The organism is Martinezella calliandrae (assembly GCF_030272695.1).
In the GTDB taxonomy this organism is placed as follows: domain Bacteria; phylum Pseudomonadota; class Alphaproteobacteria; order Rhizobiales; family Rhizobiaceae; genus Rhizobium; species Rhizobium calliandrae.
In genome coordinates this window covers 1-56,916 of record NZ_JARFYN010000046.1, presented here as the reverse complement: position 1 = coordinate 56,916, position 56,916 = coordinate 1, and the positions used below count along the sequence as shown (strand labels likewise).

The following is a 56,916-nucleotide window of genomic DNA, read 5'->3' as shown; positions in this document are numbered from 1 at the left end:
AGAACGACGAGGCCTGCTTGCCTGCCAACCATCAATCAACTCCTGCTCTTCTAACAGAAGCCAAACAAAATGAAGCTTATTTTGGTTCCAGGTGACTAGATGGGCAGTTCGGTCGAGAATTTCAGCTCACGCAGCACGAAGCTCGACACCACCGTGCGCACATGCGGGTTACGCAGGAGGTAGCGGGTCATGAAGGCTTCATAGCTTTCCACGTCCTTTGCCCTAATCTTCAGCATGTAGTCGAAGGCGCCGGATAGCGCATAGCACTCCATGATCTCCGGCCGCTCCAACACCACGGAGGCGAAAGACGCTACCGCTTCTTCGTGGTGATCCTCCAGCGTCACATGCGCGATCACACAGAGCTTGAGGTCGAGTTTTCCGGGGTCGAGCAGTGTTACGCGCTTGCGTATGACGCCATCCGATTCCAGCTCCTGGATCTTCCGCCAGGCCGAACTCTGCGACATGCCAGCCCGTTCCGCCAGGTCTGCCAGCGAAAGGCTGCCATCGGCCTGGACCAGTTGCAGAAGCTTGCGGTGAAATTTCCCATTTTCTTTCATTCATGGCGCCATACACGAGAGAGTTTCTCATGATTATGACGAAAACTAACACGAAAGAAAAGAAAATCCGTCGAGTTCGGAGTATAATCGTAACATCACGCAAGTGCCTGGGAGGATCGGAATATGACCAAGGAAAGCAGCTACACCGCCAAACTTCCCGGCCCAGACGGTTTATACGCCTATACTTCCGAAGAAGATGCGATATGGGGCGAACTTTACGGACGCCAGATGAAGCTGCTGGCCAACATGGCCTGCCGTGAATATCTGGACGGCGTCAAGACCCTAGGCCTCAAGCCGGACAAGGTGCCTCAGCTTCGCGATGTCAACCGACGCCTGAACGAGACCACCGGCTTCGGGGTCGAAGGCGTGCCGGCGCTCATTCCGCCCTCGCGCTTTTACGAACTTCTGTCGCAAGGCAAGTTTCCGCTCGCAACTTTCCTTCGCCGTCGCGAGCATATCGACTATATCGAGGAGCCGGATCTGTTCCATGAAGTTTTCGGCCATTGCCCGCTGCTGACGAACCAGAGCTATGCGAATTTTGTGCGGCATTTCGGCGAAACCGCTGTTCGCCTCGGCAAGGGAAATTCCTGGCATTTGTTCCGCATCTTCTGGTTCACGGTCGAGTTCGGCCTGATCAACACGCCACAGGGCCGCCGCTGCTTCGGCGCCGGCATCGTCTCTTCGCCAAGCGAAACCAAGGCGGCCATGGAGGGTAAAGCCTGCGAATTCCGACCATTCGACCTGCTAAGTGTCCTGAGGACTCCCTATCGGATCGATATCGTACAACCGATCTATTATGTCATCGACGGCTTCGCGGACCTCGAAGCGATCGTTGACCAGGATATTGGGGGACTGATTGCGACCGCTAAGTCGCTGGGCGATTTCGCACCCACATTCGAGGCCAAGGCCTTATGAATGGCTGATTATCGGGCGCCTGCAGGAGCTGGGCTCCTGCCTCTCACTCGCCGGTCCTCCGTCCTTGATCGTTCTACAAGCACCCGGCCATAGCAACTCAACATTGCTGTAGCTGACTGCTTTATTATACTACCGATCAGTACTTTGACGGGACATAGAGTTCCGGCGGTAGAACTTTGCGCTCATAACTCGGATTGAACACACGCTCTGGCAGCGTGATTTCCTCATGTGGCACGTCTTCGTAGGGGATCTGGCTGAGCAGATGATCGATGCAATTGAGGCGCGCACGCTTCTTGTCGTTCCCCTCGACGATGTACCATGGCGCTTCGGGAATGTTGGTACGGGCGAATGTCTCTTCCTTGGCTTTGGTATAAGCCTCCCAGCGAACGCGCGACTGCAGATCCATGGGCGACAATTTCCACTGCTTCAATGGATCGTGGATGCGCATCAGGAAGCGCATTTGCTGTTCCTCATCCGTGATCGAGAACCAGTATTTCACCAAACGGATCCCGGAGCGTACCAACATGCGCTCGAATTCGGGCACGTCGTTGAAGAATTGTTCGACCTGGTCTTCGCTTGCAAAACCCATTACGCGCTCGACACCAGATCGATTGTACCAGGACCGGTCGAAGAGGACGATCTCACCGCCGGCAGGAAGGTGCGGGACGTAACGCTGGAAGTACCATTGCGTCTTTTCGCGATCTGAAGGAGCCGGCAGCGCCACCACACGGGCTACGCGTGGGTTGAGGCGCTGAGTAATGCGCTTGATGACGCCGCCCTTGCCCGCAGAATCACGGCCCTCGAAGATCACCACGATCTTTTCTTTGTGATAGACGGCCCAGTCCTGCAGCTTGATCAGCTCAGCTTGCAATGAAAGCAAGGCCCGAAAATAGTCGATGCGGGGAATCGAGGGCGGATGAACCTTTTGATAGATCTTGCGAATTTCCTCAGAAAGCGCCGGTTCGGAAAGCTCGAGCTCATAGTCCTCATCTAACGTATCGGCCAATTCCGCTTCCAGCCAATCGGGCTTCTCGGCCATATCTTTCGACGTCATCATCCGCTCCTATGCGCTTTGCATCCGCTGTGCGTCAGCCCGTGGTTGTCGGGCTGGTATGTTGTCACTTATTCCATATCCGCATGAAATAAATTTGAAACATTTCCCAAGCGTCAGTATCCGGGATTGCTGGCTTGCCAGTGGCCTTAGCGGCCAGAGCCCGCGCAAAGAAAAAATGTGCTGAGGATGTGAAGTCCCAGAGAGGATGAGGCCCGGCGACTAACCAGGCCTCGCACGTCCGGTTGTCAATTCTTGCGCGCAGATTGACTGTACCACTTGTCGAAGCCGATGGCGCCTAGGCGCGGGTTGTCCCCTTCTCTCGGGACCAGCGAGCCGTCATCCAGCTCCGTGCCGAAATAGAGCGCGTGCGGATCGGCAACGACCTTACGCGGATCGTTGGACGCCTTCAGGAACCGCGCGACGATGTCGGTGAAGGGCGCCCGTTCTGGCCCGGCGATGTAAACTATGCCGTTCGCAGGCGGTGCAAGCGCCACGTCCGCCATGGCATCGGCGACGTCATCCGACGCGATGGGCTGAAAATTGACGGCCGGCAGATGCACGGTTTCGCCGACCGTTGCCGACTGAGCGATGCCGGCCAAGAACTCGAAGAACTGTGTCGAGTGAACGATGGTATAGGGTATTCCGGAGCTTCTGATCAAATTCTCCTGCGCCATCTTGGCGCGCAAATAGCCGCTGCGCGGCAGGCGCTCCGTGCCTACGACCGAAAGCGCGATATGGTGCTTCACGCCGGCAGCCGCTTCCGCGGGAAGCAGGTTTCGGCCGGACGTCTCGAAGAACTCCAGAACCGCCTTGTCCTCGAAGGATGGCGAATTCGCGAGATCAAGGACAACCTCCGCTCCGGCAACAGCCCGCGCCACCCCTTCGCCGGTGATGGTATTGACCCCAGTGTTCGGGGAGGCGGCGATCACTTCGTGACCCCTCTTGCGCAGCCTCTCCGCCGTCTTTGAACCGATGAGGCCTGTGCCGCCAATAATAACGATTTTCATCTCTAATCTCCCAATTTACGGTTTGAAATCCGTAGCTCTGCAGTGGTCGTGAGCCAATGTTGCTGAGAATGCGCCAACCCGACGCGCGAGCCTATCGAACGGAAGGATTGGCCACATGATGCCAAGGTGTAGGTTGGCTATATCAGGCGATAGGCTATGCCGTTCGAACTGAGCCGACCATCGGGCGTCGGCTTGGTTCGCAGTGCGACGGCTGACCAGTGTTCGGTATCGGCTTTTGGTCGGAGCATCTGCGTAAGCGGAAACGCACCGGGCCAAGGAAATCATACTATTCCTCCGCCCCAAGAAGCTCGAACCTATACATTGGATCGAGCTGGCTGCTCACCGTGGCGAAGATTTCCCCGGCATCAGCTTCGCACTTCACCAAAAATGCTGCAACACCCGTTGTGCGACCGCACTTAGGATTTGGCGGAAATCGCACTCAGCTCTTCGAGATCGAGGTCTCGTTCCAACTCATCCAGCGTCTCGTCATCGATGTCGCCGGCGCGATGAAGCCGTATAAGTTCGCGGCGCCCGGTAGCGACCGCTGCCAGAACAACATCGAAATGAGCTTGGAGCATAGGCACATAATGCTCCGTGCGTTCGGCATAGTCGACGATCATCACAGCCCTGCGCTGATACCGCTCCAGCAATTGAGGATGGATGAGATTGCCCTGGCTGTCATAGGCGCGGCTTTGGACAGTTGCCAATTGCGCCTTGGCCATGGCGGCCTCAGCCTGGCTCATGGTAAGACGCGCCTTTTCCGACTCCGGCTCGGTCAGCGCCGCCCAGTCGATCACACGCCCCAGCGTCGTACCCTGGACCAACACGGTGCCAAGAATGACGGCAAATGACGTCACCAGGATGAAGTCGCGGCCGGGAAAGCCTTCTGGCAAGCTCAATGCGAGCGCCAGTGTGACGACGCCGCGAACCCCTGCCCAACTCAGCACAGTCGCGCCGGCGGCGCCGAGCGGCGTGTATCTGTTTAGCCCTAAAGCGTTGCAAAGTTTGATCACGCCGTCGGATCCGAATATCCAGGCGAAGCGCGCGACGGTGAGTGCAAGCAGGATCACAAGTATTGGCAGCCCCATTGTTGCGATCACCACGCCAAAGCCGCCGCCCCGTTCGACAACACCCCGCAGCGATAGTCCGATCAAAATGAAAACCGCGGCTTCCATCAGAAAAATGATCACAGTCCAGAACGACGTGCCGCGCATGCGTGTCGAGGCTGAAAGGACCGTATGTTGATGCCAGCTCAAAATCAGGCCCATGGTCACCGTAGCGATGACACCTGAAACATGGATTTGTTCGCCGAGTAGATAAGAGGCCCAAGATAACAGCGTTGTCGCAGCGATTATCAGATATTCATCGCGAAGCCGCCGTATGAACAGGACCCAGACAGTCCCGACGACGATGCCGACAAGGGCACCGCCCGCTGCCAAAAGCAAAAAGCTTCCTGCCACATCGACCGTGCTGAAAGCACCGGTGACGCCAGCAGCGACGGCGAAACGAAAGAGCACCAGGCCGCTGGCGTCGTTGAGCAGGCTTTCGCCTTCGAGCAAGATTTGCAGGCGCCGAGGCAACTTTACCCGTTGCAGAACGGCCCGGGCGGATATTGCGTCAGGCGGCGAAACGATAGCGCCGAGTGCCGCACAAGCGGCCCAGGGCAGCGATGGAAACAGGAGATGGGTCACCGCCCCCAAGACGGCACATGTGAAAAACACAGCGCCAATTGCCAGTGAGGCAATGCCGATCATATGACGGCGCAATGGACGAAGCGCAATCGACCAGGCACCGTCCATGAGTAGTGGCGGAAGGAAGATGACGAGCACTAAGCCGGGGTCGACCGCAATTGCGGGCAGGCCCGGTACGAAGGCGAGCATCGCGCCACCGGCAAGCAGCGCCACAGATGGCGGCAGCCCGAAGCTGTGTGCGGCATAATGCAGGGCGATGATCGCCACAAACATGCCGATAACCAACTCGAACAAATGTGTTGGGTCCATGCGTCCCTGCCCTGAAACTGCCTTTATGGCGATGAGTTTGTTACAAAATATTATGATGGCTTTTATTACAAAGCGCGTCGGGCCAAAACGCAATTGCTGAGGTGTAGCGATCGGGACGAACTCAACGGAAGTCGCCTGGCCGGCCATCTAAGGTTCGGGTCCGCTTCCCGAGTGGACTGTCTGATGTTCGGGTTTGCAAACAGCAAAGGCCCTCAGTCGTTCGATCGGTGAGAACGACACGATAGGGAGTACAGCTGCGACCCCTCCTGCCCGACGCACCTCCTGATGGCCGATGGCCGGCGCTTTAAGACCGACCACTTGTCCTGCAGCCGTTAGGCTTACCGTGACATCGCAATGCAGAAGTGCGGCCGTTGCTGCATTAGGCATCTGTTCCCGGGACGGGTTAGAAGATAGGGGCGGATTGCTTCGGCAGCGAAAATTGGAACTGGGCGCCGCCGCCCGGATGGTTCGACACGCGAATGCTCCCGCCATGCGCCATGACGATAGACTGGCACACGGCCAGTCCGATACCGACGCCATCGTCCTTCGTCGTGAAGAAGCAATCGAAGATGCGGTCGAGGTCACCATCAACGATCCCGCAGCCATTGTCGTGAATGGAGAATATGACCGTATTGCCATCCTCGCTGCTGGTGCTGAGATCGATCCGTCGCAATGAACCGTTCCTTTGCTCAATGGCCTGGATGCTGTTAACGAGCAGATTGACGATGACCTGCTGCAACTGGATCCGGTCTCCCAAGACCATGGGAAGATCGGCGGCAAGCCTCGCCGAAAGATAGATCGACCGAGCCTCGATGTCGTGGCGGACGAACAACAGCGCTTCGTCGACCACCGTGTTCAAGTCGAGCGGAAGCCTCTCCGGTTCTTGTTTCGCTGCCATCCCTCGAATGCGCTTGACGATATCGCTCGCGCGGCGAGCGCTCGATACCACGCGCGTCGTGAGCTCGCCGACCTTGACTAGATTCGGATTGTCGCGTGACAACCATCTAAGGCTGGTCTCGCCATTGGTCACGATCGCGGAAAGAGGCTGGTTGACCTCATGCGCGATCGACGTTACGAGTTCGCCGAGGATGGAGATTCGCGCTGCATGTGTGAATTCGGTTTCGAGCTGACGAAGCCGTCGCTCCGTTCGGAGCCGTTCGGTAATGTCCTCCAGGCTAATGAGTGTAACATCAAGCCGTTCCGGCGATGCCGGATAGGTCACCGACAGCCGCACGTCCAGGGTCTGGCCATCAAAAGTGCGAACCTTCATGACCTCTGAATAGCTGCGTTTTCCTTCGAAGCGTGCAACCAGAACTCTTCGCGCCGTCTCGGGAGATGCCGCAAACAGGAAGCTTGCGGGCCTGACGAGATCGGCGGGCACGGTTCCATTAAAGAGCGCCACCGCCTTCTGATTGGCGTCAGTTACACGAATGACATCTTTGGCCATGGCGATCAGTTCAGGATGATCGTCCAAATAGACGTTCAGATCGCTGACGCCTCCGGCTTTCAGTTCGGCGAACACCGGTTCCATGCGACGTGCATCGACCTGCAGCAAGGCAGTCGGCAGATGGTGGATCAATTTGCGATAGCGTTCTTCACTGGCGCGCAGATACGAGAATGAGCGATCGTCGTCGGTCGCACCGTTGACAGCAACAAACACTGTATCCCGGCGCTCAAGCGCCTCGGATCGCCAGGCGGTTACAGCCGCATCGCGCAGTACTCCGTCGGGCGCAACCTTGCGCATGCTGGTGACGGAGCGGTCCGTCGCCACGATCGCGATAAGCTCGGCAAGCACGCCACGGCCGACGCGTGGCCAGAAGGCGCCGACGGACTTGCCGATCATCCCGGCACGACCGGCATGAGCGCCTACGAGCTGCGCGGCCCGCTCGTTGACATTGACAATGCGCGTGCCTTTCAGAAGTTCATCTGTCCAATCTGGCTGCTGCGCCAAATCGGCGACCAGATCTCGGCTGACGAGGTCCCTCACCGCCTCGAGAAGCGGGCGGATGCGAGACGTGTCGAGTTCCCAGCTCGCAGCCGCAAGACGGGGCAGACCTGTGTCCGGGACAGCGGTCTGATCGAATTCTTGGTCGGCCTCTCGCCCGTACTCGACTATGTCGCGGGGTCGGCCTTCTGCGTCGCACCTCACGGTTTGCCTGACGGCCGCGGTGACCTTTCCTCCCAACGACGTGCATCGCTCGACCAGGCCTGCCCAGGTCCCTTCCCGCAGAAGCTTATGCCACTGCCTGACGTATAGCTCCGCGTTAGAGGATATTTCTGTAATGCTGCGTCCGACCGAGCCAATGGCTGGCCAGCCGTAGAGCCGTTCAGAAGCCGGGTTCCAGTATCGGATATTGCCGGCAAGGTCGAAGACCATCACGCTCTCCGGCGCTAAATCGGCGAGCTCTGTTTCTGCGCCCACGTTCCAGGAAGTATTGCCCTCGTCAGCCAGAGCGCGTCTTGCCGCCGTTTCAGCCATCGGGCCCATCCTCCCGTTCGTTCGATCCACCAAGCGGATTATTTGAACGCAGGGCCGAATTCAGATGCCGAAGAAGAACTTCGTCGGCAAATGGCTTGGTCAAATAAGCATATGCACCGCCTTCCAAGGCACGGGATCGAATGCCGGGGTCGGCATAAGATGTGACGACGATTACGGGCATGGTCGAACCCCGCTCTTTGAGGCGCTGCAAGAGATCCAGCCCACTGTTGCCGGGCAGACGCACATCGCTGATGAGGCAGCCGAAAGCCGAAGGTTCAGAGGCCGCCAAGAAAGGTTCAGTCCGATCGAAGGTGCGGCATGACAGGCCGAGAACCTGCAAGAGGTCGGAGAGGGCTTCTCGCATGGCGGCGTCGTCTTCAACGATCGCAATGACCGGCGACTCGAACAAGTAATTGGCCTTTGTTGCTGCCGCGGCTTCTCAGGCCGCCTTCCCAAGCTTTCATCGGCTCCGCCCCACATTGTAATCATACCAAGGTCTAGGGTTGATGCCTCTCGCGAATATCGTCCGGCAGGATGTCCCAGGCGCGGATGAGCTCCCCAACGGAAATGGTCCGCATCTTGCGCATCACATTGCTGCGATGAAGCTTGACAGTGATCTCGCTGATACCGAGGTCGTAAGCGATCTGCTTGTTGAGGCGGCCACGCGCGACTTCGCGCAGGACTTGCCGTTCGCGCGGCGTCAGCGACGTGAACCTCCCGATATGCTCCATGATGGTCTGGGCTTGTGCCCGCTGAGCTGCATCCCGTTCGATACCGGCTACCACCGCGTCGAGCAGGGTCTGGTCTCGGAAGGGCTTTGTGAGGAAATCGATGGCTCCGGCCTTCATCGCCTGCACTGTCATGGGAATATCTCCATAGCCAGTGAGGAAAATGATGGGCTTTGCGTTGCCTCTTGCGGCGAGCTGATACTGGAGATCGAGCCCGCTCAATCCGGGCATCCGGACGTCGACCACCAGGCAGCCGGGCCGCTCGGGAAGCTCCGAACACAGCAGTTCGCGCGGCGAGGCGAAACAGCAGGCGTCGAGGCCCACGGACAACATGAGCTCTTGAAGCGATCCCCGCACGTCATCGTCATCATCGACGATAAGTACGAGCGGACGATCTGTGTCGTGGGCAAGCGCGATCATGAGCTCGCCTGCACTGTCGGGAAGCCAGGAAATACGAAAGGCCTTACCGCGATCCTTCCACCGTTGCGGCTTCCGTTGGCTCCTATCCCCGCCTTCAAATCGGAAAATCCCGCGCCGGAGATGATGATTTCTCGTTTCATAGCCATACCCCCTTCTGCCCACCAGACGTGACAGTTTCAGCCGCCCGGCTGCGGCTGGAAAAGATTTCCTCTGTTAAGGCTCATCGGTCTCCGGCTGAAAAGACGGTTCGCGCCCTACCGGCTTGCCGGCCCGAGACCTGACCCGGCCATCAAGCCACTCGCGAACGCCGTTCGAAAAATCAGGCGGCGCCTTGCGGTCGAAGACGCCTGCCACATCCGCCAGAGTCTGACTGGCCAAGGAATCACGCATCGCCTTCTCCGCACGCAGCATCACCGCATGGATTGCGCACGTACCGGTCGTCGCCCAACCGGGCGGCCGGTCACCGAATACGGCGCAACGACCACGAATCTCCTGACAATCGAATAGCGGCTTTTCGCCCTCGATCGCATCGACGACGTCCAGAACGGTGATATCCTCGGGCTCTCTGGCGAACAGATATCCGCCACGCACCCCTTCCGATGCGCGTACGATCCCTGCCTTCTCAAGCTTCGGGAAAATCTTCGCCACGAAACTTGGAGAGATGCCCTGGAAGTCGGCCAAGTCGCGACTGCTCACCGGCGCAGCCGAGCCCGCCAACCACAGCAAACAATGCAATCCATATTCCACGCTTGCGGTCAAATGCGCCATAACGCGGACCATATCAATCCGCGTTATGGCGCGCAAGCCAAAACTCAGATCATCTTTATCCGTGTTATTGAAATCACCGCCCGATGAAGAGGCCGCCGAAAGACCTATAGGCTCTGTTGCAGTCGCGAACTCCGGCGATCGCAAGCCACGTCAACGCCGTAAGCGTCGATGCCCCTCAACCTTCTCGTCAACTTCGGTCATTGATCGTCGTCCGTCGTCGAGGTCCAGACTGTGCGGACGAGCAAGGCGATCAGGTAGAATGAGACAAAAAGGACAACCGCCGCGCCCACATAGTGAACGTTCTCCATTAGCTTGCGATGGTGCCTCTCGAGCAGCTCGAGCATATTGTAGGCGATGATCACGAATACGGTAAGCAGAGCAGCCAGCAGGAACGGCCAACTCTTCTTGATGAACGCTACGGTCGTTCGCAACATGCGAAACTCTCTGAAGAAGATGGGATCATGCTTTTGCAATCCATCGGTTCACTTGTTGGTGGGGGTTGGGCGGGCGCAGACTGGACCTCTGCCTAAGGTTGGGCGGTGCGATGCTCATTTCGGGCAGCATCCCAAACCTCACGTGCGGCATCAGCATTCATTGCGGCGATGGCCAGACCGACAAGAAGATCAGGCCAGGCCGAATGCCAGAGGAAAGCGGTGATCAGACCTGCGGCGATAACGGCGATATTTGCCAATACGTCGTTGCGCGCAGAAAGAAACGCAGCACGGGTCAAGCTACCGCGGTGGTGACGGTAGCGAGTGAGCATCAACGCGCAAGTAAGGTTGACGAGGAGCGCACCGAGGCCAGTCAGCGAAAGAGGTAGAGGATCCGGTGCTACAGGAACCATGAACTTCTGCCATGCGGTCCAGATGGTAGCGATACCGGGCGCAAGTAGGATAATAGCCAGCATCATGCCGACGCGAGCACGATTGCGTGCGCTCCAGCCAAGGGCGATGGCGATCAACAGATTGACGGAGGCGTCTTCGAGGAAGTCGATACTGTCAGCGAACAGGGACACAGACCCGATCGAAAGAGCAACCAGGAACTCAATGCCGAAATAGCCGAGATTAAGAAGCGCCACCTGCGTCACAACCCGCTTCAGCCCCTCACCCATGAACACGGTCATCGCCAGTCCTACTCCTCCGCTGGCTTCGAGGCGCTGGCGCGTGTTTCCTCATGCGCCTCGAACACTTGCTTGGCGAAGGTGTCGAGCAGGGTCTCGCAGGCTCTCAACCGCTCCTGTGCGTCAGCTGCCAGCGAAGCGCCGTAGAAGTCGAGCTTTGCGATCTTTTCGAACCAGTCTTGAAGCTTTTTCAAGTCGGCATCGTTCTCCTCGAGCTCCGCATAAGAAAACTTGCCCACCGCCGTCTCCTTGGCGATCTCCTTTTCGAAGTCGCCGCAGCGTTCAAGAAACTCGTGATAATGCTCGTCCCGATCCGCCTTGAAGCGGGCGATCACCTTTTCCTGCTGGCTGGGATCGATCGCGGCGGTCTCCAGAATGACGGCCTCCCCGCTCATTTCCATAATATCGTTCTCAAGCATCTTGAAGCGGCGGACGTGCTCATCCGTTTTGGGGAGCATGCAAACGCCGTTCTGGACGTAAACAGCGCCTAGACCCTTGATTTTGCGCCAAAGGGCCACCCGCTTGGTCGCGGGATCGGATGGTACCTTATAAGTCAGAAGCAACCATGATATCTCGGTCATGGTTTGTGCCGTACTGTAACGACCGTTTCATGTCAATCATTACAGAGGTAGGGACAAACCTATACCGACTTCTAAGCGAGCGGTTTCTTCTTCAGCAGCAACATCGCGCGCTACGAGTAAACGCCGCGCGGAAACAATGAGCCTCAAAGGTGCGACCGTCATAGAGAATAAGAGGCTGGATCAGGTCGGCGCAGCTTGGCGACGCGTGCCGCGTTAATCGGACGTCGGAGAGATGACGAATGCCGGGGGGGTTCGGTTTTGTCAGACGAAACCGGTAGTCCCCGCCCGGGCTGATCGGCTCTGCTTTGCTTACTTCCGTGATGTCACCGGCGCTTCATAGCGCGGCCGCGGATTGCCAGCGAAACGATGGGCACCTGTGTGACTGAGCCTGCTGCCCGTGTCGAGCCAAATCTCTCCGCCGAGCGCTCGCCAGCGATGGCAAAAGGCAAAGTCCTCGCTGAGATAGATGCCGGTCTCTTCTTCGATGAGGCTTTCAAAAAGCGCATATTGCGTAGCCGGCGAGCGTTTGGTGCCGGGATAGGCGTGGATCGCGCCGTAGCGCAGGTCGGGATAGGCCGCGATCATCTTTTCGATGACAACGCGCTTGATCAGAAGCATGCCTGTGCCGGCATAAATCGCCGTGACGAAATCTCCGTCCCATTCGGCACTCGGACCGGCAAGCGGCGTCCCTACATAGTGTAGTGCTGCTTCCGCCAGTGTTTCAGCGTTCCGTGAGGGTGCCTTGGCGGCATTGTCCCAATCGTAGTCTTTGATGGGATACATGGCGGCAGCCACATCCTTGTCGGCATCCAGCAGCCGCATAACTTGCTCTGGCTCGAAGCTGATGTCGGCGTCGATAAACAGCATATGTGTCGCAGCCGTATCATTCAGAAAGTGCGAGACGAGGGTGTTGCGGCTGCGGGTGATCAGCGCATCATTGCCGAGCAATGCCAGGGTCAATTGCACACCGGACTGCGCACCGACCTGCATCAGGGAAATGATGGATTGCATATAATCCTTGGCGACCATGCCGCCGAAACAAGGGGTGGCTATGAAGACAAGCCGGTTTTCAGTCATTCACCAGATATCCCTTTTTCGCCGTACGCGCCTTGGCAGAATCTAGGAAGATTCGATGTTTCTGTGTGTGCCGAATTATTGAAATTTGTTTCTGGCGACCTCGCTTTTTGATCGACAACGACGGGCCGCGTGATGGAGCTGGAAACGAGCGTGTCGTCGCGGATCCTATAAGGTTCGCGCAAGTTTGTCTGTGCAGGCTTTAACCGTTGGGGACTACCAGATCGACATTCCGGTGACTGCCGATGACATCATGGCGGCGATAGTCGTCATGGCCAATCTTTTATCTGTTTTCGGGCTGCGCATTCGCGCGAGCGAGGACCCTAAACGAGCTTGGCCTCCAGCATTCGGTATTCGTCGGCATTGATCTCGAAAGATGCTCTGCCGCGTTCATCGAACGCGGCATGGCGGCAAGAGTTGCATCAGTAAGCGTAAAAACCGGAGTCCATGTCAACGCTCGCATCTGGAGGCCCCCTTGACGAGCATTACATCCGTCTTATCAAATAGTTATTATCAGTATCAAAAATCTGGCTCGACAATATCGTCCTCATCGGACAATTCCGTGTCATCCATTCTGGGCAGCAGTTCGTCCGGCAAAAGCTCATCGTCCTCTTCGTCTTCTTCAACGGACGATCAGTCCTTAATATCGGCGGCCGAGCAGCTCGCCGCGCAGCTCATGAACATCATGCTCAATCTGCAGGCCGGCGCTTCCGGCAACAATTCCTCCTCGGACTCAGATGACGTCTCAGAGAGCACATCGGCTGCTCAACAGTCTTCTGGTAACGTCAGTCAGGACGGTGGCCAGCGCAACATGATCGCTGCGATGGATACAAATAACGATGGTAGTATCAGCGAACAGGAATTCGTTGCCGCAAGACCTTCTGACGTCAGCGAAGATCAGGCTGCTAAGTTGTTTGAAAGTTTTGATACCAAAAACTCCGGATCGTTGACGGAAGACCAGTTGGCAAGCGCGATGCAGTCCGATGGACCGCCGCCAGCACCGCCTGCTGGAGCATCGCCGAGCGACGAGCAGATCTCCAGCATGTTCGTCGCAATGGATACGAATGGTGACGGCAGTGTCAGCCAGGCGGAATTCGTCGCCGCACGTCCATCCGACGTCAGCGAGGAGCAAGCGACAACTCTGTTCAAGAGTCTGGACACGACAAGTTCAGGTTCGCTCACGAAGAGCCAGCTTGAAACCTCGATGCAGACACAGCCGCCGCAGCTTCCGGATTTCGGTTCGCTATTCGCCTCCAATTATCAGGATGACACGACGAGCGAACTGCTTTCCGTCTAATCAAAAATGACGAATGCAGTTCACATTCAATAATTTCCATGGGTCGGCAACTTGAGCAACAGAGGTTGGGCCCTTGCGCCCAAGTATGCCGGCCTTTTTCATAAGCGATCCGGCGACGCGATGTTGAATTGAAAGACCTCGCGCGCGATGAAGGTGGCAGTTGGCGCTCCATGGAGCGACAAACCGTTTTTCGCTGACTAGATGAAAAAGTCGCGGTGAAAGGGCGTCCGAGTATGGTATGTGGGGTTACCGGACGTGTTGGCGATCGCCAATACGATGCACGTAACAGAACAGCCGCAAGCTTCGCTGGTATCCTACGGTAACTTACCAGCTATCAACCGTATTTTACTACGATGTTCAGTTTGCCTGTTCTATTATTCGCTAAACAAGCGGAGGGTAACGTTATGGCTGAAGAAGAGAAATCAGAACCTCGTCCTTCGGTGATCAGCGCGGACGAATTGCGCAAGCGAGCACTTGAGTTGCAGCTCGTTGAGATGCAACGTGACGAAAAGATCAGAGCACGTGAAGCCGAAAAACATGCCGAGTTTATCGATGACTTCTTTCGAAAACATATTGGCGACAAAGAGCGGGACATGATCCGCCGGGTGGTCATGAAGGCTGTGGCAGATGGGAAAGTCGAGGCACTTATCTATAGCTTTCCATCCGATTTTTGTACCGACAGTGGCCGCGCCATCAACAGCCATCGCTCCGACTGGCCTTCGACCCTCCAAGGAAAAGCCAAGGAATTATACGATCTTTTCGAAGAGGTGGCCCGTCCCCAAGGATACGGACTTACCGCGGCAGTGATCAATTTCCCTGGTGGAGTACCCGGCGACATTGGCTTTTTCCTGAATTGGGAAGCCCCCGTCGTTTGATATCTGCCGGAGTGTTGACACGCAGGCAGAGCAGGCGCTTGAAGTTATCGGTTTGTTCGGTTGGCTCGAAAGACCGGAATTCGCGGCAATTTCAGCCGCTCCGCTCTGAAGGCCGGTAGCCTGCGAGATCGCGACAATTCGTCAGGAAGAGAGACCGAGCTGGTATTTCTTGTCAGCGATGACGAGAATTGCCGTCTCTCGGATACGCCCTATTCCAACCGATCCTTGCGGCGACGCCAAAGAAGACATTGATCCGGTCCCCGCCTACCCAAGGTCAACGAGGCTGTGGCTCTTGATGATGTAGTCGACCTCACTCGCCAATGGACCAGTTGTGGTCCGGATTGAATTCCTTGATGGATTCGGCGATTTTGGCGGTATTCTCGCCCAGGTCTCGTTGGTAAACCACGCTCTGATCGCTGATCATGAACGTCTGTACGCCGGTTTCGCGATATTTGACGGGCCAGGCAATGAGCGCAAAGCCATCGGTCATGTGGCCGTTGACCACATAGCTGTGCCGACCACCCAAGACATTCGGGCCTTGGCCGGTGAGGATGCGGAACCTGTAACCGAAATAGCCTTCGCCCTTGAGCGCTTTTCCGAACGCTGCACTTTCGATCAAGTCGGCAGCAGGACTTGCGTCGTCTTCGGTCTCGGCTGGCCAGTAGAGCCCGTTTCTTTTGCCTTTGTCGCTGATCAATACCTGGGCATATTCATGTATGCCATCCCCATTTCTAGGTTCGCTGGCGTAAACATGCTGGGCTAGGACATAATCGTGCATCGTCTGAATGGTTTGCAGCTCGTTTTCACCGATGCGCCGATCGAGGATCTCTTCGAGTCCGGCTTGCGTATCGAAAGCCCATTTCCCGTCCTCCCGTTTGACCAAGGGAAACGGCAGCGGCCACAATTTGTCTCCAACGGCAAGGATCTTGCGGTCCGAAATATCTTGAACGGTTACCTGCTTTGCCGCACCTTCCTTGATTTGGCCGAATGCAGCAACAGCTTCCTCGCTGGCCTTCAATTTTGTGCCGTCAAGCCCCAGCAGCTGCGCCAGGCCATCGACATCATTGGAAGCCATGACCGCCTTGAAGCGATCGATGGCCTGCGATGGCTGATCGAATTCAGGCGACTTGGTGCCCGAAGCGAAGCTCTCGAGCCTTTGCCGGTCCTGTGCCATTCCGGTGTGCCCGCTCGACAGGGCCAGCACCGAGGCCCCGATGATCAATGCGGCCAGCTGCATTCCGCGCGTTGTTCTCATTGCACTGCCTCCCGGGAAAATATCGCCTGCCTATCTTCTGCCGCCTCTACCGCCGCCGCCTCTGCCGCCACCGCCGCCCCTCGGCACGGGACGATGTCCGCCGCCACCACGGTGCATTGATGGTCTGGGACCACCGCCACCCCGACTTGCTGATGCTCTTGGGGCTGATCGAGGTGATCCTCCCATGCTCTGACGGCCACGCTGTGACGCCATATTCTCCCGGCGGCCCGACGACACATTGCCGAGCGCCGAAGGCTGGCGGCCTCTGTTGTCAGGCCTGGAGGCCAATTTCTGCTTGTTTTGACGGGCTGCGTTTCCTGCGCCCTGACCGCGGTTTACGCCTGACGGCGTCTGACGAGCCGCCGGCCGGTCGGCTACGTTCGCCGGCCTTTGTTGCGGTCTTTGCTTCAGGCCTTCCATCGTATCTCTGCGCACGTCCGCCGCGCGGTTGACACGATCGGCCGCCGGACCGGTCCGTTGCCGATTTATATCCTGAGCTCGGTTGCGCAAGTCATTGCGGCTATCGGACTGAAGATTGTTTCTGATTGCGGACCTGTCCATATTCGCGAGCTGTTGCCTGTCGATATTCAGCTTGCTGCGATCCACATTCTTCCAGTCGATATCGTTCCATTTGACCTTGCCGTTGAAATTCCTGTTGTTGAAACAGTTGTTGCAGTCAACATCGACGTCTCCGCGCCAGTTGCCGCCCCATACTCCCCAATTATCCCAGTTGACGGCCGCAGCCCATGCCACGCCGGTCACCGCCGCGGCGAAGAAGGCTGCTCCGGGATAGTAATAGTTTGGGTAAGGCTCGGAATAATAGGTGACGGGCTGCGGTGCATAGCCGGATTGATAAAGCATCTCCGGCGGATACTGCGGAACGTAGATCTTCTCGGGATCGGTCGGCTGAATGATGACGTTGTCGTTTTGCGTCACCACAGTGATCTTTTCATCGGTCTTGATGATGCCTTTGGCGACGGCCTCGTCGCGCAACTGCTGGATAGCGACCAGCACATCCTTCTGTTGGTTCGTCAGGGCACTGCCGAATGCCTGCGTCCATTCCAAGTCGTCGCTCATCATCTTGACGACTTCCGGATAGTTCAGCAGCGAGATGACACTGCCGTCCCAATCACTCTTTGGTTTGAGATCCGCATTTTTCTTCTTCGCCTCCAGGAAACGAGCTGCTTCGACGAGTTGAAGCGGGAAAAGCGACGCTGCGGAGATGGCCGCCACCAAATCGTCCGGATAGAGCGCGATGCGGGCGACAAGGACTTCCAACTCGTCGTCTGAAAGTTGCGCCGGCGCTTCTTGATCCGCTTGAGCCGCCGGCGGATTGTTTGCGGGTGGTGTTTGCGAATAGGCTGGACGCTGTTCCTGCATGACAAGGAATGACACGACCGATAGGCCGATAACAAGCTTTTGCACTTTCATTCCCATATTAATGCCTCCCCCATAGCGATTGAGCTCAAACGCCGATTGCGGCCACAACAATAATGGCTTGATGGAGCTCTCTTTGGACCTCGCATCGCTTTCAGATCTGCATCGGCTGCTTGCGGAGAAACAGGTCCCAAACCGCTATAAAAGCCGCTTGCCATATCCAATTGGCTTGCATGCGACCGCATCGCAGTTCCCGCCAGACACATCGGCTCAACCCTGCCGATGGCAATGATCATATTATATCCGGTTGTATATTGAATGTATCATACACGAAGTTACGGCAGTACCGTTCAGCAGGCGAATACGTGGCCATCGCCGAGGACATGCAACGCAATCGGGTGCTCGGCGCTCATTCGTCGCCTGATCGAATGGTTCCATTTCGTAGAGAGCCGAACTGGTACTATCGCACGAAGCCAGACGAACAACATGTCGGGTCCCCGGAGCAGGCCCTGGGACGGTATTCGCAGCCGTCAATTGGCGTGCAAACCTGCTCGCCCGCGCAACAGCCACCAGCCAATATTAGCCGGATGCCGATTTCGATGCACGTCGGGCTTTTATGCTGTCAACCAACCGGTAGCAACGGCTTACCTTCCTACTTGCCGTCACCAACGTAAGCGTTTTCCTTTGCAGACGGAGTTTCCTCCCGGTCGACCTTCTCTATCTCTTTCATCGCATGCGAACGGAAACGAAAGATCGTCCTCGCGGCGCTGCTGCCTCTTCAGTTAGGAGCAAGAATGCTCTTCGATGGTCTTTAGACTGCAAGCACGTGCCGCACCGACGAACAAGCTACGGCCAATCCCAAAGTCGGCTGCCAGCAAGTGACGCTTTGCTGCCGGACGGCGGCACGGGGGATGTTACGCGATGCTACACACGCTGCGACGGCCATCGCATTAAAATCGCATCGGCGGACTAGGACGAGGATAAGCAGTTGGGTGAGCTACGACTTTCTCAAACATTGCAGATGCTGTTCGCAGCCATGGCGACGCAGCCGGCCCGTTTGACCGACGCCCCTCGCGGAAGGAAGCTCTGAATGGCCGTCAGTTTTCGTCTTCCCATATTGCGGGGCTTGCGCGGATTTCGCTCGGATTGGCTGCGCAGCGATATCCCTGCTGGGTTGTCGATCGCGGCCGTCGGACTGCCCAGCGCCATCGCCTACCCCGCCATTGCAGGGCTGCCGCCGGAAACAGGAATCTACGCGAGCATTGTCGCTCCGATAGCCTATGCTCTTTTCGGCCCGTCGCGGCTATTGGTGGTCGGACCGGACGCTGCCACGATGACGGTACTCGCGGCCGCGATGACTGCGGTGGTTGCGGGTTTTCCGGCCGGGACTCCTGTCGATCGCGTGTCGATCGCAGCAGCCCTTGCGCTTGGTGTTGGCTGCTTCTGTTTTGCCGCCAGGCTATTGCGCCTCGGCGTTTTGGCAAATTTTCTCTCCCGGCCAATTCTGGTCGGCTTCTTTGCCGGCGTGTCGCTTTCGATCCTCGTCGGTCAGATCAGCCGCTTCACCGGTGTGCGCATCGAATCGGACGGCCTGCTGGCACCAATTTTCGAAATTCTTCGCAAAAGCGCATCGATCCACTGGCCGTCATTGCTGTTCGGACTTGCGATGTTCTGCCTGCTTTGGGTCGCAAGGATCATGAACTTTCGGATACCAGGGCCTGTGCTTGTGGTTGTCCTATCCTGTTTGCTCTCTGCGCTCTTTGATTTCCAGGGGCGAGGGATTGCCGTGATTGGCGACATTCCCCGCGGACTTCCGGCATTATCCTTGCCCGCGATCTCGCAGATGCCGCTGGACAAGATCGCGCTAGGATCGGCCGCGGTCTTCCTCGTCAGTTTCGGTGCAGGCATCGTCTCAGCCCGGAGCTTCGGAGCGCGTTCAGGCGAGGAAATCGATGCCAACCAGGAGCTGATCGGCCTGGGTGCCGCCAACATCGCTCCTGGCCTGTTTGGGGCTTTTCCGATCACAGTATCGGACTCGAGAACCGCGATCAATTTGTCGGTCGGCGGCCGCTCGCAAGCAGCTGGCCTGGTTTCGGCGGCTACCCTGATTGCGGCATTGGTCTTCCTGCACAGCGCCTTGCGCATCCTGCCGATCCCCGCCCTTGCCGCTATATTGGCGACCGCTGCGATCGGGCTGATCGATGTTCACGAACTCCGCAAGATATGGCGCATCAGCCGGATGGAGTTCGTCTTCGCGTTGATCGCGATGTGGGGCGCTATCAGCTTCGGTGTCTTAAATGGCGTGATCGTCGCCATAGTCGCGACGATGGTCTATCTCCTGCGCAAGACGATGTATCCCCGCGACGGGCTTCTAGGTCGCATCCCAGGCCGTAACGGCTTTTTCGATATAGGGCGGTTTCCGGATGCTGCCGGGATCGAAGGCGTGGCCATATGCTTCATTCAGGGCAGCGTCCTGTTCTACAACGCCGACTATGTGCGGACGCGGTTGTGCGAGATCGCCAACGACCTGCCCACCAACATCAACCGCTTTATTCTCGACGGCAGCGCGATCGTGCATCTCGACAGCACTGGAGCGTCGGCCCTCGATGCCGTGCGCTTGGCCCTGCGGGAACGCGACATCGTCTTCGGGATCGCAGAGCTGAACGCCGAAGCAAAGGGGCTGCTTGAGCGCGCGGGCGTTGCCGAACGCATGGGAGCGGAAAATTTCTTTAACGACAAGGAGTCCGTCGTGATGAGATTCCATCTCCAGAAGGAGCCCGGCGGTATGACTGCTCGCGGCGGAGAAGAAGCACAGACATCGTCACCGAGGGAGGGAAATCATGAACAAGGCGTCTGATCCAGAGCAAGAGGAAGCAGTAAGCAACCGCGACAGCAAGAAGAAGAGAAACAAAAACTATGAAAAAGAGATTGGCAAGCTGCAGGTCGAACTCGCGCATCTGCAAGCCTGGGTCAAAAGCTCCGGCGCCCGCATCGTGATCATATTTGAGGGCCGCGACGCCGCCGGCAAGGGCGGCATGATTAAGCGCATCACCGAACGCGTCAGTCCGCGAGTATTTCGGGTGGTCGCGTTACCTGCCCCCAATGATCGCGAAAAATCGCAGATCTACATGCAACGCTATATCGCCCATCTTCCGGCAGCAGGAGAGATCGTGATCTTCGACCGCAGTTGGTACAACCGCCCCGGCGTCGAGCGTGTTATGGGCTACTGTCCGGACAAGAAGGCTCGTCGCTTCCTCGAACTCGCCCCCCGTTTCGAGGCCGCGATCGTCGAAAGCGGCATTGTTCTGCTCAAGTATTTTCTCACCGTCAGCGAAGAGGAACAGGAACGCCGTTTCCGCAGAAGGATCGACGACCCGATGCGGCAATGGAAGCTCAGTCCCATGGACGTGGAGTCCTATCGTCGCTGGTGGGATTACTCGCGTGCCTACGACGAGATGCTCCGAATGACCGACAGTGAGCATGCTCCATGGTGGATCGTCCCATCCGATGACAAGAAGCGGGCTCGGGTCAATTGTATCTCCCATATTCTCAAGTCGATCCCCTACGAGAGGGTAAAATTCGACAAGCCGGATTTGGGCAAGCGACAGAAGCGGCCGGCGAACTACGTCGAAGACGAGAGCCTTCGCCATGTCGTGCCCGATCTTGTCTGGTAGGCCGTGGCCTAGCGACGCAATGGGGTTCAGCGGCCTTTTGGTAGGAAAGTAGCGGGGGTAGCGCCAATGCAGGACGACCACTACAAAAACAAGGCCGCTGACGCAGTCCAGCCGAGCCACGCTTCGACTGACGCGCGCATAAGCGATTTCATCCGATTTGGGACCATCGGCCTCTTCGCTTATTGGTCCTTCACAGTCATCGCGCCCTTCATCTCGATTATTGCCTGGGCCGCGATACTGGCAATCGCTCTTTTTCCGCTCTTTCGTTTGCTCGCGACGCTTCTGGGCGGCCACGGCGTAATTGCTGCGACCTTAATCGTGGTTGCATGCCTGGTTGTCATCATCGCGCCACTGGCGGCCATAGTATTCAGCTTTGCAGACGCGACCCAAGGGTTCCTAACCGGCATGAAAGAAGGAACGATTGTGTTGCCAGCGGCGCCTGAAGGCCTCAGAAATTGGACTCCATTTGGCGAGCGCCTTTACCAAGGATGGAACTACGCCGTCGCCAATTTCGCGGCGATGTTGAAGCAATTCCAAGAGCCCATACGGCAAATGGCCGGCGTCATCCTAGAGAGAACAGCGGCTTTCGGAAGCAACGTGCTCAGCTTCATTGCGTCGGTATTGCTGTGCGGCTTCTTTCTGGTCGCAAGAACCCGGCTGACGGCGGCGGTCAACATTGTCGCGATGCGGGTGGGAGGAAAAAGGGGCGCCGACTTTGTTCAGCTCGCGGGCATGACGGTGCGTAATGTTTCCCGAGGTGTCATTGGTATAGCCTTGTTGCAGACGCTGCTCTGCGGGCTGTTATTTGTAGTGTTCGACGTCCCTGCACGCGGAGCTCTGACCTTCGTTGTCTTTATCTTGTGCATCGTACAAATAGGGCCGGGCCTCGTTCTGGTGCCCCTGGTTGTTTGGGCCTGGTTCACATGGGCCTTCTCGGATGCGTTGCTTTTCACACTCCTTTCGGTGCCGATCACCGTTCTTGATAATTTCCTGAAGCCAATCTTGATCTCGCGCGGCCTGTCCACCCCCATGTCGGTCATCCTGTTGGGTGTCATCGGAGGGGCTTTGTCGCATGGCCTGGTTGGCTTGTTTCTCGGGCCGGTCGTTCTCGGCGTGTTTTACGATCTGCTGGCTGCCTGGGCGAACCCGGCTCCAAATTCCGACGATAAACCCGCTGTGGCCACGGTTTGAGGCCTACGGTGATCAAGACAATCTCTGATAACATCGCCCCCGGCTCCATCCGGATATGGTCATCTTGGCATCGTCGCTTTCTCGACGGCACTACGACTTGGGCCGGTCGACTGGCCGTCTCAACACCACGACGTTCGAGTGACGGAGCGCTTCGTGTATTTCGTTTATAAGGGCCTCGACAAGATCGGCGTATTCCTGTCGTCGCGCCTCACGCACACTTTCTGGTAAGCGGTCGACATGCGCGAGGGTTTCGATGGCTGCGGCCAAATCTTCACACATGCTGCGAAAGGTTTCGTCAATGTTGAGAAGCTGTTGTACTCGGATGACGTCGTCAGGGAACCGTACCCCTAGAATTGCGAGGGCGGACAAATGCGCTGAATTGTTTTCTTCCGACATTGTCCCCCCCCGCTTATCATGTGCGCGTCATGAAGATTGAGACATTATATTGGCACCACTTAAATTAGAGGTGTAATATACGGGAACATACGAGGGCACAGACGCCGGAAAGGCGCGAGGGGACACAATGCAAAGTGCGCGAGTAAGCGGTGGGGAGAGCGCGTCGCCTCCCGAAATCACGGAAATCAGAGAGCAACTTGAGCGGATCCTTGCAAGTGACGAGTTTCTCGCACCCGAGCGGGGCCGCAGATTCCTGGAATATGTGGTTGAGGAGACGCTGGCGGGACGTGCAGATTACCTCAAGGCCTATACGATTGCACAGGAGGTCTTCACGCGGGATCCCTCCTTCGATGCACAGAACGACCCGGTCGTCAGAATAGAGGCGGGCCGCATACGCCGTGGACTCGAGCGCTACTATCTGGTCGCAGGGCAGGCGGACCCGATTGAAATTACCATTCCGAAAGGTGCCTATGTCCCGTGTTTTCGCTATGCCGCGGCCGCTGGAAGGCCTCTCGATCAAACGGAGGATGAGGACGCCTTTGGGATCGTGTCCGAATCGCCGAAACCGGTCGTCGCCGCGGAGCATAGGGATGGCCCGTCTCGCTTGTCATGGGCGTGGTATGCGCTACCGGCGGCCGTCGCCTTCGCAGCCTTGATCGCGATAACCTCCTTCTTCTTCCCGGTGCCCTTGGGCCGCAAGTCAGCCCCCGCCTCCATGAGCTTGGTCACCCCCAAGGTTCTCGTCGAACAGTTCGAAGAAATTTCCAAGGAGGGTGGACCTTCCGACATCGCCCGCGGACTTACCGACGAAGTCATTGGCGAACTGGCGAAATTCAAGGAAATCGCCGTCATTACGAGAGTGCCAGCTGCCGGACCAGGTATCCAACAAGAGGAACCGCGCTTCGCACTGCAGGGAGGTGTGCGCGTCGGTGGAGACAAACTTCGGCTAAACGTCAGGCTGGTCCACCGAGCCGATGGATCGGTGATTTGGGCGAGCAATTACGACAGGGACCTTCGAGTTCAGGATATTTTGGAGGTGGAAGCTGATGTTGCACAGCGCGTTGCAACAGCTCTTGCCCAACCCTATGGCGTCATCTTCCAGGCCGATGAAGCGCGCATTGCTCAGTCTCCGCCCGACGACTGGGATGCCTACGCCTGCACTCTGTCCTATTACAGCTACCGGGTTGATCTCAATCCGCAAAACCATGATGCGGTCCTCGACTGTCTCAAACGCACGACCGCGCGCTTGCCGACCTATTCAACCGCATGGGCATTGCTTTCCTTGACCTATCTGGACGAGGTCAGGTTCCAATTCCAGCTTGATATGCGCCGATTGGGAGAACCGTTGGCGCTTGCCTTTGATACCGCCAAGCGTGCCGTGGATCTAGACCCTCAAAACGCACGGGCTTTGCAGGCGCTCATGCTCGCGGATTTTTTCAAGGGCGATGTCGACGCAGGAATAAGGGCGGGAGCAGCCGCCTATGCAATCAATCCCAACGACACCGAAGTCGCTGGCGAATATGGGTTTCGGCTCGCTTTCTCCGGAAAGTGGGATACTGGTTGTGAACTGATGTCAACCGCTATCAACAGGAACCCTGGCCCCATAGGATACTACGAGGTGGGCTTGGCAGTCTGTGCTTATATGCGCGGCGATTACCAGGCGGCCGAACTTTGGGTTCGCATGGCTGATCTCAAATACAACCCCATGCACCATCTCGTGCTGCTCGCGGTCTTCGGTGCTGAGGGCAAGCTCGAGGATGCCCACCAAGAGGAGACATGGCTGAGGGCGAACGCCCCGGCTTTGTTGGCTAATATTCGCAAGGAAGTCGCAATACGCCTGCAGCGCCCGACGGATCAGGACCGCTTTCTTGCAGGACTAAGATCCGCGGGGATTACAATCTCCCCCTGACAAGCACGAATTTTGCGACACGTTCGCGGCCTCGCCGATAGACGATACGTGATGTTACGGGCCTTCGGGACGTCGCAGCGATACTATCTCCTCAACGACTACGGCCGGTAGGCTCGGTTGCGCCAGCCGAAAAGGAGGGACCGTGTTTCTTGACTATTTTGCCCTTGGGGTGCTGTTTTTTGTCGTGATCACCTTGTTCTACGCAGTGATCGCAATTCACGACATCCCGCATCTGATCGCCAAGGCCCGCAATCATCCGCACCAGGATGCGATCCATATCGCCGGATGGGTGAGCCTGTTCACGCTGCACGTCATCTGGCCGTTTCTGTTCATCTGGGCGACCCTCTATCGGGAGGATCGTGGTTGGGGAATGCAGCCCAACGGCAAGCTCTCGCATGAGGCCGAAGCAAATGCCGAAATCGCCCGCCTTCACGCCCGCATCGCCGAGCTTGAAGCCCGCTCGTCGGAGAAGGAGAAAGTCTGATGGATCTGCTCCTTATTCTTACTTACGCCGCGATCTGCTGGACCGTCTTTAAGGTATTCCGGATTCCGGTGAACCAATGGACGCTTGCAACCGCCGTCCTCGGCGGGATCTTTCTGATCTCTGCTTTGCTGCTCATCATGAGCTACAACCACCCCTATTCATCGGATGGTCGCATCTACTTTACCTCGGCACCTGTCATTCCAACCGTTGGCGGGCAGGTCGTTGAGGTGCCCGTCACGCCAAACAAGCCATTGAAGAAGGGCGATGTTCTCTTCCGCATCGATCCGCGGCCATACCAGTTCGTTGTCGATCAGAAGAAAGCGGCGCTGGCCGAAGCAAAGCAGAGCGTCCTTCAATTGAAGGCTGCTCTCGATGCTGCCAATGCCGCGGTCGTCGGAGCGGAAGCCTCCCGAGATCGCGCGTTGCAGGCGTTTCAGAAATTCCAGGATTCAAACGAGAACTCAAAATCTAGCGGCCGGGGTGCCGTCTATTCCGAACTGGAAGTCGAAAACCGTCGCGGAATCTATCTGACAGCCGAAGCGGCCGCTGACACGGCACGCGCGCAGGCAACGCAGGCGAGACTTGCTTATGAATCCGAGATCAATGGCACGAACCCTACCGTGGCCCGGCTAACGGCAGAACTGGGCAATGCGGAATACGAGCTTGACCAGACGACAGTTCGCGCACCAAGCGACGGATATGTGACGCAGGTCTTTCTCCGTCCTGGGATGATGGCGAACCCCTTGCCGCTGCGTCCGGTCATGGTGTTCATCGATAGTGCGGACCGAATCCTTGCTGCAGCGTTCATTCAGAATTCGCTGCAGCGCGTACGGGTGGGCGACGAAGCCGAGGTCGCCTTCAGGGCGGTTCCCGGCAAAATCTTCAAGGCCCGCGTCGCAGAAGTCATCGATGTAATGGCCCAGGGCCAGCTTCAGCCGGGCGGAGCGCTGATAGACCCGCAGTCGCCCGAGCGCGCTGCTCCAGGACAGACGCTGGCGGGTATTGAACTGATGGAGCCGACCGACCAATATCAGCTACCAGGTGGCGTCGTCGCGCAGGTCGCCGTTTATACCGACCACTGGCACCATGTCGCGATCCTTCGCAAGGTCCTCCTGCGCATGAGCAGCTGGATGAACTATGTCTTCCTGGAGCACTGAACGGGCTCGAAATAGCCGCAGCAAACCGGCAGTACAGGCCAGACCGATCCCAGAGCTTACTGGAATCGGTCTGGCTGCTGCTGCGTGTAGAAGCGATCTTCGTCCCTGCCAGTCTTCAGCCGGGCAGCTTCCGGATGGTGTCCATCAGCGCGATGATCAATGGCTGGTGAATTGGGCGGAGAAGTGCTCCGCCGACGCTGTTCGATCTTGGTCACACAGCGACAGTAGGTTGTGACGAGCCGCACGCTGGCGTTTCGAAATGCCTCCTGCAAGCGCTGAGGAAATTTCATTCTCCTTTGCCTCGCGGGCGTTGGCGGCACCAAAAGGCCGCTCTCCTGTCAGCATCAGATAGGTTATAACGCCAAGGGAATAGATGTCGTCGCCTTCGCTGGCTCGGCGCCTATCAGGCATTGCGGCGGGGCGTCGATCGGTATGGCAGCGCCGAGGCGGCCGAGGATCCTCACCGTGTCCTCCTCGCCCAGGCGCGAGGTCCGCGCCTGTGGACAGGCAATGTTGAAATCGATGAGCTTCACCCGGCCGCTGCGCTGCCCGTCCATGCCATCGGCAATCACGAACTGTCCGGCATTGAGATTGAGCCTGAAGGCATCCTCGTTCACCACATGCTTGCGGCCGCGGCTGGTCGCTGCCTCCGCCTTTAGAAACTGCGACCTGTCTGCCGTGTGGTCCTCGCCCCGGATTGGAAGAGCCGGCAAGGTCCAGTCGTGCTTTAGCCGGCGATCAGAAGGCTCCCGAACGGTTGCTCATCGCAGCCTTGAGGCATCATCCGAACATTGCCGGTCTGCTGACCGCGCTGACGCAGATCTATCTGGAGGACGGGCTACCGGGGTCCGCACTAACCTCCAGCTGCATAGCCCTTGCGCAGAATCCGGACAATTCCGACCTGCTCGCACTCGTCGGCTCGCAGCTTTCCGTCCTCGGCAGCCGCGCCGAACCCTCCCCAAGGTGGAGCGTGCCCATCTGCAGCAGCCTGCGAATGTTCCTCTTCCGAGTTATCTCGCCGAAACGCTGGTCAGTGTCGGTCAGCTGACGGAGGCGCATCGTCTCGCCAAGCGGGTCGTCACTATTCGTGGCCATCGCCAAGCAGCACCCCTAAAAAATCGAGGCGACGCTGACGCTTGCCGGCGCCTACAGAATTTCCGGCAATCCGGCCCAGGCGCTACACCTGCCACAGCCGTTGGTCGCCAAATTCGCGACGCTGAGCCCGACACGGCCATGCTCGGCCCGATTAAACAGGGCGGGAAAAACGTCGAGACCGATGAGCTGCGAGCGGCGCTTGACGAAACAAGGCTGTTCGTCGACGGCAATCTTTCCAGCCTTAATGCCATGGTCTTGCTGCACTTCGGCCTCTGCTCCCCGCCAACCGGCCTTCCGACGAAAGTGCTGGGCCGTCAAGCCTTGCCGACATCGTTGCGCTGATGCCGCACAAACTTTTCGAAGCCAATGACAGGCCTTAGGCCGACGACAAGGATGACGTCGTCCGCGCCCTGCAGCTCTTTTTCGCCATGGCGCTTCCCGAGGGCATTCGCGGCAGGCGGGAAATGTGGCGTCGCTCGCTAGCCGGGCTGCCTCGGCCGTTCGTTGCGCTGGTGTAGAACGCGACGCGCCCGAAGCTGATCCTTGACGACTACCGACCGCTTTCAGCGGTTTCCAGGTATCCTTGTCAGCGTCAGCCCCGCGGTCGTCAACAGCAGCATGGGCGCCGGCTAAGTTTTAGGCTCGCTCATCGAGAGCGTTTCGTCGTACGGCGCTTTGGGGACCGGCAGAGGGGCTCCGTAAGCCGATGCACGCTTTGAAGGTGCCGCTTTCGTGCAGCTCTCCAACTATGCGAGAGGATATTCAGGCCGCACACCGGCAAGGTGGGAGCGAAAGCGTATTTTACGGTAGTCTACATGAAATCCTCCTCACATAATGGCCAGCGCGTCGGGCCAGTGCTGCAATTTTGACAGGCGGACCACCTCCAGACTACATAGCGTGCAATCCACAATCGCGCGCAATGCAAATGTGCCTTTGGTGGCATTACCGTAACATACTTCCGTACGCCTTGGCTTTCGGGCAGGTTTTTTCGGCACGCCGATCCCGGCGGGCAGATCTCCATGGGGGCCAAGGATGTCGAGGAGAAGCAATCTTTTTGCGGCGGTGACGCTTGCCTGCATTGCCTATAGCGGGCTCGTGCAGGCCGAGACGATGAGCTATGCGGATGCGATCACGAAACTGGCCGGCGATTGCGGTGCCGACATCGGCAAATTCTGCAAGGGTCTGAATCTCGGCGGCGGCCGCATTGCCGACTGTCTTGAGCAGAACGCCGCGAAGGTGTCGCCGACCTGCAAGGCCTCGGTTGCCAGCGTCGTCCAGTCGATCAGCCTGCGCGAGCAGGCGCAGGCCGCCTATAGCGACGTCTGCAAGGGCGACATCGCCCAGCGCTGCAGAGGCATCAAGGGCGACGGCAATATTCTCGCCTGCCTCGTCAAGAACAAGCTGGTCAGCGACAAGTGCGGCCAGGCGATCACCGATGCAGGTTGGAGGTAAGACAATGCCAGCGCGTTCCTTCAAGACACTCGCCGTTCTCCTTGCCGTCTCCATGCTGCCGGCAAGCGTCGCCTTCGCCCAGCAGGTGTCGCAACAACGGATCATTTCGGGGCTCGGCAAACTCAAGGCGAATGCCCAGGCCGTCGATATCGAACTGTTGCGCCAGGAGGCGATGAAAGGGGCGGGCCAGCAAATGTCGGCACTGCCCAATTGGAGCAAGATCGGCAAGCTGCCGCAAATGGTCGTCGAGATCAATTTCGAAAATGACTCGGTCGCCATCAAGCCGGAATCCTATCGCACCCTCGGGATGATCGCGGATGCGCTGCACCATCCCAATCTGTGGGCCTACAAGTTTCTGGTGATCGGTCATGCCAGCTCGACCGGCGACGAAAAACACAATCTCGACCTGAGCGAGCGGCGCGCCGTGGCAATCAAGGAAGCGCTGGCGACCACCTTCGCCGTCGACCCCCAGCGGCTCTACGCCGTCGGCGTCGGCGAGGCGTTCCCGATCGAAGGCTCCAAGACCGACGCCGCCAACAACAGGCGCGTCCAACTCGTCAATCTCGGCCTGTTTACGCAAAAAAAGTGAGGCAAGAACCGTCCGACACTGGGAGGACATGGGAATGACGACGACCGTTGCCGAAGAACTGCGCAGGCGCGAACTCGAACGTTACATTCTCGAAATGGAATGGGAAGAACAAATCAGGACGCGCCAAGCGGAGAAGCATTTCAAGCTTGTTGAAGACGTGTTCCGCCAGCATCTCGGCGAGGCGGAACGCATGACGATCAGGCAACTTATAACTGGCGCCGCCGCCAACGGGCGATGCGAGGCCATGGTGTACAGTTTTCCAGCCCGATGTTGCACGGACGGTGGCCGAGCCATCGAGAAAAATCTGCCTCATTGGCAGAAGACGCTTCAGGGCAACGCCAAGGAACTCTACCATGTCTTTACGGAGACTGCGAAACCGCAGCGCTATGGGCTCAGAGCCGCAGTCGTCGATTTTGCAGAGGGGTTTCCGGCGGAAATCGGCTTTTTCGTCACGTGGGAACCACTCTTCTTCAGGTCGGACGAAAGCATCTACTAACATTTGAGCGGCCTCGTTCGGGTAGGACGCTCGGACAGGTGATCCATGTCGTCGCGCACCATACGTCGCATCGCGGATGTGATCGACCCGGGCGATGCGCTCGGCGAAGTACTCTTCGGCTTGATCATGGCGCTGACCTTGACGGTCGGTTCAAGGCTGATTTTTGCGAAAGAAGGGCTGAATGTCCGCGAGCTAATTGTTGCGACGATCGGATGCAATGTCGCCTGGGGCATCATTGATGCTGTGCTGTTCGTCGTGGGTACGGTCTTCTACAAGAGCAGGCGCTTGCGCTTGTTCCGTCAGATCAAGGCGGCCAAAGGTGAATCCGAGGCGCTGGCGGCGCTGGCGAGAGAGTTCCCGATCGAAGACGAGCCACTCTCTCCCAAAGCGGCGGATGCAGATGCGCTCTATCGATCCCTCGTTGCCCTCGCCAAGCGCGCTGATCCCGTGAGCGTGGCTCTGTCCAGGGGCGATCTGTTGGTTGTGGCCGCGGTCTTCCTCCTGGTCTCGGCGACGTCCCTTCCGGCAGTCATCCCCTTTTTACTCATCGGTAGTGCCAATCTTGCCTTGAGGGCCAGCAATCTGTTGCTGATCGCGCTGCTGTTCATGACAGGCTATGCATGGGCAAGCTTTTCAGACGCCAAGCCACTCCATGCAGGCGTTACCATGACGTGCCTCGGATTGGTGTTGGTCGGAATAGCGGTCGCTCTCGGCGGCTGAGCTCAAATGTCGAGCCATAGGTTTGGCGGAGGGTGCGAGCCACAACGAGACGTCGGGATGTCAGCTCGATTTCGCGCCTCGGCGCGCGTCCGCAGCACATGCGTTGGAGGTCGGCCACATGCGCCAATGGGTGGGATGCACATCCAGGATCTCTCTGGTCTTGGCATTGATCCAGCCGGCAGGTATTCGTTGACAAGGAAAGATCAAACTATGGACCCCTTCGTCGTCGATTACGGCGAGCTCGATATCCTCTGCAAACGGGGCTTCGACGATGAGCTGCCACATCGACTGATACCTCATAGTAAAGCCGTTCTTGCGCTCATCAGTCGCCGCGGCTCAGCCGGACAGCGGGTGTGCCGCCGGATCAAGAGAAATAGCGCATGGCAACGCTGAACTCCTTGATTCGGATCACTCCAAGGCGTGCTTTTTTTTGCTTCCTAACATGCTTATAATATCCTGAGTTGAGGGGCATTAACCGATGCGCGTAGGGACCGAAAAACTCTCTCTGGGCGTTTTGTTCTCGGCCTGGTCAAAAGCCAGATGGGAACGGCTTTGGTGTGCAGGAAAAACCGACACGCTAGGGAACTCTGCCGATGTTCAAATCGCGATCCCAAGCATGAATGCTGAGGGCCTGCGGCATCAGCACCATATCAAGCAGATTTTCGACATCATGCCCGAAGCAGTTCTGCTTCTGGACAAGAACCAAAAGGTTTCGGCGTGCAACAGGACCGCATTGTCCATGTTCGGCTACTGGGAACAAGAGATCATCGGCAACGGTATCGGGCTTCTTTGGGCACCTCAAACGATCGACTCTCGATTGAAGGGACGCTGGGCAACACGCGGAAGGGTGCGTCAGGGCATCGCCATCAGAAAGGACGGCACGACGTTCCCAGCCGCCTTAACCATGGTGGCGGCGGACGGAACCGAGGTCACAGCGATCATTCAAGACCTCCGCGAGGGCGAGGGTGCGGAGCGTCAGGTCCAGCAGCTTCAGAGCGAGTTGGCACGTCTGGCCCGGCTAAATGAACTTGGGGAAATGGCGTCGACGCTTGCTCACGAACTTACACAGCCATTGGCGGCGATCGCAAATTATTCGCAAGGATGCGCCAGGCTGCTGGCAAGCGAGCGCGCCCAAACGAACGAACAGGTGCAAGATGTCCTGTTGGAGATCACACATCACGCGCTTCGCGCGGGCGATATCATAAGACATCTGCGGGAATTCATCACCCGGGGCGGCGGCGAAAAGAGAACGGAACACATCCAGGAACTGATCGAAGAGGCAATGAAACTCGCCCTTATGGGATCGCGCCTGGCCGGCATCAACACCGAATTTTGCTTTGAGGCGAGACTTGACGTCGTCCTGGTCGACAGGATCCAGATCGAGCAGGTGTTAACAAACCTCATTCGCAACGCAATCGAGGCCATGGATTCAATCGATAATCCGAGGCTGACGGTCACGACAAGAAACGAGACGCGCGATAGTGTCATGGTGGAGGTCTCGGACACCGGCTCCGGCATAGCGCCAGAGGTAGAGGCAACGCTGTTTCATCCGTTTGTCAGCAGCAAGCCTCGGGGCCTCGGCATAGGCTTGGCCATGTCGAAACGCATTATAGAAGCGCACGGAGGCCGTATAACCGCCCGGCGTAGGGCCTCCGGAGGCTCTACTTTCTCATTCTCGTTACCTTTGATCGATGGGGCGCCCGATGCCAAATGACCTGACAGTTCATGTCGTCGATGACGAGGAGCCATTCAGAAAATCCCTAACGTTTCTGTTGGCTTCGGCCGGCTTTGCCGTGCGAGCCCACGAGTCCGCCTCGGCATTCCTGGCACTGATGCCGCTGCCTCAAAGGGCCTGTCTCGTAACAGATCTTCGAATGCCGCATATGGACGGAGTCGAGCTGTTGAAGCGGTTGCGAGGAATGAATATCGATATCCCGACCATTGTCATTACCGGCCTCGGGGACATAGCGATGGCCGTTCAAGCCATGAAGGCCGGCGCCGCCGACTTCATCGAAAAGCCTTTCAAGGATGAGGTTCTTATAGCGGCAATCAAAGAGGCAGCAGGCCAGAACGAACCAGTGGCAACCGACGAAAATGTCACCGCCATCATGGCCCGCCTCGACCTGTTGACGGAACGCGAGCATCAAGTCCTGAACGGGATCGTCGACGGGCTGCAGAACAAAGTGATAGCCTTCAATCTGGGCATAAGTTCGAGAACCGTGGAAGTCCATCGCGCAAACGTAATGGCCAAGATGGACGCCCGTAATCTGGCTGAGCTTGTCCGGATGGTTATGGCCTGCGACTCGCCATCAAGGCACCGTATAAGTACTTAGTGGTTGTTCCGAATTTTGCGACTTCTCCCAATCTCGTATTGATCTGAGAGTAAGCGGAGGAGATTCATATGACGACCCTTAACCAAGCCGTCGATCGCCATCTGCCTGCGTCGAGGGCCATGGATTTTACAGAGCAGCGAAAACTTAACTCAAGTACGACTCTTGAGGTAAGGGCCGGCCAGGGCATCTACCGTGAAGGCCAGCGCGCGGCCGCGATCTATCAGGTCCAGTCGGGTGCGGTCCGTGTCTATCGGCTTATGCAAAACGGCCATCGCCACATCCTATCTTTCTATGGACCAAATGAGTGGTTTGGTCTGCAAGACGGGCCCTTCCATGACGATTTCGCGGAAGCGATTTGCCAGAGCAATCTGAGAGCGTTCTCCATCAGCGGCTTGTCAACGCTGCCAGTAAATCTTTTGGGCATCGCACTCAACAGCCTTGCTTACGCGAACTCACGCCAACTTATGATCGTCCGCCAGAGCGCCCTCGAGCGCGTCGCCATCTTCGTGAAGGAAATGGCTGATCGCCGTCCCGGCGTAAGCGAATTCGAGCTCATGATGTCGCGCGCCGATATTGCCGACTATTTGGGGCTGACAGTCGAGTCAGTCGCGCGCGCGTTTACCAAACTGCGCACGAGCGGTATTATCCGCCTTCACGGACGAGGCCAACGCTATGTTCGTATCGTCAATCCAGAGGCTCTTGCGGCGCTTAGCATGTAGGATTCGAGCCGGCCCGCCTGACGCAGTGTCGAACCGCGATATCGACGCTTCCAAGAACCGCGTCGACACCCATATTGCGAATGCGCAGGGCAGTGAAGCAGGCGACGCTCCGTCGCAGGGGCCGGCGGCACAACAATTTGCACAAAGACCAGAGGCAAATCCCGAAGCGCAGAAGATATACGAAGAACTCGACCGCATCTTCGGCAGCACGGGATTTCAAGCATTTGATCGCGGTCGAAAATTCCTGGAATATGTTGTCGGCGAAACACTGGCAGGACGGCAGGAATCTCTGGACGCTTACAGCATAGCGCGGGCGGCTTTCGGTAGAGATGCGTCCTTTGATGCCGAAAGCGACCCCATTGTTCGTATTGTGGCGGCCCGCACTCGGTTTGCACTGCAGCACTATTATCTGGCGGCCGGCCATGATGACCGCGTGCAAATTGTCATCCCCAGAAATGGATATACCCCACAGTTTCATCAAAATCACTTAGTTGGTCCGTCGCATGAAGGCGAAAATCCGCGTAGCGCTCTACCTTCTCAGGTCCCGCAGTCTCCAGAAGACAAACCTCTCACCTATGGCGACCTGCTATTGCCGATCGGTGTGCCCCTCGGTTTGGTAGTGATCATTATCCTTGGACTTGTCCGGCCATTGGAGACCTATTTTTTGTTAACTGACAAATCCCCCGGATCCCCAGTTTCAAACAGCAACGAAAAGAGGCTGAGAGTTATTGTCGAGCCCTTTGCAAACGCAACCGCTGGAAGCAACGCAACCAGTATGGCCCGGATATTTGCCGATGGGATCATCGGACAGCTTACCAAGATCAAGGGCATCGTCGTTGCTACACCGGATGCGGCATCAGCAGTCCCGGCATTCGATGGACCGCAAATCGTCATACAAGGGACTTTTGGAACAGAAAGCGGCAGGGGCCGCCTCCATGTGCGCCTGGTCAATCCTGTCGATGGAACGGTAGCATGGGCTGGCCAATACGAAAGCGATACTCGCGCCGCGAGTATAGTTGACACTGAGGACAAAATCGTCCGGCAGGTCGCCACGATGTTGGCGAAGCGGTCCGCGAGTTGGAGAGCCGATGCTGTTACCCGCTAGCTTGGGTTTACCTGCAGGGTGCAGCGCATTCTTCCTACGTGGAATTGCGTAGTGATTCATCACAATTTGCAGCCATCAGAAAGCGACATATCACTTCACTCAGGCGAAAACGCTTCGTTTTCGCTCAATCTGTCCGTCGCGACCGTCCGCAAATGTTTTGGCCAGTTTGCTCGGCGGGAAGATTTTCCGCAGCGTCCGGCGCGCAGCCCCTAGCTCGCGCTTCCAAACCCTTCCTTGGAGGTGACTTTTAATGGCTCGCCCGTCTATGACCACACTAGCCAAACTGATGGCCGCAATGGTAGCCGCGACCTCCCTTTCGCTCAATCTGTCGGTTTCGGCAGCCTATGCCCAGCACGGCCCGTTTGATGACTTCCCGATCGTCATCACCTGTGAACAGAGGGGCACGCAGCACGCCTACTATCTCTCGAGGGTAACGCAAGACGGCACAGCGACCTACGTCGCCTCGGAGAGGATTGCGGGGACCATTTCGCTCGGCGGTCATGCAAAGGCGGTCGGCGGTCCGGGGGGAGGAAGCTGCGTGGGCAAAACCCTTGAGGAACTCCGCGCCTCAGGCCAGGCACATGATCTTCGGCGCTAGCCGCTCAATCGGGCGGCCCGCACCATAGCGTATATCAGCTAATTGAGCTCATAGGGGCCGTCCGTGAGCAGGCTGGCGCTGCCCATGCCTGCGCCGTTCGACGATCTCCGCAAGAATCGACAGCGCGATCTCTTCGGGCGTGATTGCGCCCAGATCGAGCCCGGCCGGGGCCTTGATCTGAGCCAGCGCGGCGACGTCGATGCCGTCGGCGGCCAGCTTTTCCTTAAGTGCTGCTACCTTCCGCCGGCTGCCGACAAAGCCGAGATAGGCGGCATCCGCCTTTAGTGCGGCTCTCAACGCCGCTTCGTCGCCTTTGCTCTGTGTCGAAACGACGATGTAGCAATGCGCAGGATGCGCCTCCGGAATAGTGAACTTCTCAAGAAGAAGATCGGCGTTCGGTCTCTCGGTAAAATCGGCTGGCGGGGCCGCAGCGGTTATGTGAAATCCAAAGTGCCGGGCAAGATCGGCCAATGCGATCGCGACGGGGCTTGCCCCGAGGATCACGAGGGACGGGCGCGGCAGTACCGGTTCGACGAAGATGTCCATCGTACCCTTGCTCGGACACGTATTCTTGGCGAAGCGGATGCCCTGGCGACTTTCACCCGGCTGCACACCCAATTCGGCGAGAAGATTTTCAGGCTGTACCGAAACTAGCCGCGATTGACCATCTTGAAGCGCATCCTGTGCAGCTCGCAAAACCGCGCCGCGCGCGCAGCCGCCGCCGATCCATCCGGCCACAATCGTCCCGTCGGGCCGGATCACGGCTTTGGCTCCGGCTTTCGCGGCGGTTACCGAAACGGTGCGGACGACCGTCGCAAGCACGAAGGCTTCGTCTGCGGACCGCATCCTTGACGCCAACTCCATCACATCGACATGGGCGGTCATGACAATCCCTCCCTCAGAGCTTGGCAAGATAGGGTTCAAGCGCGGCCAGGCTCGCCAATGAATGGGCTGGCGCATGCAAGTCCACATAGGGCAATGCGGCCTTGATGCCTGAGGCTTCCGGCGTGTAACCGTCCCAGCCCATCATCGGGTTGAGCCAGACGATCCGTCGGCAACGACGCGCGAGCGCGGCCATTTCCCGCCCGAGCAATGCCGCGTCGCCGGTTTCGTAGCCGTCGGAAACAATCATCACACAGGTCCGCGAATGGATCACTCGTTCGGCATAGCTGCGATTGAAAACTTGCAGGCATTCCCCGATCCGCGTGCCGCCGCCGGCGCCCTGCACCATCATCGACAGCCGGTCGAGCGCGCGGGCGACATTCCGCTCCTTCATCGCATCGGAGACATGGGCAAGCTGTGTGTGGAAGAGAAAGGCTTCCGCCTCGCGAAATGCGTCGAGAACGCCATGCATGAAACGCAGGAAGATGCCGGTATACATGCTCATCGAACCGGAGGCATCGAGCAGCATGACGAGCCGCAGCGGCTTTGTCTTGCGCCGACGTCGCACAGGATTGATCGGAACGCCGCCATGGCTGACATTGCGATGGATGGTACGCCTGAGATCGAGGCGATACCCCTTGCGACGTGCCACATCCCGGCGAGTCAGGCGGACCCGCATGGCGGCGGCAAGCCGGGCCGCGATCAAATGGGCCTTTTCCATATCAGCCGGATCGGACAGTTTACGGAAATCCGTTTGCTCAAGGCTTTCGACCCGCGATGCGCCTTCCATGCGGCCATCGCTCCCCCCTGCCCGATCATCCGTCTCATCCGATTTCGTCAATTGGTCGCCAAGGTCCGTGCCGCTCCTGGCATTGTCGGCTGCCGGTTGAACTTTTAGCCCAGGGGATGGTTTGGGCACACCGGAGACGATGCCACGGGAGCGGACATGCCTGCGGAGCCAGAAGGCGTCGAACACTCCGTCGAACCGGTCCCAATCTGCCTTGCGGGCACAAAAGAGATGCTTGAAAGCCGAACGCAGCAGGTCAGGCCTGGTCGCGATCTCCGTCTGCATCAGCGATGCGGCATCCTGACCTTCCTTCAATCCGACGGCGAATGCATTATCACGAAGCGTTCTGAGGAATGCGGCGAGCCTCTTGGCAACCAGGCGCGAAAACTCGTTCATGTCGTCCATCGTCAGAAGCGTATCGCAGCAGCTCATGCGACCCTCCCGAGCAGCCGCTCCGTCACCTCGCGGCTGATCCGCACCTTATCCTCCCGTGTCTTCAAAAGACACATCAGCGTCTCATGGACGGCCTCCGGCTCCGCATGCAGGTCGACAATATTAAGGCCGACGAGGACGGCCGCCCAGTCAAGCGTTTCCGCCACGCCGGGTACTTTCCGCAGGTCCTCCTTCCGGATCTTTTCGACTAGGCGAGCAACTTGCAGCGCCACCGATGCACCGGCACCGGCTACCCGCGCCATGATAATGCGCGCCTCGCGGTCGACGTCGGGATAGTCGACGTAGTGATAGAGGCAGCGTCGCCGTAGCGCATCGGAGAGCTCGCGTGTTCCGTTCGAGGTCAGGACGACATGCGGTATGGACGTGGCTCGCACCGTCCCAAGCTCGGGAATGGATATCTGGAAATCGGACAGCAATTCCAGCAGGAAAGCTTCGAACTCCTCGTCGGCGCGATCGACCTCGTCGACAAGAAGGACGGGCGCGCGCGGGCGGCGGATCGCAGCCAGCAGCGGTCTTTCGAGGAGATAGTCTTCGGAAAATATTCCACGCTCGATCTCGGCCGCGTCCATGCCCTGTCGCGCCTGGATGGCCAGCAATTGCCGCTGATAGTTCCATTCATAGAGCGCCGCGGACTGATCGAGGCCTTCATAACATTGCAGACGGATGAGCTCGGTGCCATGAGCGGTCGCCAGCGCCTTGGCCACCTCCGTCTTGCCGACACCGGCCTCTCCCTCTAGCAGCAAGGGCCGGCCAAGCAGCTGCATCAGGGCGATGGCGGTTATAAGATCGCGGTCAGCAATATAACCGGCGGCGACAAGCCGCTCTGTGATCACGTGGCGCGGTAAGACCTCGCCCCGTCCCGCCCCCTCTCCTTTCCCGAGGAGAGGGCCGTTCTTATCATGCGATGCAGATCGAGTGGAGGACATGAGCCGAGGTTCCGATCAGGCGATCACGCCAAGATTTTTCGCCGCCTGCCAGTTGCGCCAGAAATCATGCGGCATCTGGATATGCGTCGAGCCGAGAAACGAGAAGGCATCGTTGACGGCGTTCGAGAAGGCGGGAACGCCGCCGACGTTCGGGCTTTCGCCGACACCCTTGGCGCCGATCGGGTGATGTGGAGAAGGCGTCACGGTAAAATCCGTTTCCCAATGCGGCGTTTCGACCGCCGTAGGCATGAAGAAATCCATGAAGGAGCCCGTGACGACGTTGCCGTCATTGTCGTAGCGGATCTCCTGGCCCATCGCGATCGCGAAGGCTTCGGTCAGCCCGCCATGCACCTGTCCTTCGATGATCATTGGATTGATGCGGGTGCCGCAATCGTCCAGCGCATAGAAGCGGCGAACTTTGTAGACACCGGTATCGACATCAATATCCATGACGCAAAGATAGGCGCCGAAAGGATAGGTCATATTCGGCGGGTCGTAATAGCTGACCGCCTCAAGCCCAGGCTCCATTCCCGGTGGCGGTGCATTGTAAGCAGCCCAGCAGATGTCCTTCATCGACTTGAACCGCTCCGGCAAGCCCTTCACGCGAAAGCCGTCAATGTCCCACTCGAGGTCATCTTCGTGAACTTCGAGCATATAGGCGGCGATCATCTGCGCCTTGGCCTTCACCTTGCGTGCCGCCATGGCAATCGCAGCCCCCGCGACAGGGGTCGAGCGGGACCCATAGGTACCGAGGCCGTAGGGCGCAGTATCGGTGTTGCCTTCCTCGATCATGATATCGTCGGCCGGGATGCCGAGTTCTGTGGCGATGATCTGCGCCCATGTCGTCTCATGGCCCTGGCCCTGGCTCTTCGTTCCCATGCGGGCGATGCCGGCGCCGGTCGGATGCAGACGGATTTCGCAACTGTCGAACATCGCAATGCCGAGAATATCGCAATTCTTGGACGGTCCCGCGCCAACGATTTCTGTGAAGAAGGAAACGCCGAGACCCATGATCTCGCGGGTTTCGCCGCGCTTGAAGGCGTCGCGCTTTTCGGCCTGTTCGCGACGGAGACCGGCATAGTCGACCGTCTCCATCATTTTCTTTATCGCCGTGTGATAATCCCCGGAATCATATTCCCATCCGAGCGCCGAGTGATAGGGAAACTGCTCGGGCCGAATGAAGTTCTTCAGCCTGAGTTCCACCGGATCCATGCCGAGCTTCTGGGCGAGGATGTTCATCCCCCGCTCGATGCAATAGGCCGCCTCGGTTACGCGGAAAGAGCAGCGATAAGCGACGCCGCCGGGAGCCTTGTTGGTATAGACGCCGTCGACGGCCAGATGCGCCGTCGGGAAGTCATAGGAGCCGGTGACGATGTTGAAGAAGCCTGCCGGCCATTTGGACGGATCGGCGCAGGCGTCGAAAGCGCCATGATCGGCAAGCACATGCACGCGCAAGCCCGTAACCATTCCTTCCTTCGTCGCGGCGATTTCGGTGGTCATATGATAATCGCGGGCAAAGGAGGTGCTGGTCAGGTTCTCGATCCGATCCTCGACCCATTTCACCGGCTTTCCAGTGACGATCGATGCGACGGCCGAGCAGATATAGCCCGGATACGCGCCGACCTTGTTGCCGAAGCCCCCGCCGATATCGGGGGAGATCACATGGATTTTGTGTTCCGGGATCTTGGAGATCAACGCCACCACGGTACGGATGACATGCGGTGCCTGGAATGTGCCCCAAATCGTCAGCTCGCCTTTGACCTTGTCGAAGGAGCAGACGCATTGGCAGGTTTCGAGCGGCGACGGATGCGTGCGGTGATAGGAGATCAGCTCTTTGATCGTCACCTCCGCCTTACGGAAGGCCGCGTCAGTCAGATCCTTGTCGCCGACCGTCCATTCGAAAATGTGATTGGGATGCTTGCGCGGACCGTGCGCACCGTCTTTCTTGTCTTTGATGTCTTCGCGTAGAACCGGCGCATCCGGGTCCATCGAGTGGAACGGATCGATGAGAACTGGCAATGCTTCATATTCCACTTCGACGGCATTGATGCCATCGTCCGCGGCGTAACGGTCTGTTGCAACGACGAACGCGACCTCCTGGTTCTGAAACAGCACCTTGTCGTCAGCAAGCACCATCTGGACGTCGCCGGCCAGCGTTGGCATCCAGGCGAGATTGACGCTCTTGAGGTCTTCCGCCGTCAGCACGGCGAGAACGCCCGGCACCTTCAGCGCCTTGTCCTTGTCGATCGATTTGATGCGCGCATGCGGGTGCGGCGAGCGGACGAAATCCCCGTGCAGCATGCCCGGTAGCTTGACGTCATCGACGTAATTGCCCTTACCCTGGGTGAAGCGAATATCCTCCACCCGTTTGCGCTTACAGCCCATGCCTTCGAGCTTCGCTTCGCGCTCTTCGCGCGTGACGGTCATCTCGTTCATTCCGCGGCCTCCTTGAATTCAACGCCGTTGATTTTTGCGGCGGCGTATTGGATGGCCTTGACGATGTTCTGGTAACCCGTGCATCGACAGAGATTGCCCGAAATGCCAAAGCGGATTTCCTCCTCGGTGGGGTTCGGGTTTTCCTTGAGCAGCCGGTGTGCACGCACGATCATGCCCGGCGTGCAGAACCCGCATTGTAGGCCGTGCATCTGGCGAAAGCCTTCCTGTAGTGCCGACAGCGTGCCGTCGGGATTGGCTATACCTTCGATCGTGGTGATCTCCGATCCCTGCGCCTGCACCGCAAAGACGGTGCAGCTCTTGACCGACATGCCGTCGAGATCGACGGTGCAAGCGCCGCAATGGGTGGTCTCGCAGCCGATATGGGTGCCGGTCAGAGCCAAGGTCTCGCGGATGAAGTGGACGAGCAGCATTCGCGGCTCGACCAAGCCCTCTACCTCTTTGCCATTCACGGTCATTGTCACATGTGTCTTCGCCATTGTTGCCTCCTCACACGGCGCGGGCTGCGGCGCGCTTCAGTGCCCGCATGACCATGATGCCGCCCACATGCTTGCGGTACTCGACAGGCCCTCGCCCATCCGCTGCCGGCTGCATGACCTGCTGCGCGAGCCCGCCAGCCTTCTGCAGCGTTGCCTCGTCGAGGCTCGTCCCGATCACTGCAGCGGCTGCGTCTTCGGCAAGCAACGCCGTCTCCGACAGATTGGTCAAGCCGATGCGGCAGCTATCGACCATGCCGCCGGAGATGGTGAGCATCACGGCTGCAGCCGCGGTCGCATAGTCCCCGACCTTGCGCTTCAGCTTCTCGTAGGCATAGCCGTGACCTTGGACGGGTTGCGGAATGACGATCTCGGTCAGTAATTCGCTCGGCTCCAGAGCCGTGAAATAGGCACCCTGATAAAAGTCAGTGGCGGGGACTTCGCGCATGCCGCCCGGCCCTTCGAGGCGGTAGCGTGCATCCAGGGTCAGCATGAGAGCCGGCATGTCGTTGCCGGGATCGCCGTTAGCGACGTTGCCGCCGATCGTGCCGCGATAGCGCACCTGCGGATCGGCGATCAGCAGCGCCGTCTCCTTAAGGATAGGCAGGAGCGTCGCGATTTCCGGCGAGACCACTAGGTCATGCTGCGTGGTCATCGCACCGATGACGATGTCGCCGCCCTCGTGCCTGATACCCTTGATGCTCGCAATACCGTGAAGGTCGACAAGATGCTCGGGCGAGGCAAGCCTCAGCTTCATCATTGGGATAAGGCTGTGCCCTCCCGCAAGGGGCCTCGCTTCGTCGCCAAGCGTGGAAAGGAGTCTGATCGCATCGGCGACCGTTTTCGGCCGATGGAAATCGAATGCGCCCGGTATCATGATCTTCCTCCCGTTCGATCGGAACACGACGCTTTAGGGAAGAATTTCGTCGGTTGCCCGCGCTGGCAAGCTGACTGGCGGATATCAATCACCAAGGGCGGAGTTTCGCACGAAAGGCGGTATTCGGCGCACGATTTGCGGCAGCCTCGCTGACTTATCTTGTGGCTTTCGCAGCCTCTCCCTTCGCCAGTCCGAGGCGGGCTTTCAGCTCTGCGATCTTGGCGCGGCTTACCGGCACAAGATGAGGAGCGGGACCATCCAATTCCACCACGGCGCCGTCACCTTCCCTTCGCATGAAGGTTATATGCGGGACCGCCACGATATGGCTGCGGTGGACGCGCATGAAAATGTCGGGACAGAGCAGCGACTCCGCTTCCGAAATCGGCCAGGAGCACATGCGCTCGCGCTGACCGTCATGGACGAGCGTATAGTGAGCATCGGCGCGAATGCTGCGGATCTCCGACACTTCGATGAACTGCGTTCCGTTTGCCGCTTCGATCGGCACGCGCGTCGCCATCGGCCGCGATGGCGGCTGACCAAGACCCGCGAGCGGAGCGGCCCTCGTCCGAGCCCGCGTAGCAACCGCTGCACTGTGCCGTCCTGCGCCGGTTCCACCGTCCTGAAGATCGGCAACTCGGTCCGAGATGATCACATTCGGACGCGGGCGTGCTTCTGGAACGAGAAACAGCAAAAAGCCGACGGCGACCAGGAAACACAGCAATGCCACGATTAATGCCAGTACCTGTGGCGAGGCAGCAAGCCCATCCATTGCCATGGTCTGATCCATGGCTCCCGCGGCACTAAAATGCATGCCGTACATCGCCGTATAATGCATGCCGGAAACCGCAATACCGAAGGCGACCGCACTAAATGCAAGCCGGAACCCGCCATGGCCCGCCAGAAAAATCCGAAGTCCGCCATAGGCGGCAACGACGCCAATGAGGACGGAGAGCAGCACCATGCCACGATCATGCTCGATGCTGAAATGACCGGCGAGGCCGTGAATACCGACATAGTGCATCGAGGCAATACCGAGCCCAAGGAGCACTGCCGAAGCGAGGATGCGTAAGCTGGACTGTTCGCCGATGCTGACGAAGAACAATGAAATGCCGACCACCAGCGCACAGATCAGGAAAGACACGACCGTCGGTAGCACAAGGTAGACAGCATCAGAGGGAATCGGCGCGGCAAGCATGCCGATAAAATGCATGGTCCAGATGCCAATAGCCAAAAAAGCCGCCGCGCCGGCAAGCAACAGCCTACGGTTGGCCCCAGGCGAACTGCGGATGCGCGCGGCCAGGCCAAAGCCGGTATAGCCGCCCATGATCGCAACCGCCACTGAGAGCGCTACGAGAAACGGATCGTGCTCAGCGAACATCACGTCTATGGTCGCGTCCTTCCTCCACGAACGCGGCCTCTCCTCAAGAGAAGGTTATATCCGCGATCGCCATATTGACAAGCGAGGATCACAAAAGGTACGCGCCGCCGGCAAGCAACCATCCTCGGGTAGGGCTGGCAAATCCCGCCAGACTTGTTACTCCCGCTCCTGTCAGGCCTGGTCCTAGTCTTCTCGCGATCATCAGAGAACCTTCTGGTGGCAGAGTAAGCCTATAGGAGCACGTCTTGAAAATCGAAAACAAAACGGTCCTGATCACCGGAGCCAATCGCGGCATCGGCCGCGCCCTCGTCGATGAAATGTTGCAGCGCGGCGCGAAACGCATCTATGCCGGAACACGCGGCGATCAGCGTCATGATGACGAACGCGTCATCTTCGTCAAACTGGATGTCACAGACGAAGACGACATTCGGCAAGCGGCTGAGAAAATTGAAGGTCTCGATATTCTGATCAACAATGCCGGGATCTTCTCGCCAGATGATTTCAGCGATTTCGAGATCATCAACCGTCATCTGGCTGTCAACTTCTTCGGCATGCTGAAGGTGACGCAGGCATTCTTGCCGATGCTGGTGCGGTCGAAAGGCGTCATCGTCAATAATCTCTCTTTGTCGGCGCTTGTGCCGGTCGCCTCGACGCCTGCTTACTCGATTTCGAAAGCTGCGGCACACAATGCTGCTCAGGCTCTGAGAGCCCTTCTCGCGGCTCGCGGTGTCAAGGTGCACACCTGCTTCACGGGGCCGGTCGACACCGATATGACGCGCGATTTCGACGTTCCGAAATCTCCGGTTGGCTTGGTGGCGGCAGGTATCGTCGACGGATTGGAAAGAGGCGAGGAGGACATCTTTCCCGATCCCTTCTCCGGACAGATTGCCGATGGTTGGCGGGCCGGCGTCATCAAGGCACTCGAGCAGCAATTCACCGCTTTTGTGCCACCATCACCGATGGACGAAGGGGGCTGTTGTCACCATTGACGTCCAGCATTGCGAGGCTCGGCAACGCCGGGCGAGTTGAGATGAAGCAAAAGGATCGTTGGCGACGCGATCTGCCAACGATCCAGGCTCTGCCGGAAGCGACCTTGACGACCTGATGCCCAGGCACATGTTTCCGACAAGAACCCTTCGCTATCTTTCAATTCACCTTATTCACATCGATCAAGAGCGCTACAGGCCGCAGCAACGACAAAATCGGAAAGCTCCCAATGTCAGCCCCGATCTTCATTCCCGAACCGCTGAAATCGCTTCGTGTCGAGCCACTCTTCGCCGTTGAAATGAACATCACGGCAGCCCAAAAAGTGGGAGCTGAAGCTGGCCCAAGCGTGGTCGGCATCGTTGGCGGCGGGCGTTTCGAGGGAGAAAGGCTAAAGGGCCGCGTCCTCGAAGGAGGCAGCGACTGGCATCAGGTTCTCGCCGATGGAACCGTGCGGTTAGACTGCCGCGTCGTGCTGGAAACGGATGATGGAGCTCTCATTGGCATGACGTACCAGGGAATTCGCGCCGGTCCAGCAGACGTGCTCGCACGTCTTGCGCAAGGCGCGCCAGTGGAGGCCGACCAGTACTATTTTCGTATCAATCCGATCTTTCAGACGCGTTCAGGCGACTATGGTTGGTTGAATCGCATTGTGGCTATCGGCACCGGTTATCGACCCCCGAGCGGGCCGATCTACAATATCTTCCAAGTCCTCTGACGGAGGGGAGACACAAAACCACAGGATTTTCAGAGCAAGCGGCGGGTTACGTTTCGTCTGCTGGGGACCGATCATGCGCAGGCAGCGTTCCTCGGCCGCGTTGAGGCTGGTCAACCCTGCGACGAGGAAGCTTCGCCGCTCGCGGGTTGGATTTTTCCTCACTGTCGACATGGCAGCCGCTCTGGGCCATCCCGGCCTCCGCAAGCCTATCGGAGGCTCGTCCGGACGCTTTACGGAATTGTAAACTTCCGAACAGGACGTCGCAAAGATTCAAACCGATAGTGCGGACGGCTTCGATTGGAATTGATCATGCATGCCCGACAAATCGCCTTCCTGGCCGCCGAGTCCAACAGTAACCAGCAGACCTCGCCAGGCGTCGAGACCCCCGCTCCCATGGATAACGCGCGGCGCGCCGAAGCCGAAGTCCAATCAATCAATCCGTGGAAAGTTGCCATCCTGCTTTTGGCGGCGTTGACACTCTACAGGTTCGCCATACTCGCGCAGATCGGCCTTCATCCCGACGAGGCCTACTATTGGCTCTGGTCCCGGGTGCCCCAGGCTGGCTACTATGACCATGCGCCGATGATCGCCTGGTGGATTTGGCTCTCGACGCAGCTTCTAGGTGACAACTCTCTCGGCGTTCGCCTGTTTCCCATCCTGTCCGTATTAATCGTTTCGGGCGCCACCATCGCCATTTCATGGGAGCTCTATCGCGATAGTCGGCTGGCCGTGAGAGCAGGAGTGTGGGCAAATGCGATGCCACTGATCGGCTTTGCAGTACTGCTCGCTACGCCTGATGCCCCATCTATCCTGTTCTGGACGTTGGCGGTATGGGCCCTGGTGTGGCTGCGTCGTAGCGGAGACAGGCGCATATGGTTGCTTGTCGGCTTGCTGGCGGGTCTCGGTTGTCTGTCCAAATACACCAATCTGTTTCTCGGCCTTGGCATCCTTCTATGGATGATCCTGGATTCCGAAGCGCGCAAACGTCTCTATGGCCCTCACATGTTCATTGGAGGCGCGATCGCTCTTGCTATCTTCTCGCCCACCATCTTCTGGAACTTCGAACATCATTGGGTGTCGTTTGCCAAACAGTTCGGCCGCATCGACAATGGGCAGCCGCTCTCCTGGCATACGCTGGAGTTCCTGGCCGGGCAGTTCGGGCTTGCCAATCCGGCAATCGCCATCTTCGCCGCCATTGCCGTCGCAACCGCCTGGAAACAGCGGGGCGCCGGCGAAGTCTCACCGACCGCATTTCTGCTGGTGCTATCGGCACCCATGCTCATCTACATGTTGCTTCATTCGTTCCATAGCCGCGTCCAGGGCAATTGGCTGGCGCCTGTCTACCCGACCATGGCGATCATGGCCGCTGAGGCTGCGCGGCATTCCGCCGGCTCACGCCACTTGAGGCGCATGACGAGATGGGCCGCACCCGCCGGTATTGGTCTGATCGTTGCTTCTTTTTATTATTTCGCTTCGCCGCTCGGACAGCAGGCACCTTTTCCGTCGCCGGCGGACAAGCTCATTGGTTGGAATGAATTGTCGACGGACATTGCACACTACAAGCAGCTTCATGATGCTGGGTGGATCGGAACGATCGATTATGGCATGACGGGCGAGCTTGCCTTCAATGCCGATGATGCGCAGCATGTGCAGGAAATTATCAGCCGGAAACGCTATTCCTTCGAAACCGTCGATCCGAAACTTGTCGAACAACCGGGCCTCCTGGTCATTCCCGTGGCCGGTGGGATGCTCGAGCGGCTCCGAAGCTGCCTGCCACAGATGGTGCCTGTCGGCGAAGTTGCGCGTCGAGCCGGCAAACGCGTGCTGGAGCGGTACGCGATCTTCACAATCAAGCATGCGCCGCGGGATATTTTCATTACGGGATGCATCTAGCAACCAGCAGCGATCGGCCTTCCGGTGAATGGATGACATCACGTGACCGGCAATCTTTATGAATGGAGAACGCAACCGTCCCGATAAACAGAGCACCACAGCTCGCGTTTCCTGCCCCTCATCTGGATCAATTCGCCGTCTTTGGCGACCTAATTCCGTCCTAATTTTTGCGATTTAACTTCGATCCGAAACGTCTGACCCACGTCAGACCATCGCCAGCGATGGCGCAGGGTGTGAATTTTGCCCGTTTCGCCATGAACGTTGGTAGAGGACCTTTTATATGTATGATTTCGATGTTGCCGCAACGCAGTGGATCAATGCCTGGTCAGGCCACAGCACGCTGTCGGATGCGGCGATGATTTGGGTTTCGGCCGTCGGCGTGCCCTTGATGATACTGGGAGTTGCCGGCCAATGGTGGCTGCGGGCCGACAAAAGGCATACGCGCCATGTTCTTGTTGCGTCTGGAATGGCTTTTCTGTTGGGCCTCGCGATTAACCAGATCGTGCTGTTGTTCGTTCACCGAATGCGTCCCTATGACAACGGCCTCACTCATCTCCTTGTCTCCAAAAGCGCCGATTTCTCGTTCCCGTCCGATCACGCGACCGCCAGTTTCGCAATCGCGTCGACCTTCCTGCTTTACGGGATGCGCCGCGGATATATCTTCCTCGCGGCGGCCGTCATCGTGGCCCTTTCGCGAATCTATGTCGGAACGCACTACCTCAGCGATGTTGTGGGCGGCGCGGTGACGGCCTTGATCGCAGTCATTGCGGTTCGGGCAATATATCGCGAAGATACGCGGATCGATCGCTTCATCACTGGAATATTGTAGGGAACGCTTGTTTGACATTGTTTCTCCAGAGCGCATCCACGACTTGATCCAGGTCTATGGCCTCTGGGTTCTGTTCGCATTGGTCATGGCCGAAAGTATGGGCGTGCCGCTTCCGGGGGAGACTGCCTTGGTGACGGCGGCTCTCTATGCCGGTTCGACGCATATGATCAGCCTGCAGGCCGTCGTGACTACGGCAAGCATCGCCGCGATCATCGGCGACAATATCGGCTATCTGCTGGGCCGATCGATCGGTCTTCGATTGATATTGCGCTATGGCGACCGCTTCCATATCGGCAGCAACAGGCTCAAGATCGGCCAATATTTCTTCATGAGGCACGGCGGCAAGATTGTTTTTTTCGGACGATTTGTGGCGCTGCTCCGTACCTTCGCCGCTCTCCTTGCAGGCGCGAACCGCATGCGCTGGTGGTATTTTCTATTGATGAATGCTTGCGGCGGCGTGTGTTGGGCAATTGTCTTCGGTGGCACTGCCTATCTGTTCGGCCAACAGGTTGAACATGTGAAGGGGCCGATCGGCCTGCTGCTCTTCGTGGTTGCAATTGGATTCGTCTTTGCTGGGATGGTGTTCTTCCGCCACCACGAAAAGGAATTGGAAAAACGGGCGAAAGCGGCGCTTGGCGATCAGTGACTGCCGGATTGGTATTAAGAGTTCGATATTGCGATCTATCTGGATTAGGCGGAAGAGCCGGCAGGATCCCGCGATGGCGGGAATGACAGGATCGCCCTGAATCCTTGACAATCCTGGCGATTCGACAGCCGAAGATCCAGATCGTGGCGCTGTGCAATCGTTCGGGCGATGGCAAGTCCGAGCCCGCTGCCCTCTTCATTCGAATGATGGGCGCGGAAAAAGCGCTCGGTAAGCCGCGGCAACATATCGTCTGGAACGCCGGGACCGGAGTCGCTGACGGAAAGTTCGATGCGTCCGACATGTTCGGCAATGGCGATATCGACGATACCGCCTGACGGCGTATATCGGACGGCATTGTCGATCAGGATCTCCAACAGGGCCCGCAGGTCGGCGTTCGAGCCAGTCACATTGGCTGTCATCATTGCGCCGAAGCCGAGATCGACCCCCCGTTGATCCGCAAGCGGGATCAGGCCTGACACCACATCCATCGCCAATTCGTCCAGGCGGATCATTTCATGCTCGGTCGCCACGTCCATGCTTTCATAGCGCGCCATCCGCAGGAGTTGCGACGCGAGCGCCGAAGCGCGTCTGGCGCCAGCCTGCAGTTCGGCCAATCGCGCATCGAGTTCGGAATTGTTTTCCGCCTGCCTGATATTGCCGATCTGGATGGTCAGAGCTGTAAGCGGTGTCCTGAGCTCGTGGGCAGCATCTGAGAGAAATTCCCTTTGGCGCGCCATTGCGCGCTTCAGGCGCCACAGCAGGTCGTTGATGGCCGTGATGAGCGGCAGGATTTCTCGGGGAACTTTCGCCATTTCGATCGGCGACTGATCCGTCGCTTCGCGCCCCGCAATATCATCCGCCAGTCGCTCCAGTCGGCGAAATGTACGTCCAACGACAAGTGTGACGACCAACCATGAAACCGGAATAGCGACGACAAAGGGCAGGATAGCACGAACGGCAGCATCGGCCGCTATCTCCTGCCTGACGAAGGTTTGCTGGGCCACTTGCACTGTCCGCTCCGGCGTCACAAGCGAAAAGACGCGCCAGTGGCCGATAGCATTGTCAAACTCCGAAAATCCGGTGGCCGGTTGATCGGGAATGACAATCGCTTCATTGGAACTGCGCTGTGGCCGGCCGTCCGCGTAGCTTACCTCGATGACATAATCGTCCTCTGTATCATGGGGAGGCAAGGAGACCTCGCTAGGCGCGACGAAAGTGAGATCGCCAACATAACGAGCAATCTGGCGCTGCTGCAGGTCCAGGAATTCGCTGCTTTCCTTGCGTGCGCCGATATAGGAGGCGGCGCCGCCGAATACCGCCAGGACGGAGAAAACTGCTGCCAATATCAAGGTCGTGGCCCAGCGCAGCGAGATCACGATTTCATCACCAGCCAGCCGGCACCGCGAACATTGCGGATAATGTCCTTGCCGAAACGACGCCGAATATAGTGGATCAGAACGTCGACAGCGTTGCTCTCAACCTCTTGGCCCCAACCGTACACGCGGTCCTCGATCTGCGATCGCGACAGGATCGTGCCAGGGCGCTCCGCGAGCGCCCGCATGAGCGCAAATTCGCGCGCTGGCAGCATTTCCGTCTGTCCACGATAGCTCAGCTCGTGCGAGGCCAGGTCGAGCACAATCTCGGATGTGCCGATACGAGACGTGGCGTGGCCGGCGTGACGGCGCAGGACCGCACGGATACGCGCGAGAATTTCCGGCACTTCAAAAGGTTTCACCACAAAATCGTCACCACCGGAGTCCAGTCCTTTGACGCGGGTGTCGAGGTCGTCACGCGCCGTGATCACGACGATCGGCGTGCTTATGCCCAGGCGGCGGACGTTTTCCAAAACACGGATACCGTCGGAACCGGGCAGACCAAGATCCAAAAGGGCGACCGCATGGCCGCCGGCCAACAATGCCTCTTCGCCTGAACGGCCATCGGCGACCCAGTCCACGCTCATGCCGGCATCCGCCAACGCCTGGCTCAGGCTGCGGCCAACCATCGGATCGTCCTCAATAAGAAGAATGCGCATAATTTTCCCGCCGAGCCCTTGCGTCGCAATATGATCGACAAATTAAGGGGAACTTAGGGCACAGCTGCGCTCCAATAGCTTCGGCGCTTCTCGCCGACACCATTCGATTTCAGCCTCTCCATCCGATCCTTATGGTTTACCGCAACGAAGACGATAGCGCACATTGTCGGCCTGTTTTCCCCCAGTCTACGAGCTTACAAAAGCGTAAGACCCCGGCGAAACAAGGGTAAGTCTGTCGTGTCAAAATAGCCTCATCGGCGACCATGTGCTGGGAGGAGAAATCTCATGGCTTCAAGGGAGTTCTACAGGGCGGCGCTAGTATCGGCTATGCTGTTCTCGTTGCCGGCGCTATTGCCTGCAATTGCTCAAGGTGCTCTCGCCACCGAGGCACCGGCAGCAGCGGAGAAAAATCCGCCCGGCGACATACCGGACAATCAGGTTTTCATCAGCTACGTCTCACCGCTCGGCTTTTCGCTGAAAGTGCCGGAAGGCTGGGCACGCACCGACTTGGCGAATGGCGCAAGTTTTGTCGACAAGCTTGACGGGGTTATCGTCAAACAGTCCGATATGGCCAATGCGCCGACCGCCGAGGGAATTCGGAAGGATTATATTCCCGGATTGGAAAAAGAAGCGAGGGCCGTCAGCATTGGTAGCGTCAAAGCCGTGAAATTGCCGGCAGGCAATGCCATCCGCATCAATTACAGCTCGAATTCAGAACCTAACGCAGTGACGAACAAGCAGGTTCGCCTTGAAAACCAGCGCTTTCTCTTCTTTAGGAATGGCAAACTGGTTGCGTTGGAGCTTTACGCGCCGCTCGGCGCGGATAATGCCGACCAATGGAAGCTGATGTCGGAATCGTTTGAGTGGCATTGACCATGAACGTTTTGGAGGCACACGAGCTCTATCGGTTTTTTCACATCGGCGATGATGAGATTGCCGCCTTGCGTGGTGTCAGCCTTACTCTTGCCGAAGGCGAGTTGGTTGCTGTCGTTGGCCCGTCGGGAAGTGGCAAGTCGACCTTGTTGTCGTGCCTCACCGGACTTGACGAGCCTGATGGCGGTTGTGTGATTGTTTGCGGTCGGCGCGTGACACGCCGCTCCGAAGCAAGTCGAGCGGCCATCCGGGCAGAGAGCTTTGGCATCCTGCAGCAATCGAACAATCTTCTCCGTCAGCTTACTGTCGCGGAAAATATCAGGCTCCCGATGCTGCTGAGGGGCAGCGCAGATGAAGCGCGGATTGCTGAACTGCTCAAGCTTGTGGGCCTCGTACATCGTGCCACGGCCTACCCGGCGACGCTCTCCGGCGGCGAAACGGCCCGTGCGGGGCTAGCGGTCGCGCTCGCCGCCGATCCTCCCATTCTGGTCGCCGACGAGCCGACCGCTGAGGTCGACCGACATGCCGAGGCGAGCCTGATGGTCCATTTCGACGCGCGGCGAACCGCCGGCAAGACAACGCTGTTGGCCACGCATAGTCTTGCATTAGCGGGCAAGGCGGATCGGATTCTTCGATTAAGGGATGGAAGGCTCGATGATGGGTGATCCGCTCGCCGAGACACACGGTCTTTGCCGAAGTTTCGCGGATGGCAACCGGGCGCGCTTGCCGGTCCTCTTCGACATAAACTGCCATATCGACGCGAGCGACCGCATTGCGCTTGTCGGCGTGTCCGGTAGCGGAAAGACCACCTTGCTGCATATTCTCGGCGGCTTGGATGTGCCGACGACCGGCGCCATCGCTTGGCCTGCTCTCGGGCAGCGCGAAACGCTTCGTCCCGCAAAGGTGGCCTTTGTATTTCAGAGACCGAGCCTGTTTCCCGCTTTGTCCGTTGCCCAGAACGTCGCGTTGCCCGTTCTATTGCTGGAGGGGCGCGACAATGCGGAAGTTGCTGCGCTGGATCTCCTCGACCAATTCGGCCTGCTTGATCTTGCCGCGAAACTTCCAGAAGAGATTTCCGGCGGTCAGGCCCAATGCGTCGCAATGGCGCGGGCGCTCATCACCAAGCCGCGCCTAATTTTGGCGGATGAGCCAACGGGTCAATTGGACAGTGCGGGCGCCCACCACCTGCTGGACATCGCGCTCTATCTCGTTGGCGAAAGCGGTGCTGCTTTTGTGTTGGCAACCCATGACGAGGCTGTTGCGGCGCGGCTTGATATCAGGTGGTCGCTTGATGCGGGACGGTTGAGCACCGATGTCCTGCCGCGGGAGGCGCGCCGATGATCGGTCTTTGGTTAAAGGCACTGCTGCGACGCCGCTTCGCGCGGATCACCGGCACTGCAATGGGGGTCGCGATCACCGTGGCGCTGATTACCCTGCTCTTCCTATTCCTTACCGATAGCAGCGCCTCCATGACGCGCCGCTCTGTCTCAGCTGTGCCGATAGATTGGCAGGTGGAGGTTTCGCCAGGCGCAGATCTTGCAATGATAAGCGATGCGATCGGCAAGGCCGCACCAATCGCGGCTGAGCGGCAAGTGTCTTATGCGGCGATCGGCGGTCTGGAGGCAAGCGCGCACGGCACCGTGCAGACAACCGGCCCGGGCAAGGCCATCGCCTTCGACAAAGACTATCTCAAGGACTTTCCCAAGGAGATGCGCCTGCTCTCCGGTCGCGCGGACGGTATTGTTGTCGCGCAGCAGACGGCGGCTAATCTCGCGATCGTTCCCGGCGACACGATCTCCATTGGACGGATCGGTTTGTCGCCCCAGACCGTGAAAGTTGACGGCGTCGTCGATCTTCCGGACGCCGACACGCTGTTTCAAGCAGTCGGTTTGCCGCCGCAAGCCGCCCCGCAAGCGCCGCCAGACAATGTGGTGATATTGCCATTGGAGACCTGGCAAGCCCTGTTCGGACCACAGCAGGCCGGCCGACCGGATACGACACGCACGCAATTTCATGTTCGCCTCGATCATAGTGCTTTGCCGGCGAGTCCCGTCGATGCCTGGGCGCAGGTCAACGGTGCCGGGAAAAATCTGGAAGCGCGCATCGCCGGACAGGCATTGCTCGCCAATAATCTCGCTGCACGCCTCGACGCTGTCAGGGGCGATTCCCTTTATGCGACCGTGCTGTTCGTCTTTCTCGGCCTGCCGGGGGTCGCATTGGCGTGTCTTTTGACCATTGCGATCGCATCGGCGGGCGGTGGCCAACGCCGAATGGAGCAGGCCTTGTTGAGAATGCGCGGCGCGGACATGCGGCGCGTCCTGGCCTTGTCCGCGGCGGAGGCGATTGTCGTCGCAATGGTCGGCACCGCCGCCGGGCTGATCGTCGCGATGTTATTCGCAAGCTGGGAATTCGGCACCGAGACACGGCTCAGCACGACGTTGCTGGCTTTGAGCCTGTTGATAGGATTGACACTCTCGCTCGCAGCTTTCCTCGTCGCAGCGTGGCGCAACGCGCGTTACCGGAGTGTGCATGTCGCAAGGCGCGCCATCCGCAGACTTGAGACGTCGTCTTGGCAATGGCTTTGGCTCGATCTCATATTGCTGACCACGTCGCTTCTGTTCTTCCTTCAATCGGCGAGCACCGGATATCAGATCGTGCTTGCGCCCGAGGGCGTGGCAGCAACCTCGGTCGATTACTATGCCTTCGTCGCGCCGGCGCTTTTCTGGATCGGGTCGGCATTGTTGATGCTCAGGCTTTCCGGCCTTGTCATTGCTGACAATGGCAAGATGCTGAAATGGCTGGTCGGCCCGGTAGCCGGACGGTTGACGCCCATTGTCTCGGCGGCGCTTTCGCATCAATCCGGCCGCATTGCGGTCGGCATCGCCATGACAGCGCTTGCTATCTCCTTCGCAACGTCGACTGCGATTTTCAACACGACCTATAACGCACAGGCGCTGGTCGATGCTGAATTGACCAACGGTGCCGACGTCACCGTTTTCGGAACAACGGCCAATCCTGCGGGCGCAAAACGCGATGCGCTGGCGGCTCTGCCCGGCGTCAAGGGAATTCAGCCGATGCAACATCGCTTTGCCTATGTCGGAAACGATCTGCAAGATCTTTATGGCATCGATCCGACGGCGATCGGCAAAGCCACCACTCTCTCCGACGCTTATTTCTCCGGTGGAACAGCCGCCAAATTATTAGCCGATCTGACCACGACCCCGAACGGGGTCCTCGTTTCGGAGGAAACAGTACAGGACTTCCAACTGAAAATCGGCGATACCATCAATCTGCGTCTGGTCAGTGGCGCAGACAACCAATACCACGCCGTTCCATTTGTCTTTCTGGGTGTCGCCCGCGAATTCCCGACCGCACCAAGAGATTCCTTTTTGGTCGCCAACGCAGCCTATGTCGCAAGGATGACCGGCACCAAGACAAACGAATATCTGTTGTTAAAGGCTGCGGCTGACCCAGCTGCGCTGGCCCGCACGGTCCGCCGCATTTTGTCCGGCGATCCATCGCTTCAGATCAAGGACATCGGCTCCGCCGCTAATATCATCGGATCCAGCCTTACCGCTGTTGACCTTTCGGGGCTGACGGCGATCGAGCTCACCTTCGCGTTCGGTCTCGCCATTTCGGCTGCGGGACTGATGTTGTGGCTGGGTTTTGCTGACCGGCGCCGTGACTTCGCGATTCTCATGGCCATCGGGGCTAAGCCGGCTCAGATGGCTGCGTTTTTATGGGGCGAAGGTATTTTGATCGCCACCGGCGGCCTCGTCTACGGCCTCTCGTCCGGTGTCCTGTTGGCCTGGATGCTCGTCAAGCTGTTGACCGGTGTCTTCGATCCGCCGCCCGACGCGCTGTCAATTCCATTTGTCTACCTGGCGCTGGTAATCGTTTTGCTACTCGCTTCGCTTGCCACAGCGATCTTTTCGATGAAGATCGACAACTGGGGAGAGACTGCGGACTATATGCGCGATATCTAACGTTCGTCACTGGCGCTGACTGCGCGCATGGGGAATCACGAAACCAATATTTTGTGATATCCAATTCAGGCATGTGTCAGAAATTCATAGCATCTATCGTCTAGGTCCGAATATGGGGGCGGCCGTGCGAATATTGCTCGTCGAGGGTGATACGATCTTGGGAGATGCGTTACGCGATCATGTCGCCGCCGACGGCGGGGATGTCGATTGGGTAGTCGACCTCCAAGCGGCGAAGCGCGCGCTGGACGCAGCCTCTTATTCCTTGATCCTTCTCGACCCTGGCCTGCCAGACGGCAACGGCTTGGAGCTGCTGACACATTTGTCGGCGCGATCGCCCACAACGCCCGCGATCATCATCTCTGCAGCCGATCAGGTTACCGACAGGCAAAGGAGCCTCGAGCTCGGCGCGGCCGATTGTCTTGTCAAGCCGTTCAGCCTCAGCACGCTGAGTGCACGTATCAGAAATGTGCTCAGCACTTCGAGCCGCGTCCCGACGGTGGGCGCCGTGCCGTGCCGATCTGGGAACCCGACTGGTGAGCGCCCTGTATTGTCGGGAGACGCTGAAGTTCCACAGAGGGGGGATTGAAAAGTGGCAATGGTGAGGTGGCTATCGACACGATCACGCAAAACAAAACTCGCAGGCGCTTTGGCGGCAATGCTTGCCCTGCCAGTCCTGGGGCTCGGCACTTACCTCGCAGTGGTGAACTTGGGTGACAATTTTCACCCGGTAATCCCCGGGGAGCTCTATCGCTCCGCTCAGCTTACGCCGAAACAGCTCGAGACTTACGTGCACAACAACGGCATCCGCACGATCGTCAATTTGCGCGGCGAGAATAAAAATCAGACCTGGTACGATCAAGAAATCGACGCGGCACGACGTTTGGGCGTCGAGCATATCGACTTCAAGATGTCCGCGTCGCAGATATTGACGGCGGACAGGGCCGATCAACTGGTCAGCATTCTGCGTTCTGCGCCAAAGCCTATCCTCATACACTGTCAAGCGGGAGCGGACAGAACCGGTCTCGTTGCTGTTATCTACAGCCAGCAAATCGGTGGTATCGACCAGAAAACGGCTGAACGTCAGCTTTCCATCGTCTATGGCCACGTCGGAATTCCCTATCTGTCGGGCGCATTCGCAATGGACGAAAGCCTTGAGAATTTGGAGAAACATTTCAGCCGCGTGCAGTAGATGTCCTACTACTACAGTTGCGTTTCGTTTGAAATCATGATTCACTTCCTGCATTTGACAGGAGGGAATTCAATGTCGGTTGCGGGTTGGTCTGGATCAGTGCTGGCG

The 56,916-nt window shown here is 58.2% G+C and carries 57 protein-coding genes; 31 read left to right on the top strand and 26 right to left on the bottom strand.

Annotation, left to right across the window (positions count from 1 at the left end; all coding sequences use genetic code 11):
• Positions 1-95: 95 nt before the first annotated feature.
• Positions 96-557 (bottom strand): Lrp/AsnC family transcriptional regulator, encoded by a 462-nt coding sequence (locus PY650_RS27085; RefSeq protein ID WP_285882685.1) that lies wholly within the window; start codon positions 555-557, stop codon positions 96-98.
• A 123-nt stretch (positions 558-680) separates the two neighbouring features.
• On the opposite strand from PY650_RS27085, the gene PY650_RS27080 reads away from it, so the two are divergent.
• On the top strand, positions 681-1,472 hold the full coding sequence (locus PY650_RS27080) for a phenylalanine 4-monooxygenase (RefSeq protein ID WP_285882684.1): 792 nt from the start codon (positions 681-683) through the stop codon (positions 1,470-1,472).
• 136 nt (positions 1,473-1,608) lie between these two features.
• Here PY650_RS27080 and ppk2 (PY650_RS27075) read toward each other — a convergent pair whose 3' ends face one another.
• From ppk2 (PY650_RS27075) to PY650_RS27025, 11 genes are all read right to left on the bottom strand, one after another.
• Entirely contained in the window at positions 1,609-2,529 is a 921-nt protein-coding gene (ppk2, locus tag PY650_RS27075; protein WP_285882683.1) for a polyphosphate kinase 2, read from the bottom strand.
• A 242-nt stretch (positions 2,530-2,771) separates the two neighbouring features.
• Positions 2,772-3,533 carry an SDR family oxidoreductase gene (locus tag PY650_RS27070; protein WP_285882682.1) on the bottom strand — a complete coding sequence of 254 codons (762 nt, stop codon included), beginning with the start codon at positions 3,531-3,533 and terminating at the stop codon, positions 2,772-2,774.
• A 416-nt stretch (positions 3,534-3,949) separates the two neighbouring features.
• Positions 3,950-5,533, bottom strand: a complete 1,584-nt coding sequence (locus tag PY650_RS27065) for a Na+/H+ antiporter (RefSeq protein ID WP_285882681.1) — start codon at positions 5,531-5,533, stop codon at positions 3,950-3,952.
• Between the two features lie 403 nt (positions 5,534-5,936).
• Positions 5,937-8,012: an ATP-binding protein gene (locus tag PY650_RS27060; protein WP_285882680.1), complete on the bottom strand. Its 2,076-nt coding sequence runs from the start codon at positions 8,010-8,012 to the stop codon at positions 5,937-5,939.
• Positions 8,005-8,421, bottom strand: coding sequence for a response regulator transcription factor (locus tag PY650_RS27055; protein ID WP_285882679.1), 417 nt, complete (start codon positions 8,419-8,421; stop codon positions 8,005-8,007). The genes PY650_RS27060 and PY650_RS27055 overlap by 8 nt, the downstream gene beginning before the upstream one ends.
• An 88-nt stretch (positions 8,422-8,509) precedes the next feature.
• Positions 8,510-9,160 (bottom strand): response regulator transcription factor, encoded by a 651-nt coding sequence (locus PY650_RS27050; RefSeq protein WP_285882678.1) that lies wholly within the window; start codon positions 9,158-9,160, stop codon positions 8,510-8,512.
• A gap of 213 nt (positions 9,161-9,373) precedes the next feature.
• Positions 9,374-9,928, bottom strand: coding sequence for an RrF2 family transcriptional regulator (locus PY650_RS27045; protein ID WP_285882677.1), 555 nt, complete (start codon positions 9,926-9,928; stop codon positions 9,374-9,376).
• A 197-nt stretch (positions 9,929-10,125) separates the two neighbouring features.
• Entirely contained in the window at positions 10,126-10,362 is a 237-nt protein-coding gene (locus PY650_RS27040; RefSeq protein WP_285882676.1) for a hypothetical protein, read from the bottom strand.
• Positions 10,363-10,454: 92 nt separating this feature from the next.
• Positions 10,455-11,051 (bottom strand): cation efflux transmembrane domain-containing protein, encoded by a 597-nt coding sequence (locus PY650_RS27035; RefSeq protein WP_285882675.1) that lies wholly within the window; start codon positions 11,049-11,051, stop codon positions 10,455-10,457.
• An 8-nt stretch (positions 11,052-11,059) separates the two neighbouring features.
• Positions 11,060-11,629: a Chromate resistance protein ChrB gene (locus PY650_RS27030; protein ID WP_285882674.1), complete on the bottom strand. Its 570-nt coding sequence runs from the start codon at positions 11,627-11,629 to the stop codon at positions 11,060-11,062.
• Between the two features lie 309 nt (positions 11,630-11,938).
• The gene (locus PY650_RS27025) at positions 11,939-12,706 is read right to left on the bottom strand and encodes a hypothetical protein (RefSeq protein WP_285882673.1); all 768 of its coding nucleotides are present in this window, start codon (positions 12,704-12,706) and stop codon (positions 11,939-11,941) included.
• A 472-nt stretch (positions 12,707-13,178) separates the two neighbouring features.
• On the opposite strand from PY650_RS27025, the gene PY650_RS27020 reads away from it, so the two are divergent.
• Together PY650_RS27020 and PY650_RS27015 are read left to right on the top strand one after the other, a co-directional pair.
• Positions 13,179-14,000 (top strand): EF-hand domain-containing protein, encoded by an 822-nt coding sequence (locus tag PY650_RS27020; RefSeq protein ID WP_285882672.1) that lies wholly within the window; start codon positions 13,179-13,181, stop codon positions 13,998-14,000.
• Between the two features lie 404 nt (positions 14,001-14,404).
• Positions 14,405-14,875 (top strand): hypothetical protein, encoded by a 471-nt coding sequence (locus tag PY650_RS27015; protein WP_285882671.1) that lies wholly within the window; start codon positions 14,405-14,407, stop codon positions 14,873-14,875.
• A 310-nt stretch (positions 14,876-15,185) separates the two neighbouring features.
• Here the strand turns inward: PY650_RS27015 and PY650_RS27010 are convergent, their stop codons facing one another.
• Both PY650_RS27010 and PY650_RS27005 read right to left on the bottom strand, forming a co-directional pair.
• On the bottom strand, positions 15,186-16,130 hold the full coding sequence (locus tag PY650_RS27010) for a DUF2950 family protein (protein ID WP_285882670.1): 945 nt from the start codon (positions 16,128-16,130) through the stop codon (positions 15,186-15,188).
• 30 nt (positions 16,131-16,160) lie between these two features.
• Positions 16,161-17,561 (bottom strand): DUF3300 domain-containing protein, encoded by a 1,401-nt coding sequence (locus tag PY650_RS27005; RefSeq protein WP_285882688.1) that lies wholly within the window; start codon positions 17,559-17,561, stop codon positions 16,161-16,163.
• A 1,036-nt stretch (positions 17,562-18,597) separates the two neighbouring features.
• Between PY650_RS27005 and PY650_RS27000 the strand changes: the two genes are divergently transcribed.
• The 3 genes from PY650_RS27000 to PY650_RS26990 all read left to right on the top strand — a co-directional run bounded on the left by PY650_RS27000 (position 18,598) and on the right by PY650_RS26990 (position 22,372).
• On the top strand, positions 18,598-20,364 hold the full coding sequence (locus tag PY650_RS27000) for a SulP family inorganic anion transporter (RefSeq protein WP_285882669.1): 1,767 nt from the start codon (positions 18,598-18,600) through the stop codon (positions 20,362-20,364).
• The gene (ppk2, locus tag PY650_RS26995; protein ID WP_285882668.1) at positions 20,348-21,181 is read left to right on the top strand and encodes a polyphosphate kinase 2; all 834 of its coding nucleotides are present in this window, start codon (positions 20,348-20,350) and stop codon (positions 21,179-21,181) included. Before PY650_RS27000 ends, ppk2 (PY650_RS26995) begins: the two co-directional genes overlap by 17 nt.
• A 66-nt stretch (positions 21,182-21,247) precedes the next feature.
• Positions 21,248-22,372, top strand: coding sequence for an AI-2E family transporter (locus tag PY650_RS26990; protein ID WP_285882667.1), 1,125 nt, complete (start codon positions 21,248-21,250; stop codon positions 22,370-22,372).
• A 90-nt stretch (positions 22,373-22,462) separates the two neighbouring features.
• Here PY650_RS26990 and PY650_RS26985 read toward each other — a convergent pair whose 3' ends face one another.
• Positions 22,463-22,768: a hypothetical protein gene (locus tag PY650_RS26985; RefSeq protein WP_285882666.1), complete on the bottom strand. Its 306-nt coding sequence runs from the start codon at positions 22,766-22,768 to the stop codon at positions 22,463-22,465.
• 127 nt (positions 22,769-22,895) lie between these two features.
• Between PY650_RS26985 and PY650_RS26980 the strand changes: the two genes are divergently transcribed.
• The 3 genes from PY650_RS26980 (at position 22,896) to PY650_RS26970 (ending at position 26,318) form a co-directional block, all read left to right on the top strand.
• Positions 22,896-24,677 (top strand): hypothetical protein, encoded by a 1,782-nt coding sequence (locus PY650_RS26980; RefSeq protein WP_285882665.1) that lies wholly within the window; start codon positions 22,896-22,898, stop codon positions 24,675-24,677.
• Positions 24,678-24,819: 142 nt separating this feature from the next.
• Positions 24,820-25,161, top strand: a complete 342-nt coding sequence (locus tag PY650_RS26975) for a DUF3302 domain-containing protein (RefSeq protein ID WP_285882664.1) — start codon at positions 24,820-24,822, stop codon at positions 25,159-25,161.
• Positions 25,161-26,318: an HlyD family secretion protein gene (locus PY650_RS26970; protein ID WP_285882663.1), complete on the top strand. Its 1,158-nt coding sequence runs from the start codon at positions 25,161-25,163 to the stop codon at positions 26,316-26,318. The genes PY650_RS26975 and PY650_RS26970 overlap by 1 nt, the downstream gene beginning before the upstream one ends.
• 353 nt (positions 26,319-26,671) lie before the next feature.
• Here PY650_RS26970 and PY650_RS26965 read toward each other — a convergent pair whose 3' ends face one another.
• Positions 26,672-27,031, bottom strand: coding sequence for a hypothetical protein (locus PY650_RS26965; protein WP_285882662.1), 360 nt, complete (start codon positions 27,029-27,031; stop codon positions 26,672-26,674).
• Between the two features lie 44 nt (positions 27,032-27,075).
• Between PY650_RS26965 and PY650_RS26960 the strand changes: the two genes are divergently transcribed.
• From PY650_RS26960 to PY650_RS26935, 6 genes are all read left to right on the top strand, one after another.
• Positions 27,076-27,366 carry a hypothetical protein gene (locus PY650_RS26960; RefSeq protein ID WP_285882661.1) on the top strand — a complete coding sequence of 97 codons (291 nt, stop codon included), beginning with the start codon at positions 27,076-27,078 and terminating at the stop codon, positions 27,364-27,366.
• A 185-nt stretch (positions 27,367-27,551) separates the two neighbouring features.
• Positions 27,552-27,755 (top strand): hypothetical protein, encoded by a 204-nt coding sequence (locus PY650_RS26955; RefSeq protein WP_285882660.1) that lies wholly within the window; start codon positions 27,552-27,554, stop codon positions 27,753-27,755.
• 690 nt (positions 27,756-28,445) lie between these two features.
• Positions 28,446-28,865, top strand: a complete 420-nt coding sequence (locus PY650_RS26950; RefSeq protein ID WP_285882659.1) for a hypothetical protein — start codon at positions 28,446-28,448, stop codon at positions 28,863-28,865.
• Between the two features lie 52 nt (positions 28,866-28,917).
• Complete coding sequence (locus PY650_RS26945) at positions 28,918-29,454, top strand: OmpA family protein (RefSeq protein ID WP_285882687.1); 537 nt, start codon at positions 28,918-28,920, stop codon at positions 29,452-29,454.
• A 34-nt stretch (positions 29,455-29,488) separates the two neighbouring features.
• Positions 29,489-29,950: a hypothetical protein gene (locus PY650_RS26940; protein ID WP_285882658.1), complete on the top strand. Its 462-nt coding sequence runs from the start codon at positions 29,489-29,491 to the stop codon at positions 29,948-29,950.
• 45 nt (positions 29,951-29,995) lie between these two features.
• Positions 29,996-30,670, top strand: coding sequence for a VIT1/CCC1 transporter family protein (locus tag PY650_RS26935; RefSeq protein WP_285882657.1), 675 nt, complete (start codon positions 29,996-29,998; stop codon positions 30,668-30,670).
• A 60-nt stretch (positions 30,671-30,730) separates the two neighbouring features.
• Here the strand turns inward: PY650_RS26935 and PY650_RS26930 are convergent, their stop codons facing one another.
• Complete coding sequence (locus PY650_RS26930; RefSeq protein ID WP_285882656.1) at positions 30,731-30,955, bottom strand: hypothetical protein; 225 nt, start codon at positions 30,953-30,955, stop codon at positions 30,731-30,733.
• A gap of 331 nt (positions 30,956-31,286) precedes the next feature.
• On the opposite strand from PY650_RS26930, the gene PY650_RS26925 reads away from it, so the two are divergent.
• The 5 genes from PY650_RS26925 (at position 31,287) to PY650_RS26905 (ending at position 35,425) form a co-directional block, all read left to right on the top strand.
• Positions 31,287-32,384 (top strand): PAS domain-containing sensor histidine kinase, encoded by a 1,098-nt coding sequence (locus PY650_RS26925; protein WP_285882655.1) that lies wholly within the window; start codon positions 31,287-31,289, stop codon positions 32,382-32,384.
• On the top strand, positions 32,374-33,003 hold the full coding sequence (gene fixJ, locus PY650_RS26920) for a response regulator FixJ (protein WP_285882654.1): 630 nt from the start codon (positions 32,374-32,376) through the stop codon (positions 33,001-33,003). Before PY650_RS26925 ends, fixJ begins: the two co-directional genes overlap by 11 nt.
• Before the next feature lie 68 nt (positions 33,004-33,071).
• Entirely contained in the window at positions 33,072-33,722 is a 651-nt protein-coding gene (locus PY650_RS26915; protein WP_285882653.1) for a helix-turn-helix domain-containing protein, read from the top strand.
• Positions 33,723-33,747: 25 nt separating this feature from the next.
• Positions 33,748-34,827, top strand: coding sequence for a hypothetical protein (locus tag PY650_RS26910; RefSeq protein ID WP_285882652.1), 1,080 nt, complete (start codon positions 33,748-33,750; stop codon positions 34,825-34,827).
• A gap of 295 nt (positions 34,828-35,122) precedes the next feature.
• Positions 35,123-35,425 carry a hypothetical protein gene (locus PY650_RS26905; RefSeq protein WP_432761592.1) on the top strand — a complete coding sequence of 101 codons (303 nt, stop codon included), beginning with the start codon at positions 35,123-35,125 and terminating at the stop codon, positions 35,423-35,425.
• Positions 35,426-35,473: 48 nt separating this feature from the next.
• On the opposite strand, the gene PY650_RS26900 is transcribed toward PY650_RS26905, so the two are convergent.
• The 7 genes from PY650_RS26900 to PY650_RS26870 form a co-directional block, all read right to left on the bottom strand.
• Positions 35,474-36,310, bottom strand: a complete 837-nt coding sequence (locus PY650_RS26900; RefSeq protein WP_285882650.1) for an XdhC family protein — start codon at positions 36,308-36,310, stop codon at positions 35,474-35,476.
• A 13-nt stretch (positions 36,311-36,323) separates the two neighbouring features.
• Complete coding sequence (locus PY650_RS26895; RefSeq protein WP_285882649.1) at positions 36,324-37,526, bottom strand: vWA domain-containing protein; 1,203 nt, start codon at positions 37,524-37,526, stop codon at positions 36,324-36,326.
• Complete coding sequence (locus PY650_RS26890; protein WP_285882648.1) at positions 37,523-38,473, bottom strand: AAA family ATPase; 951 nt, start codon at positions 38,471-38,473, stop codon at positions 37,523-37,525. The genes PY650_RS26895 and PY650_RS26890 overlap by 4 nt, the downstream gene beginning before the upstream one ends.
• A gap of 15 nt (positions 38,474-38,488) precedes the next feature.
• Positions 38,489-40,909, bottom strand: coding sequence for an aerobic carbon-monoxide dehydrogenase large subunit (locus PY650_RS26885; RefSeq protein ID WP_285882647.1), 2,421 nt, complete (start codon positions 40,907-40,909; stop codon positions 38,489-38,491).
• Complete coding sequence (locus tag PY650_RS26880; protein WP_285882646.1) at positions 40,906-41,406, bottom strand: (2Fe-2S)-binding protein; 501 nt, start codon at positions 41,404-41,406, stop codon at positions 40,906-40,908. Before PY650_RS26880 ends, PY650_RS26885 begins: the two co-directional genes overlap by 4 nt.
• A gap of 10 nt (positions 41,407-41,416) precedes the next feature.
• Positions 41,417-42,280, bottom strand: coding sequence for an FAD binding domain-containing protein (locus PY650_RS26875; protein WP_285882645.1), 864 nt, complete (start codon positions 42,278-42,280; stop codon positions 41,417-41,419).
• Between the two features lie 154 nt (positions 42,281-42,434).
• A complete protein-coding gene (locus PY650_RS26870; protein WP_285882686.1) occupies positions 42,435-43,658 on the bottom strand; it encodes an MHYT domain-containing protein in 1,224 nt (407 codons plus the stop codon).
• 245 nt (positions 43,659-43,903) lie between these two features.
• On the opposite strand from PY650_RS26870, the gene PY650_RS26865 reads away from it, so the two are divergent.
• From PY650_RS26865 to PY650_RS26845, 5 genes are all read left to right on the top strand, one after another.
• Entirely contained in the window at positions 43,904-44,647 is a 744-nt protein-coding gene (locus tag PY650_RS26865; protein ID WP_285882644.1) for an SDR family NAD(P)-dependent oxidoreductase, read from the top strand.
• A 227-nt stretch (positions 44,648-44,874) separates the two neighbouring features.
• Positions 44,875-45,360 (top strand): DUF3237 domain-containing protein, encoded by a 486-nt coding sequence (locus PY650_RS26860; RefSeq protein WP_285882643.1) that lies wholly within the window; start codon positions 44,875-44,877, stop codon positions 45,358-45,360.
• Positions 45,361-45,669: 309 nt separating this feature from the next.
• Positions 45,670-47,253 (top strand): ArnT family glycosyltransferase, encoded by a 1,584-nt coding sequence (locus PY650_RS26855; protein WP_285882642.1) that lies wholly within the window; start codon positions 45,670-45,672, stop codon positions 47,251-47,253.
• A 280-nt stretch (positions 47,254-47,533) separates the two neighbouring features.
• Complete coding sequence (locus PY650_RS26850) at positions 47,534-48,082, top strand: phosphatase PAP2 family protein (protein WP_285882640.1); 549 nt, start codon at positions 47,534-47,536, stop codon at positions 48,080-48,082.
• A gap of 7 nt (positions 48,083-48,089) precedes the next feature.
• Positions 48,090-48,728: a DedA family protein gene (locus PY650_RS26845; protein ID WP_285882639.1), complete on the top strand. Its 639-nt coding sequence runs from the start codon at positions 48,090-48,092 to the stop codon at positions 48,726-48,728.
• Between the two features lie 44 nt (positions 48,729-48,772).
• On the opposite strand, the gene PY650_RS26840 is transcribed toward PY650_RS26845, so the two are convergent.
• Both PY650_RS26840 and PY650_RS26835 read right to left on the bottom strand, forming a co-directional pair.
• Positions 48,773-50,104: an ATP-binding protein gene (locus PY650_RS26840; RefSeq protein ID WP_285882638.1), complete on the bottom strand. Its 1,332-nt coding sequence runs from the start codon at positions 50,102-50,104 to the stop codon at positions 48,773-48,775.
• The gene (locus PY650_RS26835; protein WP_285882637.1) at positions 50,101-50,760 is read right to left on the bottom strand and encodes a response regulator transcription factor; all 660 of its coding nucleotides are present in this window, start codon (positions 50,758-50,760) and stop codon (positions 50,101-50,103) included. Before PY650_RS26835 ends, PY650_RS26840 begins: the two co-directional genes overlap by 4 nt.
• 285 nt (positions 50,761-51,045) lie before the next feature.
• Between PY650_RS26835 and PY650_RS26830 the strand changes: the two genes are divergently transcribed.
• From PY650_RS26830 to PY650_RS26805, 6 genes are all read left to right on the top strand, one after another.
• Positions 51,046-51,633, top strand: coding sequence for a hypothetical protein (locus tag PY650_RS26830; protein WP_285882636.1), 588 nt, complete (start codon positions 51,046-51,048; stop codon positions 51,631-51,633).
• 2 nt (positions 51,634-51,635) lie between these two features.
• Complete coding sequence (locus PY650_RS26825) at positions 51,636-52,298, top strand: ABC transporter ATP-binding protein (RefSeq protein WP_285882634.1); 663 nt, start codon at positions 51,636-51,638, stop codon at positions 52,296-52,298.
• Positions 52,288-52,974, top strand: coding sequence for an ABC transporter ATP-binding protein (locus tag PY650_RS26820; RefSeq protein WP_285882632.1), 687 nt, complete (start codon positions 52,288-52,290; stop codon positions 52,972-52,974). Before PY650_RS26825 ends, PY650_RS26820 begins: the two co-directional genes overlap by 11 nt.
• Positions 52,971-55,619, top strand: coding sequence for an ABC transporter permease (locus PY650_RS26815; protein WP_285882631.1), 2,649 nt, complete (start codon positions 52,971-52,973; stop codon positions 55,617-55,619). The genes PY650_RS26820 and PY650_RS26815 overlap by 4 nt, the downstream gene beginning before the upstream one ends.
• 124 nt (positions 55,620-55,743) lie before the next feature.
• Complete coding sequence (locus PY650_RS26810; protein WP_285882630.1) at positions 55,744-56,205, top strand: response regulator; 462 nt, start codon at positions 55,744-55,746, stop codon at positions 56,203-56,205.
• 69 nt (positions 56,206-56,274) lie between these two features.
• On the top strand, positions 56,275-56,808 hold the full coding sequence (locus PY650_RS26805) for a fused DSP-PTPase phosphatase/NAD kinase-like protein (RefSeq protein ID WP_285882629.1): 534 nt from the start codon (positions 56,275-56,277) through the stop codon (positions 56,806-56,808).
• Positions 56,809-56,916 lie beyond the last annotated feature (108 nt).

Coding starts and splice junctions, on each gene's coding strand:
- PY650_RS27085 (WP_285882685.1), bottom strand. CDS start 557: ATGAAAGAAAATGGGAAATTTCACCGCAAGCTTCTGCAACTGGTCCAG.
- PY650_RS27080 (WP_285882684.1), top strand. CDS start 681: ATGACCAAGGAAAGCAGCTACACCGCCAAACTTCCCGGCCCAGACGGT.
- ppk2 (WP_285882683.1), bottom strand. CDS start 2,529: ATGATGACGTCGAAAGATATGGCCGAGAAGCCCGATTGGCTGGAAGCG.
- PY650_RS27070 (WP_285882682.1), bottom strand. CDS start 3,533: ATGAAAATCGTTATTATTGGCGGCACAGGCCTCATCGGTTCAAAGACG.
- PY650_RS27065 (WP_285882681.1), bottom strand. CDS start 5,533: ATGGACCCAACACATTTGTTCGAGTTGGTTATCGGCATGTTTGTGGCG.
- PY650_RS27060 (WP_285882680.1), bottom strand. CDS start 8,012: ATGGCTGAAACGGCGGCAAGACGCGCTCTGGCTGACGAGGGCAATACT.
- PY650_RS27050 (WP_285882678.1), bottom strand. CDS start 9,160: ATGATCGCGCTTGCCCACGACACAGATCGTCCGCTCGTACTTATCGTC.
- PY650_RS27045 (WP_285882677.1), bottom strand. CDS start 9,928: ATGGCGCATTTGACCGCAAGCGTGGAATATGGATTGCATTGTTTGCTG.
- PY650_RS27040 (WP_285882676.1), bottom strand. CDS start 10,362: ATGTTGCGAACGACCGTAGCGTTCATCAAGAAGAGTTGGCCGTTCCTG.
- PY650_RS27035 (WP_285882675.1), bottom strand. CDS start 11,051: ATGACCGTGTTCATGGGTGAGGGGCTGAAGCGGGTTGTGACGCAGGTG.
- PY650_RS27030 (WP_285882674.1), bottom strand. CDS start 11,629: ATGACCGAGATATCATGGTTGCTTCTGACTTATAAGGTACCATCCGAT.
- PY650_RS27025 (WP_285882673.1), bottom strand. CDS start 12,706: ATGACTGAAAACCGGCTTGTCTTCATAGCCACCCCTTGTTTCGGCGGC.
- PY650_RS27015 (WP_285882671.1), top strand. CDS start 14,405: ATGGCTGAAGAAGAGAAATCAGAACCTCGTCCTTCGGTGATCAGCGCG.
- PY650_RS27010 (WP_285882670.1), bottom strand. CDS start 16,130: ATGAGAACAACGCGCGGAATGCAGCTGGCCGCATTGATCATCGGGGCC.
- PY650_RS27005 (WP_285882688.1), bottom strand. CDS start 17,561: ATGAAAGTGCAAAAGCTTGTTATCGGCCTATCGGTCGTGTCATTCCTT.
- PY650_RS27000 (WP_285882669.1), top strand. CDS start 18,598: ATGGCCGTCAGTTTTCGTCTTCCCATATTGCGGGGCTTGCGCGGATTT.
- ppk2 (WP_285882668.1), top strand. CDS start 20,348: ATGAACAAGGCGTCTGATCCAGAGCAAGAGGAAGCAGTAAGCAACCGC.
- PY650_RS26990 (WP_285882667.1), top strand. CDS start 21,248: ATGCAGGACGACCACTACAAAAACAAGGCCGCTGACGCAGTCCAGCCG.
- PY650_RS26985 (WP_285882666.1), bottom strand. CDS start 22,768: ATGTCGGAAGAAAACAATTCAGCGCATTTGTCCGCCCTCGCAATTCTA.
- PY650_RS26980 (WP_285882665.1), top strand. CDS start 22,896: ATGCAAAGTGCGCGAGTAAGCGGTGGGGAGAGCGCGTCGCCTCCCGAA.
- PY650_RS26970 (WP_285882663.1), top strand. CDS start 25,161: ATGGATCTGCTCCTTATTCTTACTTACGCCGCGATCTGCTGGACCGTC.
- PY650_RS26955 (WP_285882660.1), top strand. CDS start 27,552: ATGCTCGGCCCGATTAAACAGGGCGGGAAAAACGTCGAGACCGATGAG.
- PY650_RS26950 (WP_285882659.1), top strand. CDS start 28,446: ATGTCGAGGAGAAGCAATCTTTTTGCGGCGGTGACGCTTGCCTGCATT.
- PY650_RS26945 (WP_285882687.1), top strand. CDS start 28,918: ATGCTGCCGGCAAGCGTCGCCTTCGCCCAGCAGGTGTCGCAACAACGG.
- PY650_RS26940 (WP_285882658.1), top strand. CDS start 29,489: ATGACGACGACCGTTGCCGAAGAACTGCGCAGGCGCGAACTCGAACGT.
- PY650_RS26935 (WP_285882657.1), top strand. CDS start 29,996: ATGTCGTCGCGCACCATACGTCGCATCGCGGATGTGATCGACCCGGGC.
- PY650_RS26930 (WP_285882656.1), bottom strand. CDS start 30,955: ATGTGGCAGCTCATCGTCGAAGCCCCGTTTGCAGAGGATATCGAGCTC.
- PY650_RS26925 (WP_285882655.1), top strand. CDS start 31,287: ATGAATGCTGAGGGCCTGCGGCATCAGCACCATATCAAGCAGATTTTC.
- fixJ (WP_285882654.1), top strand. CDS start 32,374: ATGCCAAATGACCTGACAGTTCATGTCGTCGATGACGAGGAGCCATTC.
- PY650_RS26915 (WP_285882653.1), top strand. CDS start 33,072: ATGACGACCCTTAACCAAGCCGTCGATCGCCATCTGCCTGCGTCGAGG.
- PY650_RS26905 (WP_432761592.1), top strand. CDS start 35,123: ATGGTAGCCGCGACCTCCCTTTCGCTCAATCTGTCGGTTTCGGCAGCC.
- PY650_RS26900 (WP_285882650.1), bottom strand. CDS start 36,310: ATGACCGCCCATGTCGATGTGATGGAGTTGGCGTCAAGGATGCGGTCC.
- PY650_RS26895 (WP_285882649.1), bottom strand. CDS start 37,526: ATGAGCTGCTGCGATACGCTTCTGACGATGGACGACATGAACGAGTTT.
- PY650_RS26890 (WP_285882648.1), bottom strand. CDS start 38,473: ATGTCCTCCACTCGATCTGCATCGCATGATAAGAACGGCCCTCTCCTC.
- PY650_RS26885 (WP_285882647.1), bottom strand. CDS start 40,909: ATGAACGAGATGACCGTCACGCGCGAAGAGCGCGAAGCGAAGCTCGAA.
- PY650_RS26880 (WP_285882646.1), bottom strand. CDS start 41,406: ATGGCGAAGACACATGTGACAATGACCGTGAATGGCAAAGAGGTAGAG.
- PY650_RS26875 (WP_285882645.1), bottom strand. CDS start 42,280: ATGATACCGGGCGCATTCGATTTCCATCGGCCGAAAACGGTCGCCGAT.
- PY650_RS26870 (WP_285882686.1), bottom strand. CDS start 43,658: ATGTTCGCTGAGCACGATCCGTTTCTCGTAGCGCTCTCAGTGGCGGTT.
- PY650_RS26860 (WP_285882643.1), top strand. CDS start 44,875: ATGTCAGCCCCGATCTTCATTCCCGAACCGCTGAAATCGCTTCGTGTC.
- PY650_RS26855 (WP_285882642.1), top strand. CDS start 45,670: ATGCATGCCCGACAAATCGCCTTCCTGGCCGCCGAGTCCAACAGTAAC.
- PY650_RS26850 (WP_285882640.1), top strand. CDS start 47,534: ATGTATGATTTCGATGTTGCCGCAACGCAGTGGATCAATGCCTGGTCA.
- PY650_RS26835 (WP_285882637.1), bottom strand. CDS start 50,760: ATGCGCATTCTTCTTATTGAGGACGATCCGATGGTTGGCCGCAGCCTG.
- PY650_RS26830 (WP_285882636.1), top strand. CDS start 51,046: ATGGCTTCAAGGGAGTTCTACAGGGCGGCGCTAGTATCGGCTATGCTG.
- PY650_RS26825 (WP_285882634.1), top strand. CDS start 51,636: ATGAACGTTTTGGAGGCACACGAGCTCTATCGGTTTTTTCACATCGGC.
- PY650_RS26820 (WP_285882632.1), top strand. CDS start 52,288: ATGATGGGTGATCCGCTCGCCGAGACACACGGTCTTTGCCGAAGTTTC.
- PY650_RS26815 (WP_285882631.1), top strand. CDS start 52,971: ATGATCGGTCTTTGGTTAAAGGCACTGCTGCGACGCCGCTTCGCGCGG.
- PY650_RS26805 (WP_285882629.1), top strand. CDS start 56,275: ATGCTTGCCCTGCCAGTCCTGGGGCTCGGCACTTACCTCGCAGTGGTG.